Source organism: Streptosporangium sp. NPDC000563, from assembly GCF_040299985.1.
GTDB lineage: Bacteria > Actinomycetota > Actinomycetes > Streptosporangiales > Streptosporangiaceae > Streptosporangium.
This window is the reverse complement of sequence record NZ_JBEPDA010000010.1, coordinates 203,820-255,332: the sequence shown is the minus strand read 5'-3', so window position 1 is coordinate 255,332 and position 51,513 is coordinate 203,820. Positions and strand designations below refer to the sequence as shown.

Genomic DNA, 51,513 nt, shown 5'->3' with positions numbered 1-51,513 from the left:
CACCACCAACCGCGAACCCCCACACCGCTCATCGGCCAACCACCCCTGCACCAACCCCAGAACACCAACCGCCAAAGCACGCACCGCCCCCACCATCGCGCCCGCCTGATCCGAGACCGCCTCGGTCACCACCGCGTCCGGCACCGGCCCCGCCACCAGCGAGGACAGATCCTCATGAGCCGGAATCGCCTGCCCGGCCACCCGCCATGCCTCGGCGAAACCCAGCACGTCCGGGCCGAGCACCGCCACCGGTGACACCTCACCCGAAGAGGGCTCCGCCACCGGCGTCCACTCCACCCCGAACAGCGCCTCCCGCTCGACTCCCCCGCTCTGGAAGGCCGAGCCAAGCCGGTCGGACGGGATCGGGCGCAGCACCAGTGAGCGCACCGACAGCACCGGCTCCCCGACCGCGTCCACCGCGCTCAACGACACCTCGTCCTCACCCGTCCACGCCAACCGCACCCGCAGCACCGACGCCCCACCCGCGTGCAGACACACCCCACCCCACGAGAACGGCAACCGCACACCCTCCGGATCTCCCGCCCCCGCGAAAGCCACCGCGTGCAACGCCGCGTCCAGCAACGCCGGATGCACCCCGTAGCCACCCGCATCGGCGACCCGATCAGGCAACACCACCTCGGCGAACAGCGCACCGTCCACCCCCCGCCACGCCGCCCGCACCCCCTGGAACACCGGCCCGTAATTCAACCCGCTGCCGGCCAGCCGCTCGTACAACCCACCCAACTCGACCACCGACGCACCCCTCGGCGGCCACACCCCACCCTCGAAAGCCTCGAACTCCTCCCCGGCCCGGCCACCGGCCGCCGCACCGTTACTTCCCGCGCCGATCCCCCCACCGGCCAGCACACCACTCGCGTGCCGTACCCAGGCGTCGTGTTCACCGGCCCCCGCAGGCCGAGCATGAACACTCACCTCACGCCGACCCACCCCGTCCGCAGCCCCCACCCGCACCTGCACCGCCACCGCATCGTCCTCACCCAGCACCAACGGCGCCACCAACGTCAACTCCTCGACCAGGTCACACCCGACCTCATCCCCCGCCCGCACCACCAACTCCAAAAACCCCGTACCCGGAAAAATCACCATCCCGCCCACCACATGATCCGCCAACCACGGATGCGACCCCAACGAGACACGACCCGTCAACAACGCCTCATCACTGTCGGCCAACCCCATGACCGCACCCAGCAGCGGATGCCGGGCAGCCGTCAGGCCGAGCCCTCGGGCATCCCCGGTCGAGGTCGGGTTCGGCCAGTACCGCTCGCGCTGGAAGGCGTACGTCGGCACCTCCACCCGGCGGGCGCCGGGGAAAACCGCCTGCCAGTCCACCGGCACCCCACGCACGTGCAGGGCCGTCAGCGCCGACATGACCGCCGTTCGCTCGTCGCGCCCCCCGCGCAGTACCGGCACCAGCACCGCGTCCGTCTCCCCTTCGGGGTCCGTGGCGCGCAGGGGCGAATCCGGCGTCGAGTCGGTGTCACGCGGGTCCGGACTCGCTGCGAGGGTGTCGGAGGCCATCGCGGTGAGCACCCCGTCGGGGCCCAGCTCCAGATACGCCCGCACACCCTGGCCGTGCAGGGTGCGCACGCCGTCGGCGAAGCGAACCGCGCCACGCACCTGCTCCACCCAGTACTCCGGCGAGCACAACCGCTCCGCCGTCGCCGACTCCCCCGTCAACGTCGACACGATCGGGATCTCCGGCGGGCTGAAGGAGAGCGACCCGGCCACCGCCCGGAACTCCTCCAGCATCGGATCCATCAACGGCGAATGGAACGCGTGCGACACCCGCAACCGCCTCGTCCGCACCCCCCGCTCCTCCAAGGCGGCGGCCACCTCAAGCACCGCCTCCTCCACCCCGGAGACCACCACCGAGGACGGACCGTTCACCGCCGCGACCGACACCTCACCCTCACGCCCGGCCAGCAGCTCGGCCACCTCCCCCTCGGAGGCCCGCACCGACACCATCGCCCCACCGGCAGGCAGCGCCTGCATCAACCGCGCCCGACCCGCCACCAACGCACACGCATCGGCCAGCGACAACACCCCCGCCACATGAGCCGCCACGATCTCCCCGACCGAGTGCCCGGCCAGCACGTTCGGCCGCACCCCCCACGAGGACACCAGCCGGAACAACGCGGTCTCCACCGCGAACAACGCCGGCTGCGCCCACCCCGTCCGATCCAGCAACCCCGCCTCCACCGACCCCGGCTCGGCGAACACCACCTCACGCAACGAGCCCTCAAGCAGCGGGTCCAGCTCCGCGACCACCTCGTCCAACGCCGCCGCGAACACCGGGAACCGGTCGTACAGCTCCCTGCCCATCCCGGCCCGCTGACTGCCCTGACCGGTGAACAACACCGCCAGCTTGGCCTGCCTGCCATGGCCCTTGATCACACCGGCGGCGCCGCCGTCCGCGAGCGACGTCAGCCCCGCTCGCAGTTCGGCGTGATCGGCGGCGAGGACCCCCGCTCGATGCTCGAACGCCGACCGCGTCGTGGCCAGCGAGAACGCCAGGTCGTCCAGCGACGTCTCGGGCGCACCGTCCACATGGGCGAGCAGGCGCGCGGCCTGGGCCCGCAGCGCCTCGTCGGTCCGGCCCGACAGCAGCACGGGCACCGCGCCCGCGGGTGTCCTGTCGGCCGCGGGCGCGTCCGTTTCAGACTCCGGCGCCTCCTCCAGCACCACGTGGGCGTTGGTGCCGCTCACCCCGAAGGAGGACACCCCCGCCCGGTGCGGCTGCCCGGTCTCGGGCCAGGACCGCTGCTCGGTCAGCAGTTCCAGCGTGCCCGCGGACCAGTCCACCCGCGACGAGGGGGCGTCGACGTGCAGTGTCTTCGGCAGCACCCCGTGCCGCATCGCGAGCACCATCTTGATCACACCGGCCACACCGGCGGCGGCCTGCGTGTGACCGATGTTCGACTTCACCGACCCCAGCAGCAGGGGTCGTTCCCTGTCCTCGCCGAACGTGGAGATCAACGCCTCGGTCTCGATCGGGTCGCCCAGCGTCGTACCGGTCCCGTGTCCCTCCACCACGTCGATGTCCGCCGCCGACAGCCGCGCGTTCGCCAGGGCATCACGGATCACCCGCTGCTGTGAGGGGCCGTTCGGCGCGGTCAGGCCGTTGGAGGCGCCGTCCTGGTTCACCGCGGAACCACGGATGACCGCGAGCACCCCGTGCCCGTTGCGCCGGGCGTCCGACAGCAGTTCCAGCACCAGCACGCCCACGCCCTCGGACCAGCCCGTGCCGTCGGCGCTGTCGGCGTACGCCCTGCACCGCCCGCTGGGCGACAGGCCGCCCTGGCGGTTGAACTCGATGAAGGTGCTGGGCGTCGACATGACCGTCACACCGCCCGCGAGCGCGAGGGTGCACTCGCCCGTCCGCAGCGAGTGCGCGGCCCAGTGCAACGCGACCAGCGAGGACGAGCAGGCCGTGTCCACCGTCACCGCCGGGCCGACCAGACCGAGCGTGTACGACAACCTGCCGGACATCACGCTGTTCGCCGTACCGGTGAGCCCGAAGGCGTCGATGTCGTGCGGCAGGGTGTCGCGGTAGTCGGGGGACATCGCGCCGATGAAGGCGCCCGTCTGGCTGCCCCGCAGCGCGATCGGGTCGATGCCCGCTCTCTCGACGGCCTCCCAGGTGGCTTCGAGCAGCAGCCTCTGCTGCGGATCCATGCCCAGCGCCTCCCGGGGGGAGATGCCGAAGAAGCCGGCGTCGAACTCCGCCGCGTCGCGCAGGAAACCACCGGACAGCGACGGCGGTACGGCGTCGCCGTACTCGTCGCGGAGCCGGTCGAGGTCCCAGCCGCGGTCGGCGGGCGGCTCGGATATCGGGTCGCCGCCCTCGGAGAGCAGCCGCCACAGGTCCTCGGGCGAGGCCACACCGCCCGGGTAGCGGCAGGTCATCCCGATGATCGCGATCGGCTGCTGGTTCTGTTCCTCAAGATCGTGGACGCGTTGACGGGTGCGCCGGAGATCGGTGGTCGCCCGCTTGAGGTATTCCCGGAGTTTCGCTTCGTTGTCCACAGCTCAACCCTTTTCAACGACCAGCACGAACTCGTCAACTCGCCGGGACCCGGATGCCTCGCAACCGAGTTCGGCGATCACAACACCACCGGACGGACCACACCGGCCGCGGTCGAGCCCACAGGCTCCGCCAACATCGGATCAGTCTCGGCTCCGCGCTCCCCGAAAATCATTAGTAACTCCGGCGCCGAGAGTGGGAAAAAGACCAGCGAGCCGGGCCGTACACTCGCGCAATGGCCGGTCAGCTGCACGTCACAGCAGAGTTGTCGGAGTACGTTCGGCGGATGTCGCTGCGGGAGGACGAGATCCTGCGTTCCCTGCGCGAGGAGACCGCCGCCCTGCCCGCGGGCAGGGCGATGCAGGTGATGGCCGAGGAGGGGCAGCTGTTGACGCTGCTCGCCCGGCTCGTCGGCGCGCGGACCGTGCTGGAGGTCGGCACCTTCACCGGTTACAGCACGTTGTGCCTGGCCCGCGCGGTCGCTCCCGAGGGGCGCGTCATCACCTGCGACATCACCGAGCGGTGGCCCCGTGTCGGAATGCCCCACTGGCGCCGGGCCGGTGTGCTCGACCGGATCGACCTGCGGATCGGCGACGCCTCGGACACCCTCGCCGCGCTCCTGCTCGACGAGGGGCCGGGCTCGGTGGACCTCGTGTTCATCGACGCGGACAAGCCCGGCTACCCGAAGTACTACGAGGCCGCCCTGCCACTGCTCAGGGAGAACGGGCTGATCGTGGTGGACAACACCCTGTTCTTCGGCAAGGTCGTCGACCCCGAGGCGCGGGACGCGGACACCGAGGCCATCCGCGGGTTCAACGCCCTCCTCGCGGAGGACCGCCGGGTGGACATCTCACTGCTGCCGATGGCGGACGGCATCACCCTGGTGCGCAAGCGGGGAGCGGCCGAACCGCCCTGCTAGACGACGGGTGAGGGGCTGCGCAGATCGAAGGGCCGGGTGCCTGACGAGTTCCCGAGGGTCCCGAGGGTCCCGAGGTCGCACGCGACGAGGGTCATGGTGGTGGGCGCGCCCTGCGGTGCCGGGACGAGGTGGAGTCGCTCCAGGCCGCTCACCCCGGAGGCGGGCAGCCTCCCGACGCACGGGCACCTCCCTTCGGTGAATCCGCTGAACCGGTAGGCGATCTCCATCATCCGGTTGCGGTCGGTGCGGCGGAAGTCGGCCACCAGGTGCGCGTCCGCGCGGGCGGCCTGGTCGATCAGCCAGCGCAGGATCACCGTGCCCGCGCCGAAGGACACGACCCGGCAGGAGGTGGCGAGCAGCTTCAGATGCCAGGTCTTGCGGCCCAGCTCCAGCAGGATGACCCCGACCGCCCCGTGCGGCCCGAAACGGTCGCTCAACGAGGTGACCAGGACGCGGTGCCCGGGGTCGTCGAGCAGCCGCTCCAGCGTCTCCCGCGAGTAGTGCACGCCGGTGGCGTTCATCTGGCTGGTGCGCAGGGTCAGCTCCTCGACGCGGGCGAGGTGTTCGGCCGTGGCGTGCTCGATGTGCATCACCAGGCCGAGCGAGCGGATGAACTCCTCGTCGGGACCGGTGAAGCCGGACTTCGCGGCCTGCCGGCGGAACCCCGCCTGGTACATCAGCCGTCGGCTTCTGGCGTCCTCGGTCACCGTCTCCGGGCTGAACTCCGGCAGACCGGCCAGCTCGGCGACGTGTTCGGCGGAGTAGCACCGTACGTCGGGAAGGTGGAACGTCACCTCGGCCCGTTCGGCGGCCTGGTCGTCGATGAACGCGATCGTGTCGAGGGCGAACCGCAGTTCCTCCGCGATCTGCCGGATCGAGTCGGACTTGGGCGACCAGCCGATGTGGGGCAGCACGAAGTACTCGGCGACGCCGAGCGCCTCGAGCTTCGCCCAGGCGTGGTCGTGGTCGTTCTTGCTCGCGACGGACTGCAGGATGCCCCGGGAGTCGAGCACCCGGATGAGTTCACGGATGGAGTCGGGCAGGCGGATCTCGTCGTTCTCCAGCAGGGTTCCCTGCCACAGCGTGTTGTCCAGGTCCCATACCAGGCATTTCACCACCGAGGTCTTGTCGGGCACCTGTCCTCCTCGTCTTGGTCAGTGTGACTGTGCGACGGCGTGCTGGGCGAGAATGAGCTGGCAGATCTCGCTGCTGCCCTCGATGAGCTCCATGAGCTTCGCGTCCCGGTAGGCCCGCGCCACCACATGGCCGTCCTGCGCCCCCGCCGACGCCAGCACCTGCACGGCCGCCGCCGCACCGCGTGCGGCCTCGGTCGAGCCGATGTACTTGGCCAGGACCGTGGCGATCACCATCTCCGGCGATCTCTCGTCCCAGCAGCGGCTCGCGTGCTCGCAGACCCGGGTCGCCGCCTGCTCCGCCGCCATGAGCTCGGCGAGGTGGCGGGCGACGAGCTGGTGTTCGGCGAGGGGCCGACCGAACTGCCTGCGGGTTCCCGCGTGCGAGCCCGCCGCCAGGAGACAGGCCCGCAGGATCCCGACACAGCCCCAGGCCACCGATATCCGGCCGTAGGACAGGGCCGTGGTTACCAGCAGCTGGAGCTGCTGGCCGCCGCCCCCGAGCACCGCGCTCGCCGGAAGGCGTACGGCGTCGAGGTCGACGTCGGCGTGCCCGGCGGCCCGGCAGCCGCTGGGGTTGGGCACCGGGCGTACGGTGACCCCCGGGGTCTCGGCGGGGACGACGACGGCGGCGCCCTCGTCCCCGTACCGTCCGAAGACGACGATCAGGTCGGCGTAGCGTGCGACGGTGGTCCACGTCTTTCGCCCGTCGACCACCACCGTGTCACCGTCGGCACGTATCCGGGTGGTCAGCGCCGTCACATCGCTGCCGGCCTCACGCTCGCTGAAGGCGACGGCGGCCAGCTCGCCGCCGGTCAGCCTCGGGAGGTACTCCTGGCGCTGGCGGGCGTCACCGAGCCGCTGGATCGTCCACGCCGCCATGCCCTGCGACGTCATCACGCTGCGCAGGGAACTGCACAGGCTGCCCACGTGCGCGGTGAGGGCCCCGTTCTCCGAGCTGTTCGCGCCGACGCCGCCGTACGCGGGCGACACCTCGGCGCAGAGCAGGCCCAGCTTGCCGAGGGTCCGCAGCGTCTCGGTGGGAAGGAGACCTGCGAGGTCCCATTCCGCCGCCTGGTCGCCGACCAGGTCGGTGACTCCTTGGCGCGCCTGGGCGAGCCATTCAGGCATGGTCCGCCACCGGTGTGTCCAGCAGCCGCAGGACGAGGGAGGCCATCCGCTCGACGGTGCGGAAGTTGTCCAGCTTCAGGTCCTCGCCGAGGATGGCGATGCCGTACCTCTGCTCCAGGTGGACGACCAACTCCATGGCGAACATCGAGTTGACGAGCCCGGAGGCGAACAGGTCTCTGTCGACGGCGACCTCCGTTTTGATCCGCTCCTGGAGGAAGTCGAGGATCTGCCTCCGGATGGTGTCGGGGGTCGGCTGAAGCGTCTCTTCTGGGTGCGTGTTCACGAAAGCACCTTCTCGTAGTCGTAGAAGCCCTTACCGGATTTACGCCCAAGGTGGCCCATCGTCACCTTCTCCAGCAGGAGTTCACAGGGCTGGAAGTTCGCGTCGCCGGTGCGCTCCCACAGGGCTCGCAGCGCGTCGACCAGGTTGTCCAGCCCGATCAGGTCGGCCGTGCGCAGGGGCCCCGTGGGGTGTCCGAGGCAGCCTCGCATCAGGTCGTCCACCGACTCGGCGCTGGTCACGCCGGCCGCGACGATCCGTGCCGCCTCGTTGATCATCGGGTGGAGCAGCCTGCTCGTGACGAATCCCGGAGCGTCCCGCACGACGATCCCGCGGCGCCCCATCCGGGCCAGCAGTCCGGTGACCGCGGTCATCGTCTCGTCGCTCGTCAGGTCGCCCCTGATCACCTCCACCATCGTGATCAGGTAGGCGGGGTTCATGAAGTGGACGCCGACCAGCTCGTCCGGGCGGGCGGTGAACCTGCCCAGCTCCCCGATCGGGATGCCGGAGGTGTTGGAGATCAGCGGGGTGCCGGCCCCGAGCAGCTGTGACGTCTCGCCCAGCACCTTCGCCTTGATCTCGGCGTCCTCGACGACGGCCTCGACGACCGCGGTGGCGCCGGCGACGGCCGCGGGGTCCGTGGTCGTCGTCAGGTCGGCCACCTGGCCCTTCGCCGGTACCGAGCCCATCAGCCGCGCGTGCCGGAGCTGGAGGTCGACGCGGTGCCGGGCGTCGGCGAGCTTGTCCTCCGACACGTCGACGAGCACGACCGGAATACCGTGGCCGATCGCCACGACCGCGATCCCCGTGCCCATCACCCCGGCCCCCAGGACCCCCAGCCGGGCATCTTCCACTTCGTTCATCCCTGAGCCTCACATAGCGGTTCGAGTTTGCCTTTCCCGTGCCTCACGGACCGCCTCTCTCCGATGCGCCGGGCTTGAGAGGCGGCCGTGAACTCACCAGCTCGACGCGAGGATGAGGTCTCCGAAGTCCCGCTCGCGCGAGGCGTGCTGAAGATCGGACTCCACCATCATGTGCATCAGCTGCTCGAAGCTCACGGTGGGTTCCCAGCCGAGCTCGATCCGGGCGCGGCTCGGGTCGGCGCAGAGGGTCTCCACCTCCGCGGGACGCACCAGCGCCGGGTCGACGACGACGTGGTCGCGCCAGTCCAGTCCCACGTACTCGAAGGCCATCTGTACGGCGTCGCGCACCGAGTGCATGTGCCCGGTGCCCACCACGTAGTCGGTGGGCTCGTCCTGCTGCAGCATGAGGTGCATCGCCCTGACGTAGTCGCCGGCGAAGCCCCAGTCGCGGACCGCGTCGAGGTTTCCGAGATACAGCTTCTCCTGCAGGCCGAGTTTGATCTGGGCGACCCCCAGCGAGATCTTCCTGGTCACGAACTCCGTGCCCCGGCGGGGCGACTCGTGGTTGAACAGGATCCCGGAGACGCCGTACATGTCGAACGACTCGCGATAGTTCCGGGTGATGAAATGGCCATATGTCTTCGCGACCCCGTAGGGGCTGCGCGGATGAAAGATCGTCGTCTCGTGCTGCGGGCTCTCCGCGACCTTGCCGAACATCTCCGAGGACGACGCCTGGTAGAAGCGGATCTGGCCGCTGCTGCCGTCACGTGACTTGTCCAGCCCGCATACCAGGCGGATCGCCTCCAGCATCCGGAGCACGCCCATGCCGTTGACCTCGGTGGTCAGCTCGGCCTGGTCCCAGGACATCGGGACGAAGGAGATCGCCGCGAGATTGTACACCTCGTCGGGCTGTACCTTGTCCACCGCGCTCACCAGGCTCCCCTCGTCCAGCAGATCGCCGTTGACGAATGACAGATCGCTGACAAGACGGCTGACACGGGATTTCCGGGGATTCGCCTGGCCTCTGATCAACCCCCAGACCTGGTATCCCAGGGACAGTAGATGCTCAGCCAGATAAGAACCGTCTTGACCGGTGATACCGGTGATCAGCGCGCGCCTGGACATGCACTTTCCTTTCAGCACCGCGAACAGATTCCGACCGGACACCGTCGCGACCGCGAAGACGCCGACGGCGTGCCCACAGCGGGAATCGAGTCCGTCGGGCCGGCGGATCGCCGGCCCGTGACCGAGGGAGTTCTTCCGGGTGTCAGGTGATCGGCGGTGACAGTGGCCTGCCACCAGAGTCGAGAAGTCCGGGAAACGCCGCAGAATTACCGGACTCCAGGGATTCCTGGGACTTCTGGGACTTTAGAGACTGGAGGGCTCACCGCGAACTCCCACGGAACCGTCGGCGAGAGCGTGATCGGGCACCAGGGCCATCCGGTCGGCGAGATCGGCGGCCCGGTGCCGGAGGCGCTACTCCTCGACCCAGCCGTGTGTCTGGGCGAGGCCGACGAGGCATCGGCGGACGCCCAGCAGCTGTTCCGCCGTCATCGTCGGCACGGCCACGAGCAGGGCTTCCGTGATCTCCTGCGTCATTTCCCCGACGGAGAGCACGTCACAGAAACCGGCGTCGTTGCCCTGGCGGTCGGCGGCGGAGACAGCCGGTGCCGGTGCCGCCGACCCGATCGACGCGGGCGTCGGCGCGGGTCTCGGCACGGCGGGCGGAGCCGACGGAGACGGTGAGGACGACAGGGACGGCGAGGGCGGCGAGGACAGGGCGGCCTTCGGTGCGGCAGGCCTGTCGAGTACGCGGACCTGGGACGCCTTCAGTCCCTTTCCGCCGTTCTCGACCCTGAATTCGACCCTCGTGTCGATCGAGAGGAGACGCTTGTCGCTGTTCAGGTCGTTGACGTGCATGAAAACGTCTTCGCCACCCGAGTCGGGGGCGATGAAACCGAATCCGCGAAATTCATCGAAGCTGACGAGCTTACCCGTTACCACCACACCGCACCTCACCAGAGCCACGTTTTCCCGAAATGGGTACCTCTTGCTCGGAGAATCGTTTTCGGTAACCACGGAAACCCATTCCCGGTTCGGATGGGAGCGCGACCACGGTTATCCCGCACACGATTTACCGCTCACTTCCAAAATTGTCGAGTATGTTTACTCGGCTATCTTGGTACGCTCGGACCACTGGAAGACCGGAAGGTTCTCCCCGTCGACCGTAAGAAATTCACCGTTGTGCACGAAGTGCTCGTATCCCGCACCGGAGAGAATCTTCACCTTCTCCTCCGGGGCGACCATGGTTCGAACGGGGCTTCGACCGGAAAGTCGCTCCGGCCCACCGGATAGCACAATTTTCGCACTGGTCACGATGAAACCTCCCTTGCCGTTCCGGCGGCGCGATCGTCTCGACGACCACGCGACCGCAGGCCGATTACATGGACTTACTTCACGAATTCGGGCAGAATCCGGGGCGGCCAGGAGCCGAGCCGGAAAATGCCCATGGAGTACGCCTTGGAGACCAGAGCCGGGCGGTTGGTGGCCTTCAGCTTCCGCAGCAGCGTCGTCACGTGATACTCCACGCCGCCGCGGCTGAGGTACAGCATCGACGCGAGCTGCACGGTCGACACCCCGGCGGCGACACCTTCGAGTACCCGCGCCTCCATGCTGCTGAGCAGCCTCTTTTTCCCGGTCAGCAGGTCGTCACGCTGCTCTCGGTCGGGTCGCACCACCACCATGACGCTCTCGACGTGGCCGGCCTCGCCGTGCAGCGCGATCCCGGTGAGCTCGCCGCCGAGCACGGTCTGGTCCGGCCGCACGGCGATCACCCGCTCCTCGAAGCGGGCGCGCCGATTGTCCGTCAGATGGGTGAACTGCTGTCCCAGCTTGTCGCGGACGCTCAGATGGAGCAACTCGCAGAACGCCAGTCCTCGAATGTCCGCCAGGGAACGCCCGAATTGCCGGGTGAATTCGAGATTCGCCTCGATAACCCTGGTCGCGTGGTCGAGATTCGCCACGCAGATTCCCGACTGGTCGAAAAAGGAACGATACTGGTCTATCCCGTCGGCGGGTGGGCCGACTAACCGAAGCCGCCGTTCCTCATCAACCGGAGCGATGCCGATATCAATACTCATCTGATTACCATTCCTCTCCTCCAGCAGACGAGACGATGACCCGATAACTATGGGGTAACGACCAAATCCACTTATTAACATGATATTAATCGGTGCGAAAGCAGGTCAACATAAGCCCACGACAAACAGTAAAAGACTGTGGTGCGTGAGGCGTCCGGTTCGGACCTTGCGGTGCGGTGGGGCGGTCTCGTTCGGTACCGAACTTCCGGGCGCCCACCCGGGGAAATAGTTCACGTTCCGCACTAAATATCGCGCGTACGGCCGGGGCCCTCGAACCGGCGACGGCGGCACACCGCCCGCCGGAAATTACCCGTCACGACGCGGATCATGCCGGGCACGCGAACCGTGATGCGGATCATGCCGGACCGGCGAACCGTGATGTCCGTCGCCGGCCGGGGTCCTCGGCGCGGATTTCCGCCGACCGGCCCGAAGCGGCGACTTCGCGGGCTCCCCGCTCTTCAGCCCTCGGCCAGGTGATCGCTCAGGCATCCGGCCGGCGGATCACCCGGCCGTCCGGTCGCGGAGACCGCGCCGGGCGGCGGCGGGAATCGGGGGCCACGCCTCGGAGACCTGCGAGAAGGTGACAGGCGGCGATTCGCCTGGCGGGATCCGGCGGAGCGGCCGTCACACCGCCTATTCGTCCGCGTTCCGCGCGCCCAGTTCCTCGACGAGCGCCGCCCTGCCGCTCACCCCGAGCTTGCGATAGGTGCTCGTCAGGCTTTTTTCGACGGCACGCCGGGTCACCCCGAGCGAGTCGGCGATCCGCTGGTTCGTCCATCCCCGCAGCACGAAGGCGACGACCGTCTCCTCGGTCTTGGTCAGCTCGCCACGCTCGGGTGCGGACAGTCGCAGCGCCGGGCCGTTCAGCTCCGAGTCCCTGTCGCCCTCGGCCCAGGAGACGCCACGTTCCCTCGCGACCCGCGTGCCTTCGGAAACGAACTCCTCCGCGTCGTCGGCACCCAGCTCCGCGAGTCTTCTGCCGAGAAGCGTGAGCGTCCTGGACAGCTCGATCCGATCCTCGGAACGGCGAAGCGTCTCGACGGCCCGCTTGAGGAGATCGACGCCCTCCTCACCCGGAGTGATCATTCCACGCAGCCGCAGCGCGCGGCCGTACGTCGCGGGAGCGCCCCACGCCCACGCGAAGGCGTACTCCTCGTCGGCCAGCTCGGTCGCCGCCTGCACTCTTCCGAGCCGGTGGTTCACCGCCGCGGCCCATACCCGCCAGGGGTACAGTGCCGCGTTCGTCCACCCGCAGCGCGACAGCTGCCTGCCGCTGTCGAGGAACCTGTGCAGCGCGGCCGGCAGATCGCCCCGCACCGCGTCCAGCATCCCCCGCACCATGCGATGCGCGACGACCACCCGCAGGTCACCGCTCTCCGGACTGGTACGGATCACCCGCTCGCCCAGTTCGACGTCCTGCGTCTCAAGCGCGATCATGGCGAGCGTCCAGATGGACAGCGTCCTCGCCTCCGGCCAGGACGAACCGGCGTTGTCGGCCACGCTCAGCGCGGTACTCCTGGCCTGGACCACATGCCCCGACGCGCGAAGGATCATGCTCCGCTCCGCGTTGACCAGCGCGATGACCCCTTCGAGCTCCTGGCGCTGAGCCTGTTCTCGCATCGCCTCCAGCCACGGGGTCACCGAGGCCGCCGTGTCGGCGAGGACCAGCGCCTGGACCAGCAGCGGGAGAGCGGTGTAGGCGTGCCCCGCGCGCGGCGGCTCCCGCTCCAGGATCCGGCCGGCGAGGGCGGAGATCTCGGCGGCCGTGACCTCGCCGGTCATCGTCGCCGCGTAGGCGAGCACGGCCAGCAGTTCCCGCCCGGAACCCGTGGAGACCGGCACCTCCGCGCCGAACCCCCGCAGCCGGTCGGCCGCCGCGCCGAGATGCGCGGCGTCCTGCATCCCGAGGCAGCGGGTGCGGGCCTCCAGCCGCAGGCCGAGGTCTCCCTGCGCGTACGAAGGACCCCGCTCATGGAGCTGCCGCGCCACATCCTGGACGAGCGCGCCCGATGACGGGTTGACCGTGCCGATCGCGGGCGGGATCCACAGCACCGCCTCCGCCCGCTCCGTCACCGAGGTGAGCATCGGCACGGCCTGCGAGATGTGGGTGACCGAGGACGCGAGGTCGAATCCCCGCTCGGCGGCGGCCAGGTCGACCAGGAGCCGGCCCCGGGCCTCGCTGTCCGGCGGCCTGTCCAGCAGCGCGTGCCGGATGTAACGGGCCGCCTTCCTTCCGGCGCCGCGTTCGAGCGCGGCGCCGGCGGCCGCGCGCAGGACGCCGATCTCCCATGCCTCGTACCCTGCGGTGACCTGCAGGAGCTGGTCGGCGACGTGCTCGGCCGGGTGGCCGACGGTGTGCAGCAGCGACGCGGCCCGGCGGTGCATCGAGGCGCGCGTGTCGGTGCTCATTCCCGATTCGATGCCGTACCGCACGCTCTGGTGGACGAATCGCGGCGACTCGCCGCCGGCGAGCAGGCCCAGGCGGTCGAGGGTCTGCATCGCGGACTTGTAGTCGATGCTGTCCAGACCGGCGAGCTCGCTGATCAGCTCCGGCTCCGCCAGGTCTCCGAGCACGACCATCGCCTGCGCGAGATCCCGGACGACCACGGGCTGGATGCCGAGGCAGAACATCCGGCGGTCGCGGAGGAACGGTTGGCTCGCGGCGTGAACCTCACCGGCACGTGCCGCGACCGGCTGGAAGCCGGCCGTGCGCAACCTGTGCAGCATCGCGGCCAGCGAAGCGGGGTTCCCACCGGACACCTCGTGACAGGCTCGGGCGAATTCGAGGTCGCAGGACTCCCCGAACTCCTCGCCGATCAACCGGCGCACCCCTCCGACGGAGAGCGGCCTCGGGTGCAGCGTACGGGCGCCCGAGGCGACGATCTCCCTGAGCAGCATCGGGTCGGAGGCCGCGCACTCCTCGGAGAAGGCGGCGGCGACCAGAACCCGCGTGCCGTCAAGCCGCCTGGCGAGGTACGCCAGCCAGCGAAGGGACGGCGCGTCCGCCCACTGCAGGTCGTCGACCACCACCACCAGTGCCCTGCCTTCGCCGCCCTCGCCGCCCTCGCTGAGGTTGGCGATCAGCGAGTTCAGCCCCTGCAGGACCGACTCCTGCCTGAGCGACCGGTTCGGTCCGATCGCGTGCGACTCACCGAAGAACATCCCCTGCACCAGGCTCGCCGTGCCCTGGAACCAGGTATCCCAGCGGTCCTTCTCCGCCCCGGCCAGGATCGGCTCGAACAACTGCTGGACGACGCCGAACGCGAAGTCCTGTTCGAGGAGCGTGCCGCCGGCGCGCAGGACCCGCGCGTGCGGGGTGGCCGCGTCGGCCAAAGTGCGCAACAGCGCCGACTTGCCGACGCCGGGCGGGCCGATGACCGCCATCATGGACCCGTTGCCCGCCAGGGCCGCCTGAACCGCCTGCTCCGCCCGCGCCAGCTCCTTCTCCCGCTCCAGCAGCATGGATTCACTCACCCATGTTCCGCGGTGCCGGGATCGAGGCGAGAAGCGAGGCGAGCTCGTTGCGGTTGGTGACCGCGAGCTTGCGATAGATCGTGGTCAGCCGCAGCTCCACCGTCCGGAGGCTCACCGACAGGACGCTCGCGATGTAGGCGTTCGAGTGACCCGCGGCGGCCAGCCCCGCGACCCGTTCCTCGTTGGCGGTCAGTGGGTACCTCGTTTCGTTCGGCGCCGACGGTCCTTCCGCGACAACCTCCACGGCAGGGCGCTCGGACCGTCCGGTGAGTCTAGCGTCAGGTGTGTCGATTCTCACCGTCGCCTTCTGCCGACTCTGAGTCGCGGCGTATCTCCTCGCCGCCGACGACGCCGCGGCGGGCTCGGCCGGCACCGTCGCGGGGCGGTCGTACGGCGCCGGCTTCCGCGGGATTCGCGCGTCGTGCCCGAGGTCGCTCGCCGCCTCCACACCGTCCAGCACCTGTGACGCGCACCGTCGCGCGACATCCAGCGCGCTGGGGGCACCCCACTCCCTCGCCCGCTCCAACCCCTCCAGCGCCAGCCGCCTGGCGGTCTCGACGTTGCCGCACGCGCTGTTCGCCACGGCGGCCACCGATCGCCATGACAGCACCGCGGGATTCGTCCAGCCCCTGGACAGAAGCACGCGCCCGCACTCGTTGATGTCGCGCAGCGCGGCCTCGGGGTCCGCCAGCTCCATGTGCACCCTGGCACGGGCGTACAGCAGTGCCGCCCAGGCCACGCCCTGGTCCGCCCCCGGAGGGAACTCGAAGGCCAGCGACTGCTCGGCCTTCTCCACGGACCGGCCGGCGAGATGCAGGTAGGCCTCCGTCGCGACGAGGAAGGGGACCATCCGCGGATGCCACGAGGTGAGCGGCAACTCCGCCAGTGCCGCCTCGAAGTCGTACACCGCCTGCCCGAGGTTTCCCCGCCGCATCTCGCATCGGCCGCGGTGGATCAGCGCCAGTGCGGCCGGTGCCCGTGCGCCGCAGCGCCTGGCGTCGGCCAGGACCTCGTCCAGCCCGATCACCGCCTCGGCGACCTCGTCGGCCAGGAGCAGCGCCCTCGCCGCGTGGATCCTGGGGCCGAACGGCTGCTCCTCACCCCTCACCTGGAAGGCCGTCCTGGCCAGTTCCCGCGCCTGCGGCAGACGTTCCCCCCTGGCGGCGAGCATCCAGGCCGCGACACCCGCCCGCACGGGGTCTCCCGGCTCGTCGGACGGTTCGGGGAACGAGTGCACGGGCAGCGCGGAATCACCGATCGCGCAGTCGTTCTCCGCGAGCCAGCCGATGGCCGCCAGCGATTCGAGGCCGGCTCCACCCGCCTCTCTGCGCGTGTAGGCCGTCGCGACGGCACGGTACGTGGCGGACGCGTCGCCCCGCGAGCCGAGCAGATCGGCCGCCCGGACGAGTGTGCCGACCGACACCTCGGTACCGCTGTTCAGCAGCACCTGCTGCAGCCGCCTGTCGCTCGTCTCCGAGTCGCGGTCCGCCTCCATCATCGCGAGCTCGATGAGCAGCCGTTGCCGCTGTTCGTCCCCCACCGGTTCCCTGAGCGCCCGGCCGAGCAGTGCCGCGGCGCCCTCGTGGTCCCCGTCGAGACGACGCTGCGTGGCCACCCGGCTCAGCAGGCTCACCACCCATTCCGCGCCGACCGGCCGCGTGTTGAGCAGCAACCGGGCGAGCCGTTCCTCCGGGATCGCCGCCCGGTACCCGAGCTCGACGGCGCGCATCGCGAGTGCCTGCCGCTCCCCGATCTCCATCCGGGCCAGCGCCCTGTCGGCGATGAGAGGGCTCGCCGGCGACGGAGTCCTCCCCTCGGTCACCAGCCCCAGGCGCACCAGGACGGACAGTGCCTGCTCGGAGGACATCGTCCTCGGTGGCGCCAGCGAGGCGAGCAGGTCGGCGTCGAGGCCGCCCTCGCAGACGGCTATCGCGAGCAGCAGCGCGAGCGCGTCCGCGGGCAGGCGGGAGATGCCCCTCGTCACCCGGTCGCCGCTCACCTCGGCGGCCCGCTCCAGCAGAGCCGGAACATACCGCGCGACGGGCGGCAGGGCGGCGCGCACGAAATGGTCGAGCACGGCGAGCAGGGCCGCCGGGCTGCCGCCCGTGGCCTCGGTGGCCGCGGTCACGAACGCCCCGTCGACGGGCCCCGCGTACCGGGAGACGATCACCTCCCGGACCCCGTGCTCGCGCAGCGGCGGCACGTGGATCACGCTGCCGGCAACCGGTCCGGACTCGGTGACCGGTTCGACGGCACAGTCTTCGCCGGGAGCTCCGGCCTGCACCAGGAGAATCGGCGCATACCGCAGCCGGTGGGTCATGGCCGCCAGCCATGCCTTCGATTCCTCGTCCGCCCACCGGGCGTCGTCCAGGGCGATCAGCAACGGACGGTTGCCCGCGAGGGCCACGAACTCCCCGCACAGCGCGGGAATCAAGGTCGTGGCAGGCTGCTCCTCCGCCCACAGGCGCCGCGCGAAGGCCGGATATCCGGCGCCGGCCAGTCCGGCGGCGATCTGCGAGACCACGCTGTAGCGGAGATCGGCCTCGGTGGGCGAGCAGCCGGCGAGAACGGCGAGCAGTCCGGCCTTCCTGGCGTGGGCGACGACCGCCCTGAGCAGCGCGCTCCTTCCCGTGCCGGGCGCACCGAGCACGGTCACCACTCCTGGACGGCCGCGCAGGAGCATCGCCACCTGCTCGCCCAGCAGGCGTGTCTGCCCTTCCCTCTCGGCCAGGAACTCCGGTGCGGCGTCCCTCCACCGAGCGCCCCGCTCGGTGACACTCACCGGCCACGTGCGTGCCGGCCCGTGCGTCGCGGCTTTCCCCTCCGCTAGCGCCATGCGTACGACACCGGCTCGTCGCTGACGGTCGGCGAGACCCTCTCGGACTCCCCGCCGGGGCCTGCCGTGGCACGAGGGGGGGCCGAAACCCTCCGGAGCAGGCTCGGAGCCCCGACCACGGTCGCATCAGTGCCACGGACGGGCGCGGGAACCTCGCCGTTCAGCCCGAGCGATCCGTCCGTGACCTTGGCTTCGACTCTGTGTCGAGTATCGCTGCACATTTCGCACCTCGAATCGACGACGCATGCGCCTGATCTCAAGCACTCCGATCGCCTACTGAGGAGACCTTAATCACAGCAATGTTGGTTTACAAGCATTTGCCTTGGATTTACCTGTGATTGCCTTTATTTATCTGTGTTCGACGGCCTGACCACCTCTCCTTCGAATGACCGGAGACACCGGGCCGGCGTCTCGGAGAAGCGGATCCCCTCCGCAGGAGGAGCAGGTGGGCCGGGGCACGACGGCGACGGACGGCCGCACACCTCACCGGCACCTCACCGGCACCGCAGCGCGCCCGCCACCTGACGTCTACAGGGGGATGTTGGTGTGGCGGCCCCGGCGCGCCGGGGCGGCGGCCAGGGCCTCGCCGAGCCGCAGCCGGGTGTACGCCGGGTCGATCACCTCGTCGACGACGCCGATGCTCACCGCCCTGGCCACGCCCCCCGCGATCCTCTCGTGCTCCGCGGCCAGGCCCGCCAGCAGCTCCTCACGCTCGTCCTGTGCCACCGCGGCGAGCTTCTTGCGGTGCAGGATCTCCACCGCCGCCTTCGCGCCCATGATCGCCACCTCGGCCTCCGGCCACGCGAACACGGCGGTGGCACCGAGCGACCGGGAGTTCATCGCGATGTAGGCGCCGCCGTAGGACTTGCGCGTGACCAACGTGACCCGCGGAACGCTCGCCTCGGCGAACGCGTGCAGCAGCTTCGCTCCCCGGCGGACCACCCCCTCCCACTCCTGCCCGACGCCGGGCAGGTAGCCGGGGACGTCGACCAGCACGAGCAGGGGCACGCCGAACGAGTCACACATCCGGACGAACCTTGATGTCTTGTCCGAGGACAGCGAGTCGAGGCAACCGCCCTTGCGCAGCGGATTGTTCGCGATCACCCCTACCGTCCGCCCGGCGAGCCGGCCGAACCCGATCACCATGTTCGGCGCCCATCTGGGCTGCAGCTCGACGAAACCCGGCTCCCCGTTCTCTGCGTCCCCGCCGTCCAGGACCGCCCTGACCAGCGGGCGCACGTCGTACGCGCGCCGGGGTGAGTCGGGGAGCAGGTCGCGCAGCGGCCTCGCCTCGCGCACCGAGTCCACGTCGACGAATCCCGGCTTCGCCAGCAGCGCGACGAGCCGGCGGGCCTGGGCGAAGGCCTCCTCCTCCGACCCTGTGGCGATGTGGGCCACCCCGGACTTCCTGCTGTGCGCGTCCGGCCCGCCCAGGCTCTCCATGTCGATCTGCTCGCCGGTGACCGACCTGACGACGTCCGGGCCTGTGACGAAGACGCGGGCGGCGTCAGACATGATCACGATGTCGGTCAGGGCAGGACCGTAGGCCGCGCCGCCCGCCGCGGGACCGAGCACGACGGACAGTTGCGGGACCTCGCCCGAGGCCCGGACCATCGCGGCGAACATCTCCCCGATCTCGTGCATCGCCGACACGCCTTCGTTGAGCTTCGCGCCGCCGGAGTGCCACACGCCGATCACCGGGCAGCGTTCGCGCACCGCGAGGTCGATGGCGTCGGCGATCAGCGGGCACTCGTCGATCCCGATCGCACCGCCCTTCACGGTGGCGTCGGTGCAGTAGATCACTACTCGCACGCCGTCGACCCGGCCGTAGGCGACCACCACTCCCACGCCTTCGCGCCGGTGGATGATCTCCAGGGAGCCCGGATCCGACAGCCGTGACATCCGAACCGCCGGGTCGCGGTGGTCAAGGGACGGCTCGTCTCGGTCCACCACAGCCACTGAGGGAAATGTCATCGCTCACCTCTGCGAATCGCCCGTCGTCCGAGCCGTAAGTGAACCAGCGGCGGCGCCGGGAAAACCCCTAGTCTTGCCGCCCGGTCCACAGACGTCCCGCGTCAGGGCAGCCGGAGCAGCCCATCGCGCACGCGCGTGATGATGTTGAGCGACGGCTGGTTGTCGACCTCGGCGAGCGGATGCACTCTGAGGAGGTTCCAACCGATCGCGTCACCGATCAGGACGATGGCCACCCCGATCGGCATCCTGAGGCGCCCCGCGATCTCGACCACCGCCATGGGCTCCCGGCACATGTCGCAGATCCAGCGATATTCCGGGGACAGCGCGGGATCGTCGGCGCTCATCGTGCCCTGCGGCGTCACCGAGATCAGCGAGTCCATCCGCAGCGGGGCGTCGCCGTGCGTACGCCCTCCGGAGATCACGTACGGTCGCGGTCCGACCGGCCGCGAGTTCTCGTGCTCGTACCTCGTCGAGGACGAAGGCGCCCAGTCCGGGTCCGTTGCCGGCGCGGGGGCGACCCGAGGCATCGCGTCCGGGAAGCTTTCGGCGTAGTGGTGCTCGTCGGCGTCCGCCCACGACCTCTCCGGGACGTCGTACCTCTCCGGAGCGTCGTACCTCTCCGGGACGTCGTACCCCTCCGGGACGTCGTACCTCTCCGGAGCGCCGTACCCCTCCGGAGCGTCGTGCGTCCCTTCCTCACCGGCGACGGCCACCTCGGCATCCCACACACCGTCGTCCGCTTCGACGTCCCGCGCGCCGTCGTGCGCCTCGATCTCCCGCGCGCCGTCCTCCACCTCGACGTCCCGCGCGTCCTCCGCCGCCTCTTCCGCGGGTTTGGGCAGGAACTGGTGCTCGGCCCAGGTCCTGTAGTCGCCCCAGCCGCCGAAAGCGGACGCATGGTAGCTGGGCTTGTCAGCGAATCGCCGTCGTCGCCTCCTGCCGTTGGACATCGCCGGGATCTCACCTGCTCTCCAAAGATCATTTGCCTCAAGATCACACGATGATGGGATATGATCATCCCATCGAGATCATCGCGATCCGTCACCCCGCGATTTCGCCGCGTGTTCGCTGCTCTCCGCGGAGGTCTGCTGATTGTCCTCGGCGATACCTAGGTGTTTGCATAGTATTCCGCGAATCCGCTGGCGGATTCGGCGAGGGGGTGGGAAGCGTTTCCAGCGCCCATCCCAGATCCGCACGGCCACTCACGTCCAGCTTGCGAAAGACGCTGGTGAGATGGCTTTCGACGGTGCGCAACGTGATGCGCAGGGCCTGGGCGATCTCCTGATTGGTCGCACCGGTCGCCGCGAGTTCCGCCACGCGCCCCTCTCCCGTGGTCAGCACGTTCTTGACCCCACCGGCTCCCTGGTACATCCGGCCGCCCGCGGCGACGAGCCGGCCACGGGCCTGCTCGGCCAGCCTGCGAAATCCGCACCGCACCGACAGGTGCACGGCGCGACGGAAATGTCCGCGGGCGCCCTCGCGGTCGTCCATCCGCAGCAGCGCCTCGCCCAGCAGACTCTCGGCCCTGACCAGATACCAGCGCGCCTGGGTCCCGGTCAGCGTCTCCACCGCCTCGGTGAGCGTCTCCACCCCGTCGACTCCCTCCGCGACCGCCCCCCTCGCCAGCAGGGCGAGTCCTCGGGCAGGCGCGTTCCCCCAGGCCTCGGCGAGTTCCTCGCCGTGCTCGACGAACTCTCCCGCCTCGTTCCCACGCCCCAGTTCGGCGAGGAGACAGGCCGCCTCCAGCCACCACGGCACGAACATCGGATGCCTGACGACGGCCTCGGCGAGCAGCGCACCGCACTCGGTCAGGGACGACAGCGCGCTCGCGTGGTCACCTCGCGACGCCGCCAGATACGACTTCGTCATCAGCACCCGTGGATAGTCGAGAAGGTAGTCCTCCACGTCCGGCGTGCCCAGCTGGCCGAGTACGGCAGCGGCCTGGCCGAGGTCCCCCCGCCAGGCGAGCACCGCGCCCAGGGCCGTCCGCGGTGCCGTCACACTTCTCGACCACGGCTGCTCGTCCGCCAGTTTCATGGCTCTGATCGCGTCCACCAGCGCCCCGTCGAGGTTGCCCGCCTCCCCCAGGATCCACGACCGCCTGGACAGGGCCATCACCTGCCCCCAGGTGTCCCCCTGCTCCGCGCCGTGCGAGATCACCCGGCCCATGGCTCGCACCGCCTCCTCGACCTCGTCGGCGAGTGAGAGCACGTACGCGGCGGCACCGACCGCCTGGCTCCAGGAGACCTCGTCCGGGCCGCTGAGCGCCTTACGGGCCAGCGGCAGGCAGGTCCGGGACGAGAAACCCGACATGGCGAAGACCAGGGACCGCCCGGCGAGCAGTTCGCGTCCGCCTCCGGCGGACACCCCGGGGGTCCGCGACATCACCGCCCATTCCGAGACGGTCTTCGCGGTGGACCTGCGGTTCCACCCGATCAGCAACAGCGCGGACTCCACCAGCATCCGCGACTCGTGATCCCCGGTGGCCGCTCCGTCGAGTTCCGCCAGGACGGCGTTCAGCGTCGAGACCACCTCCGGTTCCCTGCCCAGCGGCGGTGCGACCCGCGACATCTGGATCGCCAGACGTGCTCTTCCCCGCACGTCGCCCGTCTCCCGCAGCCCGTCGCAGAGCATCGCGTACGCTCTCGCCGGATCGTCGTGTCCGATCAGCCGCGCGAGGTCGGCCCGCGCGCCGACGTCGGCGGGATCGGCCATCACCATCCGGCCCAGGTAGTGCGCCGCCACCTCCGCGTCCCCGTTCGACTCGGCACGGCGTGCTCCCTCCCCGAGCACGCCCCGCATCCAGGTCTCGGGAAGTGCGGGCAGCAGCGCCAGTTGCGCGCTGACCTCCTCGGCCGGACGGCCTCCGTCGTTGAGCAGCCTGGCGGCCAGTTCCCGCCGTCGGTCGAGCGCGGCGGTCGGCATGTCGTTCAGCACCGCGGTCCGCACATGGTGCTCGTTCAACTCGGCCAGGCCGACGTCGATGATCTCCTCGTCGCGCAGGATCTCGATCGCGGCGGTCACCAGCGGCTCGGGGACCCCGGCCAGCATGCCCACCAGTTCCGCGTCGGAGTGCCCCAGCACCGCGAAGGCCTCCACGACCCCACGCACGTATGCCGGCCGGCGGTCGAGCGTCGCGAGCAGATGTCCGGCGTGGAGTTCGGCGCCGAGTTCGGCGGCCCTGGACTCGCCTCGGGCGTCAGGTGGCACGCCCTCCTCGCTCAGGCGCTTGAACAGCCGCGCGAGCAGTGCCAGGTTGCCCCGGCAAACACTGGTGCACAGGCGGACGAACAACTCTTTCGGCACAGTCTCCCAGCACCGCCGGGCCAGCTTCCCCGCGTCCTCCTCGGAGAGCGGCCCGAGGTCGACGACGCGGTGCCCGCGCGCGGCGACCCCGGGAACCGCCCGCCCGTTCGACGGGCCGGAGCGGTGCTGAGCGAGCAGGACGAACAGCGGCAGATGATGCCCACGGTTCACCAGGAAGTCCAGCCATGCCAACGACTCCTCGTCGCACCACTGCGTGTCGTCGAGCATGAGGGCCACCGGTCCCGACGCGGCCGCCTCGCCGACACGCCGGAACAACAGGTGTGACAGCGGCACGGTGCCGCCTCGGGTCGGAAGCGGCGCTCCGCCGAACAGGCTTTCCGCACCGCTCCATGGCAGGCGGGCCCCCGCGGGCGAGCAGGAGCCGCGCAGGATCGTCACTCCGACACTGCGGGCATATCGCTCAAGCGCCTCCAGCAGGGCGGTCTTCCCCGATCCCGTGGGTCCTCGCAACAGCGTCAGAGACGCCTCGCCCTCCGCGGCCCCCTCCAGCCAGGACACCAGTGTGCGGAACTCCGCTTCCCGGCCCACCGGCCTGGCCTCGCCGTGGAAGATCCGTCCCGACATGGTCACCATCTCGCTCCATCAGGTCACCGAATCTCGCCAAGAGGGGGTCGAGCCATGCGCTCTTCTTGTGCGTGGCGTGCGGGCACCGGGCCGACACCGACGTCAACGTGGCCGGGAACATTCGAGACGCCGTCGCAGGGCGTGCGGGGATCGCGCGGGCATCGACATGCCACCTCCGGACGGGCACCCGGTCATCCACTGATCCGGTACAGCCGTGTTTCCGATGTTTTTCCGACGTTAGCTTCTAGAATCTCGCTCGGCAAAGACCTCTTTGCCGCGAGTTCATCCGAACCCCGCCTTCGCCGGGGGCGGCGCCCCTCCGGCGGGCCGCTCATCAGGGGCGGGCGTGCCTTCCGTACCCACCGTCGCCCGCGACGGCCGCACACCGTCTCACACCCGTCTTCTCGGGCCTGTCTCAGGCCCGTCTCAGGCCTGGAGCCTGGTGTAGAACCGGCTGCACTCCTCGTAGGCGGGGAGCAGACCCTGCCGCCGAGCCTCGGAGAGGGTCGGGGCCGTCGCGTCCTTGTCCGACAGCAGCGGCGTCACCCCGGCGGGCCAGTCGATCCCCAGCTCGGGGTCGAGAGGATCGATCCCGTGCTCACGCCTCGGCGCGTACCCCTCCGAGCAGAGGTACACCACGGTCGCGTCGTCGGTCAGTGCCATGAAGGCGTGACCGAGCCCCTCGGAGACGTACACGGCCCGGTGGTCCCTGTCGTCCAGGATCACCGACTCCCACCGCCCGAAGGTGGGCGATCCAACGCGGATGTCGACGACTACATCGAAAACCGCACCCTTGACACACTTGAGGTATTTGGCCTGACTCGGCGGGACGTCGGCGAAGTGCACGCCGCGCAGCGTCCCCCGGCGCGAGACCGAGTAGTTCGCCTGCGAGAGGGCGAGGGGCCGGCCGGTGGCCTCGCGGAAGCTCTCCGCGCGGAACCACTCGTGGAAGCTGCCCCGATCGTCGGGGAACACCTCCGGTTCGAACACCCACGCACCCTCGATGCCGAGTGAACGCATGCCCACCTCTCCTTCCGTGACCCCGCCTCATCCGGGGAGGGGGCCCCGGACGGCACGCGCGACGGGCGCTCCCAGCGGAGTCTCCTCCGACCATCGCCCCCTTGTGAACCCGTCGTGGCACCCCGAGGAGGCGCGTACGGTCCTTCGCGGGACCGTTCCAGTGCCGCACGGGCGGATCGTCCCAGGTGGGCGCCCATCAGGCCGGTGACCGGCCGATCTGGCCACTTCCGGCCATCACGAGCCTCGTCCCCCCGCCCAGGGGGAGCGGCCGGGAAACCGTGTTCACGATCGGCACGACGTCCCGTCCCCGAGGCGGTCCTCCCCTCCCCACGGGCGCGGCACCGGGTCCCGCCGACGCCCCGACGGCCACCCGGCACAGGGACGCGTAGCATCGACGTTCTGCGACATTCATTCGATTTCCGCTCACGAACACAGACGGACACAGAGGATCATGAACGACTCCTTCATCCCCGCCGCCCGCGCGGCAGGCGGGACCGGCCCTGGCGGCACGCCCGCACGGCGTTCCCCCCGGCCGGAGAACGACGGCGGGCGACCCGGCAGCACCGCGTCCGCTCCGGTGGAGGCGTCATGATCGACCTCCTCCGCAACCCCGTGAAGAACTACGACTGGGGTTCGCGCACGGCCATCGCCGCACTCACCGGGCGCCCCTCCCCCACCGAGCTGCCCGAGGCGGAGATGTGGTTCGGCACCCACCCGTCCGGCTCCTCGTCGGTGCTTCGCCAGGGGACGTGGCACTCCCTCGCCGAGGTGGTGGCCGCCGCCCCCGAGACAGAGCTGGGCGAAAAGACCGTCGAGCGGTTCGGTTCGCGGTTGCCGTACCTGCTGAAGCTGATCGCCGTGGACCTGCCGCTCTCGCTCCAGGTTCACCCCTCCCAGGAGCAGGCCAGGGAAGGGCACGCCCGGGGCACCTACGTCGACCCGTTCCCCAAGCCCGAGCTGATCTGCGCGCTGACCCCGTTCACCGCGCTGGCCGGGTTCCGTCCTCCCGAGGAGGCCGCGGTCCTCATCGGCGGGCTGGGCGTACCGGAGCTGGAGCCCGTCGTCGCGCCGCTGGCGGCCGGAGACGCCTCCGCCGCGCTCCGCGTCCTGGTGGAGTGGCCGAAAGACGGCAGAGCCGATCTCGTGGCCGACATCGCGCGGGCCGCCTCCTTCGCCGGAGGTCCCGAGAACGAGCTGGTCGTACGCCTGACGGAAATCCACCCGGAAGACCCCGCCTGCCTGGCCCCGCTGTTCCTGCGGCGCCACGAGCTGCGGCCCGGTGAGGCGCTCTTCCTGGGCGCCGGGGTCCTGCACTGCTACCTGAGCGGGTTCGGCGTGGAGATCATGGGCGGCTCCGACAACGTGCTGCGCGCCGGGCTGACCGGCAAGCCGATGGACGTGGAGGAGCTGCTGCGGGTCACCGACCCCTCGCTTCCGGCCCTCCAGGTCGAGCCGGTCGGCGATCTCTACCGCACCCCCGCCCCCGAGTTCCGCCTCGGTACGGCCGTCCCCGGTTCCGGCCTCACCCTGCAGGGCGGCGTGCCGCGCATCCTGTTGTGCACCGAGGGCGAGGTCGAGACCGGCGGGCACCCCCTGCGGGCCGGCGAGTCGGTCTTCGTCTCCGCCGCCCGGGGCCCCGTCGAGGTGCGCGGGCCGGGAACGGTCTTCTGGGCGGAACCGGGGATCGACCAGGCGCCCTGACCAGCGGCTCACGCCCGCCCGCCCCTCCCTCGTGAGGCCGCGGGCGGGCGCGATCCACGGCGGGCGGGCGCCCTCACGTCCATACCGGCCTGCTATGGCGGATAACCCCCGGGGTGGTCGGGGCGTCCCCACCGGCGAGGCTGGAGGTATCCGATGACACCGTCCGACGACCTCACGGATCCAGACCTCCGTCTGGAGCTGATCCTGGTCGAGGTACTGCACCACGAAGCCGAGCACCTCGCGACCGGCTGACGCGTCCCGGTCCCGGCTCCAACGGGGGGAGCCGGGACGGGACGCGTCGAAGGACAGGGGCCAAGTCGTCCTCAGGTTTCCCGGTCGTGTGATGTCGTGGACTCCAGCACCCTTTTCGCCTTCGCCATCAGGGTGAGCGCCACCACCGCGAAGGCGAGCGCGAGCAGGGTGAAGAGGGTGAGCGACAGTTCGTCCGTCCGTTCCAGCAGCCGGGGCGACGCGGTCGAGACGGCGAACAGCGCGAAGAACAGCAGTGACCACGCGTACGGCCTCACCCGCAGGACCCCGCCCCGCCTGGAGACCATCAGTGGAACCCGGCCCTTCAGCAGCACGCGAACGCCGTGCGCGGCCAGCACGCATCCGATCCCCAGCAGGGCCCAGCTGAACGCGACCGACAGTGTGTGCGCGCTCATCGGGATCGCACCTCCCTGGCCGTCGGCGGTGATCGGAGACGGCGTCTCCGATCTTCGGCCGCCTGCCCCGCGAGAGAGACGGCAAACCAGCCGTCCGTACGGCGAAGCACCCCGTCGCTTCCGTGGCGGCCCGGCCACCCCCGTCGTTACGCTGGGGACCCGCGCCGACGTGCATGGAGGAACTCATGGCCGCTGGCCCGCTGGAACCGGATGACCCGCGCACGCTGGGAGCGTTCCAGGTCGTGGGGCGCCTCGGCGAGGGCGGGCAGGGCATCGTCTACGAGGGGTGGAGCGCCTCCGGCGACCGTGTCGCGATCAAGGTCCTCAAGGGCGGCACGAATCCCGACATCCGCCGCCGGCTCGCCAGGGAGCTGGAGTCGGCCCGCCGGGTGGCCCCCTTCTGCACGGCCCGGGTGCTCGCGGCCGAGCTCGACCGGCCGGACCCCTACGTGGTGAGCGAGTTCGTGGCGGGCCCCTCGCTGCAGGAACGGGTGCGCGACGACGGTCCGCTGCGCGACGGTGACCTCGAACGGCTCGCCGTCGGCACGGCCTCCGCGCTCGCGGCCATCCACGGCGCGGGGGTGGTTCACCGGGACTTCAAACCGGCCAACGTGCTTCTCGGCCCCGACGGGCCGCGCGTGGTCGACTTCGGTATCGCCCGTCCCCTCGACGCCGACACGGCGTCCATGACGATGTCGGGCACCCCGCCCTACATGGCTCCCGAGCAGCTCATGGGGGTGCACGGATCACCCGCGGCCGACGTCTTCGCCTGGGCCTCGACCATGCTCTACGCCGCGACCGGCAGGGCACCGTTCGGCAGCGACACCGTCGCCGCGGTCTTCAACCGCATCATCAACCAGGAACCCGACCTGTCCTGCGTTCCCCAGGGCCTGCGCGAGACCCTGGCCGCCTGCCTGTCCAAGGAACCCGCGGCGCGTCCCTCGGCCCGGTCGCTTCTGGTGCGCCTGGTCGACCCCGGAGCCTCCACCGTCACGGTTCCCGACGTCGGCCCGGTGCCCAGCGCCTACGTCCCCTCCGGCTGGCCGGACCGCGCTCCGAGCGGCCTGACCCGTCCCGTCGAGGCCGAGCCGCCACCGGCCGTCCGGTCCGGAGTCCACTCCACGCCCACCGAACCGGCCGGCCTCGTACGGGACACGGCGCTCCTACCTCCGGGCGGTGCCGGTACGGCGGGTCGTGACACGAGGGTCCACGCGCCCCCGTACGGCGAGCGGGGCACGCGGCGGGCGAGGAACGTGGCCATCCCGGTGGCCGCCGTCGTCCTCGCGGGTCTGGCGACGGCCGGCGTGCTGTACGCGACGGGGACGATCGGAGGTTCCCCCGCGAACGGGGCGGCGCCCCGGAGCGGATCCGAGGGGACCTCCCGCCAGGCGCCGGCCTCCGGATCCGGTGACACCACCGACCGGACACCGGCCTCCGGACCTGAGAGAACCCCCGACCGGGCACCGGCCTCCGGATCGGCCTCGGCTCCGCCCGCGGCTCCCGGAGGGGGCATCCCCTCGGCCTTCGCGGGAACCTGGACGGGACAGGTCGTCTCGCAGGACGACCGCAAGCGCACCGCCGACGTCACGATCACCCTGAATCAGGGAGGATCCACCGGGACCTGGGTGTCCGGTGACTGCGAGCAGCAGGCCACGCTCACCCGCGTACGCGACACCGTGCTCAGCCTGAACGTGGCGCAGCGCGGCCAGTGCGTGAGCGGGGACATGACCCTCACGGTGCGGGACCCCCAGACGCTGGACTGCGTGAAGCAGGAGGGCGGGGGCTCGCTGGAGTACCGGGGGACCCTGCGCCGCTCCTGACCTTCCCCGCACCCTCCGGAATCGCCCGGCCCGCGCCGCTCCCGCCCTGCCCTCGACCGCCCTCGACCGCCCTCGACTGCCCTCGACCGCCCTCGACTGCCCTCGACTGCCCTCGACTGCCCTCGACCGCCCTCTGGAGCGCCCGCCCGCTTCACTTCTCGTCGTTCAGCCGGCGCGCACGATCTGGAAGGAGTACGACCCGGTCTTCGCCGCGGGTGACCTGACGACCAGCGCGTAGCGCCCGTCGGAGCCCGAGAGCGGCATGTCGAACTCGTTGCCGCACAGCGGGTAGGGCTGCCGGGGATCGGCGAGGCTCTTCTCCGCCGCGTCGTAGAGCTCGACGTCGATGGAGGTGCACGGCCCGCCTCCCGCGATGATCCTGATGGCCTTGGCACCGTCGGCGTCGAACTCGAAGCGGTCGATCCGTCCGGGGACGTCCAGCGACCCCGCCCCCTCCGGGCTGCCCTCACCGATCTTCAGGCCGATCGTCGCGGGGAACGTGCGGACCTTCACGGTCGCGATCCGGAAGCTGTACGCCCCGATCACGTTGGTGTTCCCCCAGACCTCCAGCCGGTGGCCGCCCACCTTGGTCAGCTTGTTGCTGAGCGACGTACCCGCGCTGAAATCGACACTGGCCGGGGTCAGGGGCTCGTCGTCGACGTCGGAGAACACCTGGAACTGGATGCCGTCGCCCTCCATGTCGGCGACGTAGAACTCCCTGGCGTCGCCCAGATCCAGCGTGAATTTGTGCCTCTCCCCCGCGCGGGTCAGCTCGGCCGAGACCGTGCTGCCGTCGACGAGGGTGCCGCCCGGTTCGACGGCCGCGGAAGGCCGGTCCTGCCCGCCGGTCTCCGCCTGCTCGGGAGTGCTTTCCGGCTGGGCCGGGGGGTCGCTCTCGGCGGGCGCGGTGGTCGCCTCGCTCGTCACCTGCGCGGGGGCGGCCGCGCCGTCCCCGGTCTGGCCGCCGGTGAGGCCGCAACCGGTGAGGGCCGTCAGAGCGAGAACGAGAAGGACAAGGAAGGCACCGTGCCGGACGGGGGCGGCAAGGAGTGAGGGGAGGTTCTTCATGAAAAGCCATTCTTCGCGGCCCGCTTACAACCTGGTTGCCCGTCACTTTCTCACTCCCCGAGCGGCCTTTCGCGGGTTTCGCGCTTCCGGCACCTCCGTCGGCCCCGGTCTTTCCCGGGTCGACACCGGTCAGAAGGCACTCGATCACGTGGCCGACACCCGGTGGTCATCCTCGCGCCGGGCGGGCGTCGTGGGCGATGAGCAGGCACGGCCGGATCGGACAACGTTGTCAACGTGGCGGACGGCCTGTCGGTATGGTTCGGGTATGACCAGCGATGGCGGCCGTGCGAGGCGGCCCACCATGGTGGACGTGGCGGCCCTGGCCGGGGTGAGCCTGAAGACCGTCTCGCGGGTCGTGAACAACGCTCCGCACGTACAGCCCGAGTTGGTCGAGCGGGTGCTCACCGCCGTGGCCGAACTCGGCTTCCGCCGCAACCACCTGGCCAGCTCGCTGCGTTCCGGGCAGGCGACCGCCACGATCGGGCTGCTGATCGAGGAGATCGCGAACCCTTTCTACGCGACGATCGCGGGAGCCGCCGCCGAGGTCGCCGGGCACCACGGCACGATGCTCATCATCGCCAGTTCCGAGGAGGATCCGGCGCGCGAGCGGCAACTGCTGCGGGACATGTGCGCCCGCCGCGTCGACGGGCTGCTCGTGGTGCCGGCCGGTGAGGACCACTCGTTCCTGCGCGCCGAGGTCGAGCTCGGCACCCCCGTGGTCTTTCTCGACCGTCCGGCGGGCGGGCTGCTCGCCGACACGGTGCTGCTCGACAACCGCGGGGGCGCGCGGGCCGGGGTGTGCCGGCTCGTCGAGGCGGGCCATCGGCGGATCGGGGTCCTGCTCGACTCGATCGGCGTCCACACGATGCGCGAGCGGCTCGACGGCGCGCGGGACGCGCTGGCCTCGGCCGGCACGCCGTACGACACCGGGCTGGTCCGCGACGGCGTCCGCGACCCGGCTGAGGCCGCCCGGGCCGTCTCCGAACTGCTCGACCTGCCGGATCCGCCGACCGCCTTCTTCAGCCTGAACAACCGGATCACCCTCGGCGCGGTCGGGGAACTGCACCGGCGCGGCAGCGACGCCGCGCTGCTCGGGTTCGACGACTTCGACATGGCCTCTCTGGTGCCGTACCCGCTGACGGTGATCGCCTATGACACCCGTGAGCTGGCCAGGACCGCCGCCGAGCTGCTGTTCCGGCGGATCGGCGGGGATCGGTCGTGGCCGCGCACCGTGGTGCTTCCCACCGAGCTGGTCGAGCGGGGCATCCCGCCGCGCTGAGTTCCGGCGGCCGGTTCCCTACCGGGCTGCGGGCCGGCGTGACGGAGAGGGAGCCGATCCCGCGAGCCGCGGGTCATGGGCACGCGCCCCCGATTCGATCTCTCGGAGCCGGGGGTGCGTGCGTCTCACGGGGTCACGCGTAGAGGAAGTAGTAGCTGTACCGGCTCTCCCACTCGCATGAGTAGTCGTTCCACCAGTCCTCGGTGATGCCGTGGGTTCCGATCCGCTCGCACTCCGCGTGCTCCTTGAAGACACCCGCCAGCCTCTCGGCGTGCGCCGGGGCGGCACCGGTCGTCAGCGAAACTCCGAGGACCATGACGGCCGAGACGAGAACAGCGCGTACCTTTCGCATTCGTCCTCCTGTGACTGGGGAGATCATGAAGGTGAACATTATCACTCGGCCCGCACCAGAGAAGATCATCGCACTCGAATCATTCGCGGGACGGGGATGAAACTTTCATCGGCCTTGTCACCGGCCGCACATGTTTCGCGGATGTTTACCGACGGTAAATCCCATGCCACCCGCCCTCGAAGGCCCAGCCGCTGTCCCATTCCCGACATGGCGGCCTTGAAAGGCCTCGCGGGCGCGTATCCGACCGCCTGTGCATGCCATAGATGATCTGGCCTGTCTTCGCACCACCTGATGCTCAAAGTACGATTTACGCCTCTCATCCTGTTCTATTGGAACGATGCATCGAAAACTTTGACCACCATCACTTACGTGTCATATCGTCGCCCCGCCCATATCGATGTGAGCCGCGACACTCGAACAGGACGTTGTTCTCGCAGGCGCTACGGTCGGCCTGCTGATCGAGGTCGCCACGGCGCGAGAGAAAACACGGACGGTCACCGGGGACGAGCGGCGAGCATCCGACCAACCGGAGTCGCACCATGCAAGCTCGAATCCGCACGGCCGTGATCGTCGGCATGGCGATGACCATGCTGGCCGTCGTCGGCGTGTCAGCAGTCTTCGCGCCACCGGCTCACGCCACGCAGGTGATCACCAACATCGCCTACGCGCCCGCGCAACCGGCCGGGAGCAAGGGGCATCTGCTGGACCTCTACCTGCCCTCCACCGGAATCACGCCCCGGCCGCTGCTGATCTGGCACACCGGCTCGGCGTGGACGAGTGACGACGGCAAGGCCGGCGCGGACGCGATCGCGGACATCTTCACCCCCCTGGGCTTCGCCGTGGCCGGGGTCAGCGTCCGCTCCAGCGCCCAAGCGATCTTCCCGGCCCAGGTGCACGACATCAAGGCGGCCATCCGCTGGCTGCGCGCGAACGCCGCCACGTACCAGCTCGACCCCAATCGATTCGCGATCATGGGTGACTCCTCGGGCGGCTGGCTGACCGAGATGGCCACCTTCTCCGGTGGCGTGGCCGCACTGGAGGGCACCGTCGGCACGACCGGCGTCTCCAGCGCGGTGCAGGCAGGACTCGCCTTCTTCAGTCCGACCGACTTCCTGCAGATGAACGCGCAGAACCTGCCGACCGGCGGGCTCGACCACAACTCCCCCGCCTCCCCCGAGTCCCTCCTGGTCGGCTGCCCGATCCAGACCTGTCCGGCCACGGTGGCCCAGGCCAATCCGATGACCTACGTCGACAGCAACGACCCGCCGCTGATGTTCATGCACGGCCAGGCCGACTTCCTGGTACCGCACGGGCAGAGCCTCCTGCTCTACAACAGGATCAAGGCCCAGTGCGGCAATGCCACGTTCATCTCGGTGCCCGGCGCGGACCACATGATGCCCCAGATCATGGACCCCGCCCGGCACGGCCTGCAGACCGTCCGCACCACCGCCAACTGCTCAGAGACCGTCGGTACCGGCACGTTGAACCCCACCTGGCCCAACTTCACCACCTTCCTGCGCGGCGGGCTCAAGATGGGCACCTCCTGCGAGGTCACCTACTCCACCGGCGCCTGGAACGGCGCCTTCAACGGCAGCGCGACCATCAGGAACACCGGCACCACCCCCATCGAGGGCTGGACCCTGACGTGGACCTGGCCGGGCAACCAGCAGATCACCACCGCCTGGAACACCACGGCGACCCAGGTCGGCACCCAGGTGACCGCCCGTGACGCCGGCCATAACTCCTACATCGGCCCCGGCTCCAGTCAGAGCCTCGGTTTCTCGGCGACCGCCACCGGAACGAACGGCATTCCGGCCCAGTTCAAACTCAACAACCTCGTCTGCACGAGAGTGCCCGCCTGAGACGACGTACCGGGCCCGAGCCGAACGGCGAGGGCCCGGCACCGTTCTCCTGTCGCCGGGATTCCCAAGAATTACATTCTGGGAAACCGTGACCTGGAGCGGAAAGGCGCATTTCCAGAGTTGAATACATTCCGTCGGAACCCGATCACGGAATGTCACCGACCGGCCGCTCACGTCCATATTGCTTTCCGCAACGGTCCGCCCCTATTGTTGCCCCCGACGGCCGCCGGCCCATTTCCCGCTTTTCATTGCCCGGCCGCAGGTCACTTGATATCCCGTGACCCGAAATAAATCGGATAAGCCGTCTTCCGCTGCCAGAAGGCCGTTGTCCGGGATCGTCGATGAGTTAGGGGACGTGTGCGTACATCCAACATATTCGTCAGGAGCCTCGGCGTTTATGTGCCTGACAGTGTGAGCGTCGAGCAGGCGGTTCGTGAGGGCTGGTACCCGGCCGAGGAGGTCGAGAGGTTCCAGCAGATCGGCGCGGCGGTGGCCGGCGACATGCCCGCGCCCGAGATGGCACGGCTCGCGGTCCTGGACGCGTACGACCGCTGGGGCGAGTCCTCCCCGCGCGACCTCGACCTGCTGCTCTACCCGTCTGTCTGGCACCAGGGCCCGAACGGCTGGCAGCCCCAGCACTACCTGCAGATGCACCTCCTCGGTGGGAACGTTCCCGCGTTCGAGATCCGGAGCGGCTGCGTGGGGATGATCAGCTCGCTCGAACTGGCGGCGAGCTACCTGCAGGCCGACGCGGACCGGGAGACGGCGATGGTCGTCTCCTCGGACAACCACGGCACCCCGCTGGTGGACCGCTGGCGGATGACCCCCGGGGCGCTGATCGGCGACGCCGCGGCCGCGCTCCTCCTCGGCAAGGACTACGGCATGGCCGAGCTCCTCTCGGTGAACGCGACGGTGATCCCGGAGGCCGACGCGGTCAACGACGGCGCCTACCCCCTGTTCCCCCCGGACGCCACCGTCGGCAGAGGGCTGAGCTTCGGCGACCGGCACGAGGAGTTCCGCCAGAGGCTGCTCAAGAAGCAGGGAACCGGGATCCACCTCACGATCCAGAAGACGATGATGCAGCAGGTCGAGAAGACCCTGGACGAGGCGGGGATCGAGCTCTCCGACATCACGCGGGTGGCGTTGCCGCACGGCCGCCGCGAGGACCTGGACGGGCAGATGTCCTGGCTGGGCATCGAGGAGGACCAGACGACCTGGGACTACGGAAGGCGCGTGGGCCACTGCGGCGCGGTGGACCAGTTCATCGCCTTCGAGCATCTCGTCGCGACCGGCGGGCTCGTGGCCGGCGATCACCTGCTCACGGTCGGGTTCGGCTCGGGAACGTCCGTCGCCGCGGCGGTCTTCAGGGTCCTGGCCACCTCTCCCGTCACGACAGGGGCACGCGCATGACCGATCTCACGCGAAGGCTGGTCGACTTCATCCAGGAGAACCTCGTCCTGGACGGCGACGACATCAAGGTCGACGAGACGACCCCGCTCCTGCTGTCGGGGCTCCTGGACTCCCTGCGGACCGCGCGGCTGCTGAACTTCCTCCGCAAGGACGTCGGCGTCCCGATTCCCGCCGCGAGGCTCGACCCGGAGAACTTCAAGGACGTCGTGACCATCGTGGCGATGGTCGAAGAACTCGAATCCGTCTAGCCGGGCGAGGGCAGAGTCATGCAGTTGGCGGACACCTACATCAGCGGGGTGGGAGCCTTCCTCCCCCGCACCGTCGTCAGCGTCGAGAAAGCCGTCGCCAAAGGCTGGTACCCGGCGCAGGAGGCCGAGCTGCACAACCTGGCCGGGGCGGTGGTGGCCGGTGACGTACCGGCTCCGGAGATGGCCCTGCACGCGGCGCGGAGCGCGCTCAAGCGCAGCGGGCGCGCGCCGGGCGACCTGGATCTCCTCCTGTACGCCTCGACGTGGCACCAGGGTCCCGACGGCTGGCCCCCGCACTCCTACCTGCAGCGTCACCTCGTCGGCGGGGACGTCCTGGCCACCGAGATCCGGCAGGGCTGCAACGGGATGTTCATCGCCCTGGAGCTCGCGGCCGGCCACCTGGACGCCGTACCCGGCAGGCAGGCCGCCCTGCTGGTCGCCGCCGACAACTACGGCACCCCGCTGATGGACCGGTGGCGGATGGGACCCGGCTACATCGGCGGGGACGCCGCCGCCGCGCTCGTGCTCACCAAGGGGACGGGTTTCGCGCGCCTGACGTCGGTCTGCACGACGACGGTGACCGAGGCCGAGGAGCTCCACCGGGGCAGCGAGCCTCTCTTCCCGCCGGGCGTCACGGTCGGGCGCAAGATGAGCTTCGCCGCCAGGAACGAGCAGTTCAGGCAGCAGGTCATGCCCAAGGGCGAGGCCACCACGGCGCTGTTCAAGATCCAGCGGGCGCTGATGGAGGTCGTCGAGCGCGCGTTGACCGAGAGCGGGATCGGGGCCGGCGACCTCACCAGGGTGGCGTTCATGAACTACTCGGAGGAGATCGTCGAACAGCGGTGCATGGCCATGCTCGACCTGCCCATGTCCCGCTCGACCTGGGACTACGGTCGCACCATCGGCCACTGCGGTGCCGCCGACCAGACCCTCTCCCTCGACCACCTGCTCCTGACCGGGCAGCTGGGCCCCGGCGACCACGTGCTGATGCTCGGCACCGGGCCGGGAGTGACCGTCTCCGGCGCCGTCATCAAGATCATCGACAATCCTCAGTGGGTCTGAAGTGGGTCCGACCGAAGGGAAACGAACGCAGATGGCCGACAGTACGCGCGGAGTCCAGGTGGAACCAGTGGCGGTGATCGGGATCGGATGCCGCCTTCCCGGCGACGCCCGCTCACCGGACGAGTTCTGGGACCTGCTGCGTGCCGGCCGGAACACGACCGGGCCGCTGCCCGCGGAACGCTGGCGCCCGTACGAGAACCGAAGCCCCGAGCACGCCGCCTCGCTGCGCGACGCCGTACGTCACGGCAGCTTCCTCGACGACATCGAGGGCTTCGACGCGGAGTTCTTCGGCCTGTCGCCCCGCGAGGCCGAACTGATGGACCCGCAGCAGCGGATCCTGATGGAGACCGCGTGGGAGGCCCTGGAGAACGCCGGCCTGCCGCCGCACAAGCTGACCGGCACCGACGCCGGGGTGTTCATCGGGGTCTGCACCGCCGACTACGGAGGCCGCCTCCTCGAGGAACTGCCCCAGATCGAGGCGTGGACCGGGATCGGCGCCGCGACCTGCGCCGTCGCCAATCGCATCTCCTACTCCCTGGACCTGCGCGGCCCCAGCATGGCGATCGACACCGCCTGCTCGGCGTCGCTGGTCTCGCTGCACCTGGCCGCCCAGAGCCTGCGGCTCGGCGAGAGCGACGTCGCCCTCGCCGGCGGCGTGAACCTGCTGGTCACCCCGGGCCAGACCCTCACGCTCGGCACGGCGGGAGCCCTCGCCCCCGACGGGCGGTCCAAGTCGTTCGACGCCTCGGCCGACGGCTACGGACGCGGCGAGGGCTGCGGCGTGGTCGTGCTCAAGCGGCTGTCGGACGCCCGGCGCGACGGTGACCGGATCCTCGCGCTCGTCATCGGCAGCGCCGTGAACCAGGACGGGCACACCAACGGCATCATGGCGCCGTGCGGACAGGCCCAGGAACACGTGATGATCCGGGCCTGCCGGCAGGCGGGCATCGCACCGTCCACCGTCGACTACATCGAGGCGCACGGCACGGGCACCCGGCTCGGCGACCCACTTGAGGCGGGAGCGCTCTCCTCCGTGTACGGCACGCCGCGGCCCCCCGGCGACCCGTGCCTCGTCGGCTCCGTGAAGTCCAACATCGGTCACCTCGAGGGCGCCGCCGGCATCGCCGGCGTCATCAAGGCGGTGCTCGCCCTCCACCGCGGTGAGATCCCGCCGAGCGTGCTGGACACCCTGAACCCGGCCATCCCGTGGGAGACCTCGGGCCTTCGCGTGGTGACCGAGCAATCGGCCTGGCCCGAGCGCGACCACCCCCGCAGGGCGGGCGTCTCCAGCTTCGGGTACGGCGGCACGGTCGCGCACATCGTGCTCGAACAGGCCCCCGCGGCCCAGGAGGCTCCCCGGGGCGAAGAAGGCGGGGAAGGCGGGGAGCGGCTGTTCCCGCTGTCGGCCGCCTCGGAGCAGGCGCTGCGGCAGTACGCGGGCAGGCTCGCCGACCGCCTCGACCAGGGACTCGGCCAAGGGCTCGACCTGGCGTCGGCGGGGCACACGCTCGCGCTCCGGCGCACCCATCTGGCCCGTCGCGCCGTCGTGATCGGGGCGGACGGGAACGAGCTCGCGGCCGGTCTGCGCAGGCTCGCCGATGACGTACCCGCCGAGAGCGTCATCACCGGTGACGTGCTGCCCGAGCTCGGCCCCGGGCCGGTCTGGGTCTTCTCAGGCCAGGGCTGCCAGTGGCGCGGAATGGGGCGGGAACTGCTCGCCGTGCCGGAGTTCGCGTCCCTCGTCGACGAGGTGGAGCCGATCTTCGTCGAGGAGATCGGCTTCTCGCCCCGGCAGGTCCTCGCCGACGGCGATCTCGACACCATCGACCGCGTGCAGACCATGATCTTCGTGATGCAGCTGGGCCTCGCCAGGCTCTGGAACGCGTACGGGGTCACTCCGAAGGCCGTCATCGGCCACTCCGTCGGCGAGATCGCGGCGGCGGTGACGGCCGGCGCGATGACCGTCGCCGACGGCGCCCGCCTGATCTGCCGCCGCTCCCGGCTGCTGCGCCAGGTCGAGGGCGAGGGGGCGATGGCGATGGTCGACCTGTCGTTCGAGGAGGCGGCGGAGCGGCTCGCCGGCCGTACCGACCTGGTGGCCGCGATCTCGTCGGCCCCCGGCTCCACCGTGCTGTCCGGCGACGTCGCCGCGGTCGAGGCGGTGGTGAACGAGTGGCCCGCCGAGGGCATCGTGGTGCGGCGGGTGGCCTCCGACGTCGCCTTCCACAGCCCGCACATGGACCCGCTCGCCGTCGAACTCGCCGCCGCCGTCGCCGATCTCTCGTTCGGCGCGCCTCGCGTCCCGATGTACACGACCGCGCTGGCCGACCCCCGGTCGACGCCCGTCCTGGACGGCGCGTACTGGGCGGCGAACCTGCGAGACCCCGTGCGGCTCACCGCGGCGACGACGGCCGCGGCGCAGGACGGCCACCGCGTGTTCCTGGAGATCTCCCCCCACCCCGTGGTCGCGCACTCGGTGACCGAGACGCTCTCGGAGAACGGGTTCGACGACGTGTTCGTCGGCACGTCACTGCGCAGGAACCAGCCCGAGTCCTCGACCTTCCTCGTCGCGCTGGGCACGGCGCACTGCCACGGCGTCGAGGTGGACTGGAGCCGGCTGCAGCCGTCCGGCGGCCTGGCCGACCTGCCGCCGTACGCCTGGCAGCACCGCCGCCACTGGCGGGAGGCGTACACCGGGGACGACAACCGGGGGCACGACGTGCACTCCCACACCCTGCTCGGGGCCGGGACCGGCCTCGCGGGCAGCCGGACCCGGGTGTGGCGGACCAGCCTGGAGGACGCCAACCGGCCCTACCCGGGCAGCCACGCCCTCAACGGGGTCGAGATCGTGCCCGCCGCCGTGCTCGTCAACACGTTCCTGCACGCGGTCGAGGACGAGGACGTCACGCTCACCGACGTGGAGATGATGCATCCGCTGATGACCGCGGAACGCAGGCAGATCCAGGTCGTGCACGAGCCTCCGGCGGTGCGGCTCGCGGCCCGTACCCCGGCCGGTCCCGACGAGCCGGAACCCGCCTGGCTGGTGCACGTCACCGCGGACGTGGCCGCCCCCGGCCAGGTGAAACCCGACATGCTGCCGGACGCCGACTCTCTCGGCCCGATCGATCCCGGGTTCGTGCACAAGCGGCTCGCAGGCGTCGGCGTGCCCTCGACGGGCTTCGACTGGACGATCGAGACGCTGCTGAGCGGGGACGGCGTGCTGCGGGCCACGGTACGCACCGGGGAGGCGGAGGGCTGGACGCCGGCGCTGGACGCGGCGATGTCCGTGGCGCCCTGCGTGTTCCCCGGCGATCCGGTGCTGCGCATGGTCGTGCACATCGACGACGTGACGCTGACCGGCGCGCCTCCCTCGACGGTGATCATCGACGCGGCCGTCGACCCTGCCGCCGAGGACACCGTCCGGGTGCTCCTCGCCGACGTGGACGGCCGGGTGGTGGGACACCTCACCGGACTCCGCTATCCGGTGATCGACGCGCCCGCCCCGGCCGAGGAGGATCTCGGTGGGCCCGCGGAGTCGTTCTCCGGCCTGGCGCCCGAGGACCTGCGCGAGCGTGTCCTGCCCGAGATCCGCGCGGAGATCGCCGCCGTGATGAGGCTCGCCCCCGAGGACCTGGCGACCAGGCGTCCCCTGGTCGAGCAGGGGCTCGACTCGGTGATGACCATCATGGTCCGGCGACGTCTGGAGAAGCGCTTCGGCCGCCGTCTCCCGGCGACCCTGCTGTGGCAGCAGCCCACCATCACCGCGATCGCGAACCACCTGGTGGAGCTTCTCACGGCTCCGGGACCGGAGGTGGCGACGGAGACCGCCGCCGAGAGCGTGCTCGCGATCGGAGGCTGAGGCCGCCTGCCGGGTGTCCGAGAGGGATCCCTCTCGGACACCCGGCAGGCGCGTGCGGTGCGGGGGTGGACGGCTCAGTCGGTCATGCGGGCCGCGCACGGACAGCGAGGCGTCGAGAGACGGCGAGAACCTCGACCTGCGGACGTGAGGGGGAAGGCCCGGTCAGGACCGCTTTCCGCCTTCGGATCGCCCTCCGGAGCGGCCGCTCTCCGAACGTCCACTCTCCGGGCGCCCCTTGGAATGCCCGGCCTTGACCTGGATGCGTCGCCCCTGTCCCTGGGTGGCCTTGGGGATCCGCAGGGTCAGGATCCCCTCCTCCATCGACGCCTCCACGCCCTCCTGGTCCACGTCGGAGGGGAGCGAGGTGTGGAAGTGGAATCGTCCCGTCCGAACCCGCAGCGCGTTGGAACTTCCCTCTTCCTTGTGGACCTCGCCGTTGACGCACAGTTCGCGGCCGTTGATGGAGATCTCGACGTCCTCGGGTGAGATGCCGGGCATCTCCAGCCTGGCGAGGTAGGCGTCGTCGATCTCGTCGATCTCGGCGATCGGCATCCACGGGCGTTCCGCCTCGCCCTCGACCGTCGGCCGGGTCAGCAGTCCGAGCTGGCTGAACAGGTCCTGCATCTCCCCGAAGGGGTCCCTTCGCAGTATCGCGAACGGCTCGACCCCGTGCATGTGGCCGCCCCTGGTGCGCCTCATCGGCAATGTCATGACATCCCCCTGCTTACGCTTGAATCAGGCTCCTCGTCCCCCACGAGGGAACCTCGGCCGCAGCAGGGCAACGGCCCGCGCGGCCAGTAGCACAGCGCTACCGCGTAGTGACAGATACCCGACAAAGGTCGCGACTACACTCGCCGCCGACCCCACCCGCCCCGCCGGGCGGCGTCCCCGGCGACCTCAACCGGGTCACCTCTCGGGCTCTCCCTCCTCGGCCCGGTAGGACGTGGTCCAGGTGGCACCGCATCGGCAGTGGGACAGCACGAGCAGCTCGCCCCCCTCGGTCACGGTCATGTCGCGATTGAGGCGGACGTGAACATGCGTGCTCATGACGGGTGGACCTCCACTTGATCATTGGTTCCGGCCGGTCCTCGGCCGCGAATCCCCGGCGCCATCGGGGCCGCGGTCACGCCGCCCGGCCCGGGGAGGTGATGTCTTTCCTCACCACATCCCCAAAGTATGCGATTTTATGACAAAAGTGATGATTTTCCATATTTAGCCCATGGGTCCGCGTCCTCCAGGAAGGGGTCCGAACGCCGACGAGCGCGGCGATTCCCCGCCCCGCGCTCGCGAAATTTTTTCCATATGGTAAAAGCATGTTCTTCGAGCCCCCATCGGCACAGGAAGAAGCAACCCGCCCGCCCAAACCCGAGCTGCCCGCCTGGTACGCCCCGCCCGCCGAGGAGATGGGCGCGACGATGACCAGCGATCTTCTGCTCGCCCGCACCCAGAACGTCGCCATCACCCTGCCGACGATCCGGGCGTTCAGCACCGGATGCCTGTTGGACGTGGACATCGTCATGAGGCGGCGCTCCCTGCCCCCCGACGACTTCCAGGCCCTCCAGATGTCCGTGTTTCCGCACATGATCTCCAGCGTGAGCGCCCGCGGGTTACCGGACAACCTGCTGCGGTTCGGCGTCCGCTTCGCCGACGGCACCAAGGCCACCACCGTCGGGCAGAGGTTCGACCTGGCACGGCTCCCACAGGACCCGCCATCGGTTCCGCGGCTCTCCTGGCTGTTCGGAGGCATGTCCCTGCGCAGCGGCGGCGACGAAGAGGGCTTCCTCACCGTCGGACTGTGGCTCTGGCCCTCACCGCCCCCGGAGACCTTCGAACTCGGCGTGGAGTGGCCCTCCGCCGGGATCGAGCTGAGCATCGCCACCCTGGACGGCGCGGCCATCGTGTCCGCCGCCGAGCGATCGGTCCCGTACTGGCCCGACCCCCCACCGGGCGGCTGACCCGCTCCCGGCTTGAAGGCCGGAGCACGGCGGACGATTTCAACGGCCCCTGACCTGCGCGGACCTCCACGAGTTCCGCTCGCCGCCCTCCCGGCCACGGCACACACTTGACCGGGAGGACCCACCATCCCGCGAACCTCGGACCCGCCGCCCATCCGGGGCGGCGGAGCCCCGATGATCCGACCGGCGAAAAATCGTTCGCATCCTCCTGACACCCTGCGTCACCATTGCCATGACCGAGGGTGTTCGGAGGGGCGGATGGCCGTGCTGGAATCAGTCGATTCTCCAGAAGACAGACCGTCTCCCCGGAGGTCGGCCGTCCTGCTGGCGCTGCGGTACTACAACCGGGAGCTGCTGAGACAGTGGCGGGTCGCCGTGCCCGCGCTCACCCTGCCCGCGTTGGGCAACACCTGCCTGTTCTATCTCGCCCCGCTCGCGGTGGGTGCGATCGTGGGGCGCCTGTCCGACGGCGGGGACGACGTCGCCGCCCTCATGCCGTACGTGCTCGGCTTCGGCGCGACGCTGCTCGCCGGGGAGGTGCTGTGGCGGGTGGGCATTCACTTCCTGAACCGTACGGACGCCCGGGGCGTCGAGTGGCTCGGGGTGATGGCCATGGACAGGCTGCTGGCCAAGGACGCCGCGTTCTTCCACGACAACTTCGCCGGCTCGCTGACCAAGCGGGTGCTGAGCTTCTCCGGCGGGTTCGAGAACTTCGTGGACACGCTCACCTTCTCGATCATCGCCAAGGTGGTGCCGCTGGCCTTCGCCTCGGTGGTGCTGTGGCGGTATCACCCGCTGCTGGTCTTCGTCCTCCTCGGCCTCATCGTCGTCACCGGCCTCGTCATCGCCCCGCTCATTCGCCGTCGCCAGAGACTGGTGGACCAGCGTGAGGCCGCGAAGGTGCGGGTGTCCGGGCACATCGCCGACGTGCTGGCCAACATGGAGACGGTCCGCGCGTTCGCCGCCGAGGAGCGCGAGGCCGCGAAGCACCGGGCGCGGGTCGCCGAGCAGCGCGGGCTGACGCTCCGCTCCTGGGACTACGCCAACCTCCGGGTGGACACCGTCATCGCCCCGCTCTCGATCCTCACCAGCACCCTCGGCCTGCTCCTCGCCATCACCCTCCGTGGCGGCCTGGGCGTGGAGGCGGTCGTGGTGACGTTCAGCTACTACACGACCTCGATCAACATCATGTTCGAGTTCAACCAGATCTACCGTCGCATGGAGAGCGTGCTCACCGAGTCCGCCCAGTTCACCGAGCTCCTCCTCACCCCGCCGGCAGTCGTCGACCCCAAGGACCCGCAGCCGCTGCGCCCCGCCGACGCCGGCGTCCGGTTCGAGCGCGTGACGTTCGCGCACTCCGGCAATCCACCGCTGTTCGACGGTCTGGACCTGCACATCCCCACCGGCACCAAGGTCGGCCTGGTGGGCCGGTCGGGCGGCGGCAAGACCACCCTCACCCGGCTGCTGCTACGCCTCATGGACATCGAGGGCGGCCGGATCCTCATCGGCGGCCAGGACGTCACCCGGCTCCGCCAGGCCGACCTGCGCAGCCTGATCTCCTACGTCCCGCAGGAGCCCGCCCTGTTCCACCGGTCGTTGCGCGACAACATCGCCTTCGCCCGGCCGGGCGCCACCGACGCCGAGATCCACCGGGTCGCGCGGGCGGCGCACGTCACAGAGTTCGCCGAGACCCTGCCGAACGGCTTCGACACGCTGGTCGGGGAACGCGGCGTCAAACTCTCCGGCGGCCAGCGGCAGCGCGTCGCCCTCGCCCGCGCCATCCTGCGCGACGCGCCGATCCTGCTGCTGGACGAGGCCACGAGCGCGCTGGACTCCGAGAGCGAGACTCTCATCCAGGAGGCCCTGTGGGGCCTGATGCGTGACCGCACCGCCCTCGTGGTCGCGCACCGGCTGAGCACCGTCGTGCGCATGGACCGCCTCGTCGTCCTCGACCAGGGCCGCATCGTGGAACAGGGCGACCACCACGAGCTCCTTCGTGCCCAGGGACCGTACTCCCGCCTGTGGCACCACCAGTCCGGCGGTTTCCTCCTCGAAGAGGACAGCTCGGACGCCGTCCCCCGCTGAGAGTCTCACCGTTCGCGTGAAATTTTCACCGGTGTGACGCCGTACTCCCAGAGTGTCAGGGTGGATCGATCACGGCGTTTGAGGTTCCGCGGCCCGCGTGCCTACGGTGCTGACATACGTAAAGTGATTCGGTCAAGGAGGCCATCATGCGCGCCCGCGTCATACCGGCCCTGATTCTGGCTCTGCTCGCGCTGGTCGTCACCGCCCCCGAGGCCCGCGCCCAGGTGGTGGGCGGCTTCGACTTCTCCCGGGCGCAGGTCTCCGTCACGGGCCTCCAGGTTCCCTGGGGTCTGGCGTTCCTGCCGGACGGCAGCGCGCTGGTGTCAGAACGCAACACCGGACGCATCCTGCGGGTGCGGCCGGACCAGACACCCACGGCGGTCGCCACCATCAGCGGGGTGAGCGCCTCGGGTGAGAGCGGCCTGCTCGGCATCGCCGTGTCGCCCACCTACGCCCAGGACGGCTGGGTGTACGCGTACTTCACCAGCACCGCCGGGGACAACCGCCTGGTCAGGCTGCAACTGACCGCGCCACAGACACAGACGGTGATCCTCTCGGGGGTGCCGAGCGCCACCATCCACGACGGCGGCCGCATCGCCTTCGGGCCCGACGGCATGCTCTACGTGGCGACCGGCGACGCCGGCACCACCGCCAACGCGCAGAACGTCAACAGCCTCGCCGGGAAGATCCTGCGGATGACACCCACCGGAGGCGTGCCCTCGGGCAATCCGATCGCCGGCTCCCGCGTCTGGACCTACGGTCACCGCAACGTCCAGGGCCTGACCTGGGACTCCCAGGGCAGGATGTACGCCGCCGAACTCGGACAGAACACCCGGGACGAGATCAACCAGATCGTCGCGGGCTCCAACTACGGCTGGCCGACGTGCGAGGGCACCTGCAACAACCCCTCCTTCCGCGACCCGATCGTCACGTGGACGACCGCCGAGGCGTCGCCGAGCGGGCTGGCCTGGGCCAACAACACGCTCTTCGTCGCCGCGCTGCGCGGCCAGCGCCTCTGGACGGTGCCGTTGAGCGGCGCCGGCACCCCCGGCACGCCGCTGGCCGAGTTCCAGTCCACCTACGGGCGGCTCCGCACGGTCGCGGTCGGTCCGGACGGCTGGCTCTGGGTGGCGACCAGCAACCGGGACGGCCGCGGCACCCCGGCGGCGCAGGACGACCGCATCGTCCGCGTCCCACCGGCCACCACCGGGGGCGACACCACCGCGCCGACCGCGCCGACCGGCCTCGCCGCGTCGGGGACGACCTCCACCGGCACCACCCTGGCCTGGACCGCCTCCACCGACAACGTGGGCGTGACCGGATACGACGTCCTGCGCGCGCCGGGCGCGTCCGGCGGCACCTTCACCCAGGTGGGGACCTCGGCCACCACCTCGTACGCCGAGACCGGGCTCACCGCGAACACCACCTACCGCTACCAGGTCCGGGCCCGCGACGCGGCGGGCAACCTCTCGCCGGTGTCGAACACGGTGACGGTCACCACCACCCCGGGTGGCGGCGGCCCCGGTGGGTGCTCGGCGACGGGGACCGTCCAGACGCAGTGGTCGAACGGATACGTGATCCAGCCGGTCACGGTCACCAACACCGGCACGTCCGCGACCAGTGGCTGGACGGTGACCTTCACGCTGCCGAGCGGCCACGCCGTCACCGGTTCGTGGAACGCCACGCTGACCGTGAGCGGGCAGACCGTCACGGCGAGGAGCGCCGGGCACAACGGCGCGCTCGGCCCGGGCCAGAGCACCACCTTCGGTTTCCAGGCGAGCCGCCCCAACGGCAACACCCAGACGCCGTCCGGCTACCAGTGCACGAGCCCCTGAGTCCTGCCCACGCCTGAGAGAACCGGCACGCCACCGGGGAATCGGTCCCCCGGTGGCGTGCCGATCCCGGTGGGCACGCGCACCCGCCTCGCATCGCCGTGCGAGGCGGGTGCGGTTCGGTTCGCGTTCGACCGGGGCCTCGGCCGCCGACGGCCGAGCCCCGTCGTCCGCCGCCGCGCTTCGCGCGGATCGTCGGGCGGGGATGCGCAGGTCGACGCCGATTCTCGGCGTGAAGCGAACCGATTCGATGAATCAAGCAGGGTGAACATGGCCCGTCCACCCCGGAACAGTCAAGGCATCCATGACGCTAAGGGCCGTGTTTTACGAAACATCGATGTCATCGAACCGTCACTTCATTGACATGCTTCGGTGACCGGTCCTACGATCCTTTCGAATCGGTTCGCAAGTGCAGCCCTCCGAAGAGCGTCCCCCCCAACGCCCTGCAAGGAGCCGCCCGTGAAAACCCCCTCCCGCGGCAGGCCGCGACGAGCCCCTGCGCTCGCCACCCGCCTCGCGGTCGGCCTGCTCGTCACCGGCGCCTCCGTGACCGTCACCGGTTCCCCGGCCCAGGCCGCCGGCGAGTCGATCACCGTCGACTTCTCCACCACCGGCGGCGCGCCGACCTACCGCGCCTCCGGCTGGATCTACGGCATGCCGGAGAACGCCGTCGGACCGGCCGACCACTTCTTCCGCGACGTCAACTTCCGTTTCATGCGCGCCGGTGGCGCGCAGCTCCCCGGGAGTGGCTGGGTCGGCGGGACCTACGACCGCCGGTGGAACTCCACCCTCGCCCAGGCGCGCAGGACCGTCGCCCTCGGCGGTCGGTTCATCCTCCTGCCGCACGACCTGTGGGGTGCGGACGGCGCCGGGATCTCCCGCTTCCCCGGCGACAACGGCGACTGGACCGACTACGACGACTTCCTGAACCGCCTCGTCAACGACGTCCGGGCCTCCGGGCTGAGCGTGCAGTGGGACATCTGGAACGAGCCCAACATCACCCTGTTCTGGAACCGCCCGATCTCCCAGTACCTCGAACTGTGGCGCCGCACCTACCGGCGCATCCGGGCGGAGTTCCCCAGCCGGCTCATCGTCGGCCCGAGCTGTGCCTGCGTCCCGTCCACCACGCACAGCTTCTGGAACCAGTACCTGGACTTCGTCCGCTCGACCGACACGGTGCCGGACATCATCAGCTGGCACTCGCTGCCCGGCGACCCGGTCGCCGACGTCGCCGCCGCCGACGCCACCCTCGACCCGCGCGGCATCCCGCACCCCCGCCCGTACCAGATCAACGAGTACGGCGCGCCCGAGGAGCAGAACCCCGCCGACGGCGCCTGGTACATCGCGCGGCTGGAGCGGGCCCGCGCGGACGGCCTGCGGGCGAACTGGGCCGGTGGCGGCGACCTGCACAACGACCTCGCCAATCTGCTGGTCCGCGACTCGGCCGGCCGGCACCGGCCCAAGGGCGAGTGGTGGGTCTACCGCTACTACGCCTCGCAGACCGGGCAGGTCGTCTCGGTGACCGCCGGGCCGTCGTACGACGCGCACGCCACCAAGACGAGCGGGGTCGCGAAGGTGCTGGTCGGCGGCGGTCGCACCACCGGAAACCTGACCGTGAACCTGCGGCGCCTGGACACTACCAGCGGCATCGTGCAGAACAACCAGGTGCGTGTCCTCACCCAGCGCATCCCGTACAACGGCGGCGGCGCGGTGCAGGGCCCGATCACGGTCTCGAACAACGTGGTGAACCTGTCGAACGACAACGTCACGGTGACCGTGCCGTACGGCAACCAGACCGACACCTACACCATCACCCTGCTGCCGCCCTCGGACGGCGGCCTCCAGTCGGTGGCGGTGGCCCAGCACGCCCGCCCGGACGCGCCACCGCAGGCCCCACTCGCCCGCCGTCGGTGACCCTGGCGGGCCAGAGTCGCCGTCAACACGGCGGAAGTGCTGTCGAATCGATTCGACAGCACCGTCACCGTGGAACATCCGCAGACCCTCGCTTTCTCACAACAGAACAGGAGCCACACCGTGCGAATCCCGTTACGCAGCAGGTCAGGGCAGGTCCGCGACCCCATGCCCCGACGCCGTCGCCTCCGGCTGCTGAGCGCCCTGGCCGGCGCGCTCGCCGGCGTCCTCATCGTCGGCGGCGCCACCCCCGGCACCCAGGCTCCGGCCGAGGCGGCGTCGGCGGCGGCCGCCATCGAGCCCGGGCAGAGCACCAGAATCGTGGGTACCGCGTCCGGCCGCTGTCTCGAAGTCCCCAACGCCGGCACCGCCAACGGCGCCCAGACACAACTGTGGGACTGCCACGGCGGCGCCGGCCAGATCTGGACCTGGACGTCGAGCAAGCAGCTCATGGTCTACGGCAACAAGTGCCTGGACGCCTACGGCCGGGGCACCTCGAACGGCACCGCGGCGGTGATCTGGGACTGCAACGGCCAGACCAACCAGCAGTGGAACGTCAACGCCAACGGCACCATCACCGGCGTGCAGTCCGGCCTGTGCCTCGACGCGAACGGCGCCGGCACCGCGAACGGCACCAAGATCCTCCTGTGGGCGTGCCACGGCGGCACCAACCAGCAGTGGACCTCGCCCACCACTCCGACCCCGACGCCGACTGTGACTCCGACGCCACCGCCGCCCGGCGCGCGTCCATGTGACATCTACGCCTCCGGCGGCACCCCCTGCGTGGCGGCCCACAGCACGACGCGGGCGCTCTATCAGGCGTACGCCGGCAACCTGTACCAGGTCCGCCGCTCGTCGGACAACACGACCCGAAACATCGGCCTGCTGGCCGCGGGCGGCACCGCCAACGCCGCGACGCAGGACTCGTTCTGCGCCGGCACGACCTGCGTGGTGACGGTCGTCTTCGACCAGTCGGGACGGGGCAACGACCTCTGGTACCAGGGATCGAGCGTGGTTCCCGGCTCGCCGCAGAGCAGGCCGGCGATCGCCACCTCGGAGTCCCTCACCGTGGGCGGCGCGAAGGCGTACTCGCTCTACATCAACCCCGGCAACAGCTACTGGCGGGACGGGCACCTCACCGGGGTGCCGACCGGCGCCGCCCCCGAGGGCATGTACATGGTGACCAGCGGCACCCACGTCAACAACGGCTGCTGCTTCGACTACGGCAACAGCGAGACGACGCGGAAGGCCGACGCCGCCGGGGCGATGGACGCCATCAACTTCAGCACCCAGTGCTGGTTCGGCGGCTGCTCCGGCACGGGCCCCTGGGTGCAGGCCGACCTCGAATGGGGTCTCTTCCCCGGCGGCAGCCAGAGCTGGAACCCGAACCAGCGAGCCTTCAACAGCAAGTTCGTCACCGCGACCCTGAAGAACAACGGCACCACGCGCTTCGCGATCAAGGGCAGCAACGCCCAGTCCGGCAGCCTCTACACGCTGTGGGACGGCGCGCTCCCGCCCGGATACAGCCCGATGAAGAAGCAGGGCGCGATCATCCTGGGCAGCGGCGGAGACTGTTGCAAGCCCGACGGCGGTGCGAACCTGAGTGCGGGCACCTTCTACGAAGGGGCCATGGTCGCCGGCTACCCGTCCGACGCGACCGAGAACGCGGTACAGGCAAGCGTGGTGTCCGCCGGCTATCGCTGAGCGGGCACAGAGCGGTAAGGGTTCCCCAGGTCTTTGTGGAGGTCTGATGAGCAACCGCCCGGTCCATCCGGTACTCCGTAGGACGGCCGTCCTGATGGCCGCGACGCTCCTGCTCGTGGTGAATCTGGTCGGCAGCGGTTCGGCGGAAAGGATGCAGATGTGGGACAACGGCGTGGCCGACACCCCTCCGATGGGGTGGAACAGCTACGACTCGTTCAACTGGAGGGTCACCGAGGCCGACGTCCGGGCCAATGCCGACTACATGGGTGCGAACCTGCGGCAGCACGGCTGGCAGTACGTCGTCATCGACTGGGCGTGGTACTACCCCGGCCAGCACACCGGTAGCCCCAACCAGGACGCCAACCTGCAACCCCGGCTCCGGATGGACGCCAACGGGCGGTTGCTCCCCGACACCACCCGGTTCCCCTCGGCGGCCGGCACCAACGGGTTCAAGCCGCTCGCCGACTACGTGCACGCCCAAGGGCTGAAGTTCGGCGTGCACCTGATGCGAGGCATTCCCCGGCAGGCGGTCGCGGACAACGTGCCGATCCTCGGCACCGACTGCCGCGCCAACCAGATCGCCAACGGCACCACCGCGACCTGGCTCAACCTCATGTGGGGGCTGGACATGACCAACCCCTGCGCGCAGGCGTACCTCGACTCGGTGTTCCAGCTGCTGGCCTCCTGGGGGGTCGACTTCGTGAAGGTGGACGACATCTCCGCGCCGACGTACCGGCAGGCGGAGGTCGAGGGGTACCGGGTGGCGATCCAGCGCAGCGGTCGCCCGATGGTACTGAGCCTCTCCCCCGGCGCGACCCCGCTGGCCGGCGGATCGCACGTGCGGGCGAACGCGCACATGTGGCGGATCGTGAACGACCTGTGGGACAACTGGTCGGCTCTCGACGCGTTGTTCGACCAGTTGCACAACTGGACGCCGCACCGGGCGAAGGGAGCGTGGCCCGATCCGGACATGATCCCGATCGGGCGGCTGTCGAAGTACGGCCCGGTCGGCTCGCCGCGATACTCCAACCTCACCGCCGACGAGCAACGCACGCTCATGACCCTGTGGGCGATCAACCGGGCGCCGCTGATGTGGGGCGGCAACCTCGTCGAGAACCGGCCGGCGGAGCTGGCGTTGATGACCAACTCCGCGGTGCTCGCGGTCGACCAGCACAGCACCGACAACCGGCGGCTCTACGGAGGAACCCGGCAGGTGTGGACCGCCAACGTGCCGGACAGTGACCACCGCTACGTCGCCCTGTTCAACCGAGAGAGCGCGACGGCCAACGTGTCGGTGAACCTCGCCGACCTCGGCATCGGCTCGGCCGTCGTGACCGATCTGTGGTCCGGTGCGAACCTCGGCACCTCGACCGGGACGTTCAGCCGTTCGCTGCCCCCGCACGGCTCCGGGCTCTACCGGCTGGCTCCCCAGACCACCGTCCCGCCACCGGCCACCTACACGATGACCGCGCGGCACAGCGGGAAGTCGCTGGACGTCAACAACGCCGCGACGACCGACGGCGCGAACATCGTGCAGTGGACGGCGAACGGGCAGGCGAACCAGCGCTGGCGCTTCCAGGACGCCGGTGGCGGCTACTACACGGTGACGAGCGTCAGCAGCGGCAAGTGCCTCGACGTGTACGGCGGCGCCACCGCGACCGCGAACGGTGCCCGGGTGGTCCAGTGGGCCTGCAACGGGGGCACCAACCAGCAGTGGCGTCTCCAGGACGCCGGCAACGGCTACGTGCGGCTCGTCGCCCGCCACAGCGACAAGTGCCTCGACGTGCTGAACGCCGGCACCGCCGACGGAGTCCAGGTCGTGCAGTGGACCTGCGGCACCGGCACCAACCAGCAGTGGCTGCGCACCCAGGTGTGACCGTGGGCGAGTGAGCCGTCATGCGTCGGGGGCGGGACGACGGTCGTCGACGGAGCACCCCTCACTGTCGGCGCCGACCGTCGGACAGGTCATGCGGGCCGTGGACGCCGAGCTCATC

At 70.2% G+C, this 51,513-nt stretch carries 35 protein-coding genes; 15 read left to right on the top strand and 20 right to left on the bottom strand.

Annotation, left to right across the window (positions count from 1 at the left end; translation table 11 throughout):
- The coding region (locus ABT352_RS23895) for a type I polyketide synthase (RefSeq protein WP_350947121.1) at nucleotides 1-4,047 on the bottom strand (4,047 nt) is incomplete at its 3' end.
- Nucleotides 4,048-4,280: 233 nt separating this feature from the next.
- On the opposite strand from ABT352_RS23895, the gene ABT352_RS23890 reads away from it, so the two are divergent.
- Nucleotides 4,281-4,964, top strand: a complete 684-nt coding sequence (locus ABT352_RS23890) for an O-methyltransferase (RefSeq protein ID WP_350947120.1) — start codon at nucleotides 4,281-4,283, stop codon at nucleotides 4,962-4,964.
- Here ABT352_RS23890 and ABT352_RS23885 read toward each other — a convergent pair.
- The 14 genes from ABT352_RS23885 to rfbC all read right to left on the bottom strand — a co-directional run bounded on the left by ABT352_RS23885 (nucleotide 4,961) and on the right by rfbC (nucleotide 24,706).
- Nucleotides 4,961-6,100 (bottom strand): HAD-IIIC family phosphatase, encoded by a 1,140-nt coding sequence (locus tag ABT352_RS23885; RefSeq protein WP_350947119.1) that lies wholly within the window; start codon nucleotides 6,098-6,100, stop codon nucleotides 4,961-4,963. The two genes, ABT352_RS23890 and ABT352_RS23885, sit on opposite strands and share 4 nt — an antisense overlap.
- Before the next feature lie 18 nt (nucleotides 6,101-6,118).
- On the bottom strand, nucleotides 6,119-7,228 hold the full coding sequence (locus ABT352_RS23880) for an acyl-CoA dehydrogenase family protein (RefSeq protein ID WP_350947118.1): 1,110 nt from the start codon (nucleotides 7,226-7,228) through the stop codon (nucleotides 6,119-6,121).
- Nucleotides 7,221-7,511, bottom strand: coding sequence for an acyl carrier protein (locus ABT352_RS23875; RefSeq protein WP_350947117.1), 291 nt, complete (start codon nucleotides 7,509-7,511; stop codon nucleotides 7,221-7,223). The genes ABT352_RS23880 and ABT352_RS23875 overlap by 8 nt, the downstream gene beginning before the upstream one ends.
- The gene (locus tag ABT352_RS23870; RefSeq protein WP_350947116.1) at nucleotides 7,508-8,371 is read right to left on the bottom strand and encodes a 3-hydroxyacyl-CoA dehydrogenase family protein; all 864 of its coding nucleotides are present in this window, start codon (nucleotides 8,369-8,371) and stop codon (nucleotides 7,508-7,510) included. Before ABT352_RS23870 ends, ABT352_RS23875 begins: the two co-directional genes overlap by 4 nt.
- 93 nt (nucleotides 8,372-8,464) lie before the next feature.
- The gene (locus tag ABT352_RS23865; protein WP_350947115.1) at nucleotides 8,465-9,496 is read right to left on the bottom strand and encodes a GDP-mannose 4,6-dehydratase; all 1,032 of its coding nucleotides are present in this window, start codon (nucleotides 9,494-9,496) and stop codon (nucleotides 8,465-8,467) included.
- A gap of 351 nt (nucleotides 9,497-9,847) precedes the next feature.
- Nucleotides 9,848-10,375, bottom strand: coding sequence for a cold-shock protein (locus ABT352_RS23860; protein ID WP_350947125.1), 528 nt, complete (start codon nucleotides 10,373-10,375; stop codon nucleotides 9,848-9,850).
- Nucleotides 10,376-10,537: 162 nt separating this feature from the next.
- The gene (locus ABT352_RS23855; protein WP_350947114.1) at nucleotides 10,538-10,747 is read right to left on the bottom strand and encodes a DUF5988 family protein; all 210 of its coding nucleotides are present in this window, start codon (nucleotides 10,745-10,747) and stop codon (nucleotides 10,538-10,540) included.
- A 74-nt stretch (nucleotides 10,748-10,821) separates the two neighbouring features.
- On the bottom strand, nucleotides 10,822-11,511 hold the full coding sequence (locus ABT352_RS23850; protein WP_350947113.1) for a helix-turn-helix transcriptional regulator: 690 nt from the start codon (nucleotides 11,509-11,511) through the stop codon (nucleotides 10,822-10,824).
- A 633-nt stretch (nucleotides 11,512-12,144) separates the two neighbouring features.
- Complete coding sequence (locus ABT352_RS23845) at nucleotides 12,145-14,985, bottom strand: ATP-binding protein (RefSeq protein WP_350947112.1); 2,841 nt, start codon at nucleotides 14,983-14,985, stop codon at nucleotides 12,145-12,147.
- A complete protein-coding gene (locus tag ABT352_RS23840; RefSeq protein WP_350947111.1) occupies nucleotides 14,978-17,767 on the bottom strand; it encodes a helix-turn-helix transcriptional regulator in 2,790 nt (929 codons plus the stop codon). The genes ABT352_RS23845 and ABT352_RS23840 overlap by 8 nt, the downstream gene beginning before the upstream one ends.
- A 582-nt stretch (nucleotides 17,768-18,349) precedes the next feature.
- Nucleotides 18,350-19,795: an acyl-CoA carboxylase subunit beta gene (locus ABT352_RS23835; RefSeq protein WP_350947110.1), complete on the bottom strand. Its 1,446-nt coding sequence runs from the start codon at nucleotides 19,793-19,795 to the stop codon at nucleotides 18,350-18,352.
- A gap of 101 nt (nucleotides 19,796-19,896) precedes the next feature.
- The gene (locus ABT352_RS23830) at nucleotides 19,897-20,745 is read right to left on the bottom strand and encodes a DUF742 domain-containing protein (protein ID WP_350947109.1); all 849 of its coding nucleotides are present in this window, start codon (nucleotides 20,743-20,745) and stop codon (nucleotides 19,897-19,899) included.
- A 91-nt stretch (nucleotides 20,746-20,836) separates the two neighbouring features.
- The gene (locus tag ABT352_RS23825; RefSeq protein ID WP_350947108.1) at nucleotides 20,837-23,695 is read right to left on the bottom strand and encodes a BREX system ATP-binding domain-containing protein; all 2,859 of its coding nucleotides are present in this window, start codon (nucleotides 23,693-23,695) and stop codon (nucleotides 20,837-20,839) included.
- Between the two features lie 417 nt (nucleotides 23,696-24,112).
- Nucleotides 24,113-24,706: a dTDP-4-dehydrorhamnose 3,5-epimerase gene (gene rfbC, locus ABT352_RS23820; RefSeq protein ID WP_350947107.1), complete on the bottom strand. Its 594-nt coding sequence runs from the start codon at nucleotides 24,704-24,706 to the stop codon at nucleotides 24,113-24,115.
- 588 nt (nucleotides 24,707-25,294) lie between these two features.
- Between rfbC and manA the strand changes: the two genes are divergently transcribed.
- Nucleotides 25,295-26,407, top strand: coding sequence for a mannose-6-phosphate isomerase, class I (gene manA, locus ABT352_RS23815; protein WP_350947106.1), 1,113 nt, complete (start codon nucleotides 25,295-25,297; stop codon nucleotides 26,405-26,407).
- A 323-nt stretch (nucleotides 26,408-26,730) separates the two neighbouring features.
- On the opposite strand, the gene ABT352_RS23810 is transcribed toward manA, so the two are convergent.
- Nucleotides 26,731-27,072 (bottom strand): hypothetical protein, encoded by a 342-nt coding sequence (locus tag ABT352_RS23810; RefSeq protein ID WP_350947105.1) that lies wholly within the window; start codon nucleotides 27,070-27,072, stop codon nucleotides 26,731-26,733.
- 185 nt (nucleotides 27,073-27,257) lie between these two features.
- Between ABT352_RS23810 and ABT352_RS23805 the strand changes: the two genes are divergently transcribed.
- Nucleotides 27,258-28,892, top strand: coding sequence for a serine/threonine protein kinase (locus ABT352_RS23805; protein WP_350947104.1), 1,635 nt, complete (start codon nucleotides 27,258-27,260; stop codon nucleotides 28,890-28,892).
- Between the two features lie 165 nt (nucleotides 28,893-29,057).
- On the opposite strand, the gene ABT352_RS23800 is transcribed toward ABT352_RS23805, so the two are convergent.
- Nucleotides 29,058-29,960: a hypothetical protein gene (locus tag ABT352_RS23800; protein ID WP_350947103.1), complete on the bottom strand. Its 903-nt coding sequence runs from the start codon at nucleotides 29,958-29,960 to the stop codon at nucleotides 29,058-29,060.
- 265 nt (nucleotides 29,961-30,225) lie between these two features.
- Here ABT352_RS23800 and ABT352_RS23795 point away from each other — a divergent pair, with 265 nt between their 5' ends.
- Entirely contained in the window at nucleotides 30,226-31,239 is a 1,014-nt protein-coding gene (locus ABT352_RS23795; RefSeq protein ID WP_350947102.1) for a LacI family DNA-binding transcriptional regulator, read from the top strand.
- A 133-nt stretch (nucleotides 31,240-31,372) separates the two neighbouring features.
- Here the strand turns inward: ABT352_RS23795 and ABT352_RS23790 are convergent, their stop codons facing one another.
- A complete protein-coding gene (locus ABT352_RS23790; protein WP_350947101.1) occupies nucleotides 31,373-31,591 on the bottom strand; it encodes a hypothetical protein in 219 nt (72 codons plus the stop codon).
- Between the two features lie 539 nt (nucleotides 31,592-32,130).
- Here ABT352_RS23790 and ABT352_RS23785 point away from each other — a divergent pair.
- The 5 genes from ABT352_RS23785 to ABT352_RS23765 all read left to right on the top strand — a co-directional run bounded on the left by ABT352_RS23785 (nucleotide 32,131) and on the right by ABT352_RS23765 (nucleotide 40,032).
- On the top strand, nucleotides 32,131-33,453 hold the full coding sequence (locus ABT352_RS23785) for a cellulose binding domain-containing protein (protein ID WP_350947100.1): 1,323 nt from the start codon (nucleotides 32,131-32,133) through the stop codon (nucleotides 33,451-33,453).
- A 399-nt stretch (nucleotides 33,454-33,852) separates the two neighbouring features.
- Nucleotides 33,853-34,863, top strand: coding sequence for a ketoacyl-ACP synthase III family protein (locus tag ABT352_RS23780; protein ID WP_350947099.1), 1,011 nt, complete (start codon nucleotides 33,853-33,855; stop codon nucleotides 34,861-34,863).
- A complete protein-coding gene (locus ABT352_RS23775) occupies nucleotides 34,860-35,111 on the top strand; it encodes a phosphopantetheine-binding protein (RefSeq protein ID WP_350947098.1) in 252 nt (83 codons plus the stop codon). The genes ABT352_RS23780 and ABT352_RS23775 overlap by 4 nt, the downstream gene beginning before the upstream one ends.
- Before the next feature lie 18 nt (nucleotides 35,112-35,129).
- Nucleotides 35,130-36,173: a ketoacyl-ACP synthase III family protein gene (locus tag ABT352_RS23770; protein ID WP_350947097.1), complete on the top strand. Its 1,044-nt coding sequence runs from the start codon at nucleotides 35,130-35,132 to the stop codon at nucleotides 36,171-36,173.
- A 31-nt stretch (nucleotides 36,174-36,204) separates the two neighbouring features.
- The gene (locus ABT352_RS23765) at nucleotides 36,205-40,032 is read left to right on the top strand and encodes a type I polyketide synthase (protein WP_350947095.1); all 3,828 of its coding nucleotides are present in this window, start codon (nucleotides 36,205-36,207) and stop codon (nucleotides 40,030-40,032) included.
- A 162-nt stretch (nucleotides 40,033-40,194) separates the two neighbouring features.
- Here the strand turns inward: ABT352_RS23765 and ABT352_RS23760 are convergent, their stop codons facing one another.
- A complete protein-coding gene (locus tag ABT352_RS23760; protein WP_350947094.1) occupies nucleotides 40,195-40,743 on the bottom strand; it encodes an Hsp20/alpha crystallin family protein in 549 nt (182 codons plus the stop codon).
- Between the two features lie 195 nt (nucleotides 40,744-40,938).
- On the bottom strand, nucleotides 40,939-41,079 hold the full coding sequence (locus ABT352_RS23755) for a hypothetical protein (RefSeq protein ID WP_350947093.1): 141 nt from the start codon (nucleotides 41,077-41,079) through the stop codon (nucleotides 40,939-40,941).
- Nucleotides 41,080-41,345: 266 nt separating this feature from the next.
- Between ABT352_RS23755 and ABT352_RS23750 the strand changes: the two genes are divergently transcribed.
- The 6 genes from ABT352_RS23750 (at nucleotide 41,346) to ABT352_RS23725 (ending at nucleotide 51,395) form a co-directional block, all read left to right on the top strand.
- Nucleotides 41,346-41,987: a hypothetical protein gene (locus tag ABT352_RS23750; protein ID WP_350947092.1), complete on the top strand. Its 642-nt coding sequence runs from the start codon at nucleotides 41,346-41,348 to the stop codon at nucleotides 41,985-41,987.
- 264 nt (nucleotides 41,988-42,251) lie between these two features.
- On the top strand, nucleotides 42,252-44,072 hold the full coding sequence (locus ABT352_RS23745) for an ABC transporter ATP-binding protein (protein ID WP_350947091.1): 1,821 nt from the start codon (nucleotides 42,252-42,254) through the stop codon (nucleotides 44,070-44,072).
- Nucleotides 44,073-44,218: 146 nt separating this feature from the next.
- Nucleotides 44,219-45,907, top strand: coding sequence for a PQQ-dependent sugar dehydrogenase (locus ABT352_RS23740; protein ID WP_350947090.1), 1,689 nt, complete (start codon nucleotides 44,219-44,221; stop codon nucleotides 45,905-45,907).
- 456 nt (nucleotides 45,908-46,363) lie between these two features.
- Nucleotides 46,364-47,818 (top strand): hypothetical protein, encoded by a 1,455-nt coding sequence (locus ABT352_RS23735; protein WP_350947089.1) that lies wholly within the window; start codon nucleotides 46,364-46,366, stop codon nucleotides 47,816-47,818.
- A gap of 120 nt (nucleotides 47,819-47,938) precedes the next feature.
- The gene (locus tag ABT352_RS23730) at nucleotides 47,939-49,519 is read left to right on the top strand and encodes an arabinofuranosidase catalytic domain-containing protein (RefSeq protein WP_350947088.1); all 1,581 of its coding nucleotides are present in this window, start codon (nucleotides 47,939-47,941) and stop codon (nucleotides 49,517-49,519) included.
- Between the two features lie 46 nt (nucleotides 49,520-49,565).
- The gene (locus tag ABT352_RS23725; RefSeq protein ID WP_350947087.1) at nucleotides 49,566-51,395 is read left to right on the top strand and encodes an RICIN domain-containing protein; all 1,830 of its coding nucleotides are present in this window, start codon (nucleotides 49,566-49,568) and stop codon (nucleotides 51,393-51,395) included.
- Nucleotides 51,396-51,513 lie beyond the last annotated feature (118 nt).

What these genes read in the sequence shown, in the direction of transcription:
- ABT352_RS23775 (WP_350947098.1), top strand. Translation starts at nt 34,860, where the DNA reads ATGACCGATCTCACGCGAAGGCTGGTCGACTTCATCCAGGAGAACCTC.
- ABT352_RS23765 (WP_350947095.1), top strand. Translation starts at nt 36,205, where the DNA reads ATGGCCGACAGTACGCGCGGAGTCCAGGTGGAACCAGTGGCGGTGATC.
- ABT352_RS23865 (WP_350947115.1), bottom strand. Translation starts at nt 9,496, where the DNA reads ATGTCCAGGCGCGCGCTGATCACCGGTATCACCGGTCAAGACGGTTCT.
- ABT352_RS23825 (WP_350947108.1), bottom strand. Translation starts at nt 23,695, where the DNA reads ATGGTGACCATGTCGGGACGGATCTTCCACGGCGAGGCCAGGCCGGTG.
- ABT352_RS23810 (WP_350947105.1), bottom strand. Translation starts at nt 27,072, where the DNA reads ATGAGCGCGCACACACTGTCGGTCGCGTTCAGCTGGGCCCTGCTGGGG.
- ABT352_RS23890 (WP_350947120.1), top strand. Translation starts at nt 4,281, where the DNA reads ATGGCCGGTCAGCTGCACGTCACAGCAGAGTTGTCGGAGTACGTTCGG.
- ABT352_RS23800 (WP_350947103.1), bottom strand. Translation starts at nt 29,960, where the DNA reads ATGAAGAACCTCCCCTCACTCCTTGCCGCCCCCGTCCGGCACGGTGCC.
- ABT352_RS23740 (WP_350947090.1), top strand. Translation starts at nt 44,219, where the DNA reads ATGCGCGCCCGCGTCATACCGGCCCTGATTCTGGCTCTGCTCGCGCTG.
- ABT352_RS23755 (WP_350947093.1), bottom strand. Translation starts at nt 41,079, where the DNA reads ATGAGCACGCATGTTCACGTCCGCCTCAATCGCGACATGACCGTGACC.
- ABT352_RS23835 (WP_350947110.1), bottom strand. Translation starts at nt 19,795, where the DNA reads ATGACATTTCCCTCAGTGGCTGTGGTGGACCGAGACGAGCCGTCCCTT.
- ABT352_RS23790 (WP_350947101.1), bottom strand. Translation starts at nt 31,591, where the DNA reads ATGCGAAAGGTACGCGCTGTTCTCGTCTCGGCCGTCATGGTCCTCGGA.
- ABT352_RS23770 (WP_350947097.1), top strand. Translation starts at nt 35,130, where the DNA reads ATGCAGTTGGCGGACACCTACATCAGCGGGGTGGGAGCCTTCCTCCCC.
- manA (WP_350947106.1), top strand. Translation starts at nt 25,295, where the DNA reads ATGATCGACCTCCTCCGCAACCCCGTGAAGAACTACGACTGGGGTTCG.
- ABT352_RS23880 (WP_350947118.1), bottom strand. Translation starts at nt 7,228, where the DNA reads ATGCCTGAATGGCTCGCCCAGGCGCGCCAAGGAGTCACCGACCTGGTC.
- ABT352_RS23805 (WP_350947104.1), top strand. Translation starts at nt 27,258, where the DNA reads ATGGCCGCTGGCCCGCTGGAACCGGATGACCCGCGCACGCTGGGAGCG.
- ABT352_RS23760 (WP_350947094.1), bottom strand. Translation starts at nt 40,743, where the DNA reads ATGACATTGCCGATGAGGCGCACCAGGGGCGGCCACATGCACGGGGTC.
- ABT352_RS23850 (WP_350947113.1), bottom strand. Translation starts at nt 11,511, where the DNA reads ATGAGTATTGATATCGGCATCGCTCCGGTTGATGAGGAACGGCGGCTT.
- ABT352_RS23750 (WP_350947092.1), top strand. Translation starts at nt 41,346, where the DNA reads ATGTTCTTCGAGCCCCCATCGGCACAGGAAGAAGCAACCCGCCCGCCC.
- ABT352_RS23870 (WP_350947116.1), bottom strand. Translation starts at nt 8,371, where the DNA reads ATGAACGAAGTGGAAGATGCCCGGCTGGGGGTCCTGGGGGCCGGGGTG.
- ABT352_RS23830 (WP_350947109.1), bottom strand. Translation starts at nt 20,745, where the DNA reads ATGTCCAACGGCAGGAGGCGACGACGGCGATTCGCTGACAAGCCCAGC.
- rfbC (WP_350947107.1), bottom strand. Translation starts at nt 24,706, where the DNA reads ATGCGTTCACTCGGCATCGAGGGTGCGTGGGTGTTCGAACCGGAGGTG.
- ABT352_RS23785 (WP_350947100.1), top strand. Translation starts at nt 32,131, where the DNA reads ATGCAAGCTCGAATCCGCACGGCCGTGATCGTCGGCATGGCGATGACC.
- ABT352_RS23725 (WP_350947087.1), top strand. Translation starts at nt 49,566, where the DNA reads ATGAGCAACCGCCCGGTCCATCCGGTACTCCGTAGGACGGCCGTCCTG.
- ABT352_RS23795 (WP_350947102.1), top strand. Translation starts at nt 30,226, where the DNA reads ATGACCAGCGATGGCGGCCGTGCGAGGCGGCCCACCATGGTGGACGTG.